The 44,185-nt window shown below is 64.1% G+C and carries 40 protein-coding genes and 4 pseudogenes; 27 read left to right on the top strand and 17 right to left on the bottom strand.

Annotation, left to right across the window (positions count from 1 at the left end; translation table 11 throughout):
- The 7 genes and pseudogenes from NW75_RS24140 to NW75_RS21740 all read left to right on the top strand — a co-directional run.
- A pseudogene (locus NW75_RS24140) lies at window positions 1-195 on the top strand (electron transfer flavoprotein subunit alpha/FixB family protein); the annotation flags it as partial.
- A gap of 80 nt (window positions 196-275) precedes the next feature.
- Window positions 276-971: an aminotransferase class IV gene (locus NW75_RS21770; protein ID WP_052192584.1), complete on the top strand. Its 696-nt coding sequence runs from the start codon at window positions 276-278 to the stop codon at window positions 969-971.
- Window positions 937-1,700 (top strand): annotated as a pseudogene (locus NW75_RS21765) (IS6-like element IS6100 family transposase). The gene NW75_RS21770 and the pseudogene NW75_RS21765 overlap by 35 nt, the downstream one beginning before the upstream one ends.
- 41 nt (window positions 1,701-1,741) lie before the next feature.
- Window positions 1,742-2,011 carry a hypothetical protein gene (locus tag NW75_RS21760; protein WP_052192583.1) on the top strand — a complete coding sequence of 90 codons (270 nt, stop codon included), beginning with the start codon at window positions 1,742-1,744 and terminating at the stop codon, window positions 2,009-2,011.
- Between the two features lie 203 nt (window positions 2,012-2,214).
- Window positions 2,215-3,371, top strand: a pseudogene (locus NW75_RS21750) (IS3 family transposase).
- 462 nt (window positions 3,372-3,833) lie between these two features.
- Window positions 3,834-4,742, top strand: coding sequence for an ATP-grasp domain-containing protein (locus tag NW75_RS21745; protein ID WP_033967452.1), 909 nt, complete (start codon window positions 3,834-3,836; stop codon window positions 4,740-4,742).
- On the top strand, window positions 4,742-5,755 hold the full coding sequence (locus tag NW75_RS21740) for an LLM class flavin-dependent oxidoreductase (protein ID WP_033967451.1): 1,014 nt from the start codon (window positions 4,742-4,744) through the stop codon (window positions 5,753-5,755). Before NW75_RS21745 ends, NW75_RS21740 begins: the two co-directional genes overlap by 1 nt.
- A 132-nt stretch (window positions 5,756-5,887) precedes the next feature.
- On the opposite strand, the gene NW75_RS27570 is transcribed toward NW75_RS21740, so the two are convergent.
- The 5 genes from NW75_RS27570 to NW75_RS21720 form a co-directional block, all read right to left on the bottom strand.
- Complete coding sequence (locus NW75_RS27570; protein ID WP_197057932.1) at window positions 5,888-6,577, bottom strand: dipeptidase; 690 nt, start codon at window positions 6,575-6,577, stop codon at window positions 5,888-5,890.
- On the bottom strand, window positions 6,493-7,053 hold the full coding sequence (locus tag NW75_RS27565; RefSeq protein WP_197057931.1) for a membrane dipeptidase: 561 nt from the start codon (window positions 7,051-7,053) through the stop codon (window positions 6,493-6,495). The genes NW75_RS27570 and NW75_RS27565 overlap by 85 nt, the downstream gene beginning before the upstream one ends.
- A 49-nt stretch (window positions 7,054-7,102) precedes the next feature.
- Window positions 7,103-7,912 carry a phosphate/phosphite/phosphonate ABC transporter substrate-binding protein gene (locus tag NW75_RS21730; protein ID WP_052192580.1) on the bottom strand — a complete coding sequence of 270 codons (810 nt, stop codon included), beginning with the start codon at window positions 7,910-7,912 and terminating at the stop codon, window positions 7,103-7,105.
- Window positions 7,909-8,811 carry a fatty acid desaturase gene (locus NW75_RS21725; protein WP_081988873.1) on the bottom strand — a complete coding sequence of 301 codons (903 nt, stop codon included), beginning with the start codon at window positions 8,809-8,811 and terminating at the stop codon, window positions 7,909-7,911. Before NW75_RS21725 ends, NW75_RS21730 begins: the two co-directional genes overlap by 4 nt.
- Before the next feature lie 233 nt (window positions 8,812-9,044).
- Window positions 9,045-10,238, bottom strand: a complete 1,194-nt coding sequence (locus tag NW75_RS21720; RefSeq protein WP_033967450.1) for an MFS transporter — start codon at window positions 10,236-10,238, stop codon at window positions 9,045-9,047.
- A gap of 433 nt (window positions 10,239-10,671) precedes the next feature.
- On the opposite strand from NW75_RS21720, the gene NW75_RS21715 reads away from it, so the two are divergent.
- The 4 genes from NW75_RS21715 (at window position 10,672) to NW75_RS21700 (ending at window position 15,374) form a co-directional block, all read left to right on the top strand.
- The gene (locus tag NW75_RS21715; RefSeq protein ID WP_033967449.1) at window positions 10,672-11,154 is read left to right on the top strand and encodes a MarR family winged helix-turn-helix transcriptional regulator; all 483 of its coding nucleotides are present in this window, start codon (window positions 10,672-10,674) and stop codon (window positions 11,152-11,154) included.
- Window positions 11,155-11,445: 291 nt separating this feature from the next.
- The gene (locus NW75_RS21710) at window positions 11,446-12,582 is read left to right on the top strand and encodes an efflux transporter outer membrane subunit (protein ID WP_231565377.1); all 1,137 of its coding nucleotides are present in this window, start codon (window positions 11,446-11,448) and stop codon (window positions 12,580-12,582) included.
- Window positions 12,579-13,769, top strand: coding sequence for an HlyD family secretion protein (locus NW75_RS21705; RefSeq protein ID WP_231565376.1), 1,191 nt, complete (start codon window positions 12,579-12,581; stop codon window positions 13,767-13,769). The genes NW75_RS21710 and NW75_RS21705 overlap by 4 nt, the downstream gene beginning before the upstream one ends.
- 63 nt (window positions 13,770-13,832) lie before the next feature.
- Window positions 13,833-15,374, top strand: coding sequence for a DHA2 family efflux MFS transporter permease subunit (locus NW75_RS21700; protein ID WP_033967448.1), 1,542 nt, complete (start codon window positions 13,833-13,835; stop codon window positions 15,372-15,374).
- A 56-nt stretch (window positions 15,375-15,430) separates the two neighbouring features.
- Here the strand turns inward: NW75_RS21700 and NW75_RS21695 are convergent, their stop codons facing one another.
- The 6 genes from NW75_RS21695 to NW75_RS21670 form a co-directional block, all read right to left on the bottom strand.
- Complete coding sequence (locus tag NW75_RS21695; protein WP_033967447.1) at window positions 15,431-16,060, bottom strand: response regulator transcription factor; 630 nt, start codon at window positions 16,058-16,060, stop codon at window positions 15,431-15,433.
- Window positions 16,061-16,294: 234 nt separating this feature from the next.
- Complete coding sequence (locus NW75_RS21690) at window positions 16,295-16,837, bottom strand: response regulator transcription factor (RefSeq protein WP_231565375.1); 543 nt, start codon at window positions 16,835-16,837, stop codon at window positions 16,295-16,297.
- Window positions 16,838-17,107: 270 nt separating this feature from the next.
- Entirely contained in the window at window positions 17,108-18,187 is a 1,080-nt protein-coding gene (locus tag NW75_RS21685; protein WP_033967446.1) for a sensor histidine kinase, read from the bottom strand.
- The gene (locus NW75_RS21680) at window positions 18,184-18,717 is read right to left on the bottom strand and encodes a hypothetical protein (protein ID WP_156143112.1); all 534 of its coding nucleotides are present in this window, start codon (window positions 18,715-18,717) and stop codon (window positions 18,184-18,186) included. Before NW75_RS21680 ends, NW75_RS21685 begins: the two co-directional genes overlap by 4 nt.
- A gap of 124 nt (window positions 18,718-18,841) precedes the next feature.
- Window positions 18,842-19,216, bottom strand: a complete 375-nt coding sequence (locus NW75_RS21675; RefSeq protein ID WP_033967444.1) for a response regulator transcription factor — start codon at window positions 19,214-19,216, stop codon at window positions 18,842-18,844.
- 83 nt (window positions 19,217-19,299) lie between these two features.
- Window positions 19,300-19,896, bottom strand: a complete 597-nt coding sequence (locus NW75_RS21670) for a response regulator transcription factor (protein ID WP_052192585.1) — start codon at window positions 19,894-19,896, stop codon at window positions 19,300-19,302.
- 395 nt (window positions 19,897-20,291) lie between these two features.
- Between NW75_RS21670 and NW75_RS28470 the strand changes: the two are divergent.
- From NW75_RS28470 to NW75_RS21630, 9 genes and pseudogenes are all read left to right on the top strand, one after another.
- Window positions 20,292-20,699, top strand: a pseudogene (locus tag NW75_RS28470) (cytochrome c); the annotation flags it as partial.
- Between the two features lie 134 nt (window positions 20,700-20,833).
- Complete coding sequence (locus NW75_RS27065; protein ID WP_231565374.1) at window positions 20,834-21,610, top strand: c-type cytochrome; 777 nt, start codon at window positions 20,834-20,836, stop codon at window positions 21,608-21,610.
- Window positions 21,607-22,083 carry a (2Fe-2S)-binding protein gene (locus tag NW75_RS21660; protein ID WP_033967443.1) on the top strand — a complete coding sequence of 159 codons (477 nt, stop codon included), beginning with the start codon at window positions 21,607-21,609 and terminating at the stop codon, window positions 22,081-22,083. Before NW75_RS27065 ends, NW75_RS21660 begins: the two co-directional genes overlap by 4 nt.
- A complete protein-coding gene (locus tag NW75_RS21655; RefSeq protein WP_033967442.1) occupies window positions 22,080-24,350 on the top strand; it encodes a molybdopterin cofactor-binding domain-containing protein in 2,271 nt (756 codons plus the stop codon). The genes NW75_RS21660 and NW75_RS21655 overlap by 4 nt, the downstream gene beginning before the upstream one ends.
- Before the next feature lie 102 nt (window positions 24,351-24,452).
- Window positions 24,453-25,625 (top strand): MFS transporter, encoded by a 1,173-nt coding sequence (locus NW75_RS21650; RefSeq protein ID WP_052192578.1) that lies wholly within the window; start codon window positions 24,453-24,455, stop codon window positions 25,623-25,625.
- A gap of 187 nt (window positions 25,626-25,812) precedes the next feature.
- Window positions 25,813-28,881 carry a TonB-dependent receptor plug domain-containing protein gene (locus NW75_RS21645; protein ID WP_033967441.1) on the top strand — a complete coding sequence of 1,023 codons (3,069 nt, stop codon included), beginning with the start codon at window positions 25,813-25,815 and terminating at the stop codon, window positions 28,879-28,881.
- 120 nt (window positions 28,882-29,001) lie between these two features.
- On the top strand, window positions 29,002-29,541 hold the full coding sequence (locus tag NW75_RS21640) for an RNA polymerase sigma factor (protein WP_052192577.1): 540 nt from the start codon (window positions 29,002-29,004) through the stop codon (window positions 29,539-29,541).
- Window positions 29,538-29,981 carry a hypothetical protein gene (locus NW75_RS21635; RefSeq protein ID WP_033967440.1) on the top strand — a complete coding sequence of 148 codons (444 nt, stop codon included), beginning with the start codon at window positions 29,538-29,540 and terminating at the stop codon, window positions 29,979-29,981. The genes NW75_RS21640 and NW75_RS21635 overlap by 4 nt, the downstream gene beginning before the upstream one ends.
- Window positions 29,971-30,534 (top strand): FecR family protein, encoded by a 564-nt coding sequence (locus NW75_RS21630; RefSeq protein WP_156143111.1) that lies wholly within the window; start codon window positions 29,971-29,973, stop codon window positions 30,532-30,534. The genes NW75_RS21635 and NW75_RS21630 overlap by 11 nt, the downstream gene beginning before the upstream one ends.
- Before the next feature lie 5 nt (window positions 30,535-30,539).
- Here the strand turns inward: NW75_RS21630 and NW75_RS21625 are convergent, their stop codons facing one another.
- Entirely contained in the window at window positions 30,540-30,713 is a 174-nt protein-coding gene (locus NW75_RS21625) for a hypothetical protein (protein ID WP_156143110.1), read from the bottom strand.
- A 255-nt stretch (window positions 30,714-30,968) separates the two neighbouring features.
- Here NW75_RS21625 and NW75_RS21620 point away from each other — a divergent pair, with 255 nt between their 5' ends.
- Window positions 30,969-32,495 (top strand): sensor histidine kinase, encoded by a 1,527-nt coding sequence (locus NW75_RS21620; protein WP_052192575.1) that lies wholly within the window; start codon window positions 30,969-30,971, stop codon window positions 32,493-32,495.
- Here NW75_RS21620 and NW75_RS21615 read toward each other — a convergent pair.
- On the bottom strand, window positions 32,492-32,848 hold the full coding sequence (locus NW75_RS21615; protein WP_156143109.1) for a hypothetical protein: 357 nt from the start codon (window positions 32,846-32,848) through the stop codon (window positions 32,492-32,494). The two genes, NW75_RS21620 and NW75_RS21615, sit on opposite strands and share 4 nt — an antisense overlap.
- 212 nt (window positions 32,849-33,060) lie before the next feature.
- On the opposite strand from NW75_RS21615, the gene NW75_RS23260 reads away from it, so the two are divergent.
- Window positions 33,061-33,678: a DUF1275 family protein gene (locus NW75_RS23260; RefSeq protein ID WP_269430366.1), complete on the top strand. Its 618-nt coding sequence runs from the start codon at window positions 33,061-33,063 to the stop codon at window positions 33,676-33,678.
- A 27-nt stretch (window positions 33,679-33,705) separates the two neighbouring features.
- Here the strand turns inward: NW75_RS23260 and NW75_RS21605 are convergent, their stop codons facing one another.
- On the bottom strand, window positions 33,706-34,092 hold the full coding sequence (locus tag NW75_RS21605; protein ID WP_156143108.1) for a hypothetical protein: 387 nt from the start codon (window positions 34,090-34,092) through the stop codon (window positions 33,706-33,708).
- Window positions 34,093-34,304: 212 nt separating this feature from the next.
- Between NW75_RS21605 and NW75_RS21600 the strand changes: the two genes are divergently transcribed.
- From NW75_RS21600 to NW75_RS25480, 5 genes are all read left to right on the top strand, one after another.
- Window positions 34,305-35,528 (top strand): cupin domain-containing protein, encoded by a 1,224-nt coding sequence (locus NW75_RS21600; RefSeq protein WP_033967436.1) that lies wholly within the window; start codon window positions 34,305-34,307, stop codon window positions 35,526-35,528.
- A gap of 132 nt (window positions 35,529-35,660) precedes the next feature.
- Window positions 35,661-37,325, top strand: coding sequence for an MFS transporter (locus NW75_RS21595; RefSeq protein WP_197057929.1), 1,665 nt, complete (start codon window positions 35,661-35,663; stop codon window positions 37,323-37,325).
- Window positions 37,322-38,446, top strand: coding sequence for an HlyD family secretion protein (locus tag NW75_RS21590; protein ID WP_033967435.1), 1,125 nt, complete (start codon window positions 37,322-37,324; stop codon window positions 38,444-38,446). Before NW75_RS21595 ends, NW75_RS21590 begins: the two co-directional genes overlap by 4 nt.
- 111 nt (window positions 38,447-38,557) lie before the next feature.
- Complete coding sequence (locus NW75_RS21585; RefSeq protein ID WP_231565378.1) at window positions 38,558-39,745, top strand: efflux transporter outer membrane subunit; 1,188 nt, start codon at window positions 38,558-38,560, stop codon at window positions 39,743-39,745.
- Between the two features lie 317 nt (window positions 39,746-40,062).
- A complete protein-coding gene (locus NW75_RS25480; protein WP_197057928.1) occupies window positions 40,063-40,704 on the top strand; it encodes a hypothetical protein in 642 nt (213 codons plus the stop codon).
- Here NW75_RS25480 and NW75_RS21580 read toward each other — a convergent pair.
- The 3 genes from NW75_RS21580 to NW75_RS21570 form a co-directional block, all read right to left on the bottom strand.
- Entirely contained in the window at window positions 40,631-41,164 is a 534-nt protein-coding gene (locus NW75_RS21580; protein WP_052192572.1) for a helix-turn-helix domain-containing protein, read from the bottom strand. The two genes, NW75_RS25480 and NW75_RS21580, sit on opposite strands and share 74 nt — an antisense overlap.
- A gap of 163 nt (window positions 41,165-41,327) precedes the next feature.
- Window positions 41,328-42,341 carry a cytochrome d ubiquinol oxidase subunit II gene (locus NW75_RS21575; protein ID WP_033967434.1) on the bottom strand — a complete coding sequence of 338 codons (1,014 nt, stop codon included), beginning with the start codon at window positions 42,339-42,341 and terminating at the stop codon, window positions 41,328-41,330.
- Entirely contained in the window at window positions 42,338-43,726 is a 1,389-nt protein-coding gene (locus tag NW75_RS21570) for a cytochrome ubiquinol oxidase subunit I (RefSeq protein WP_033967433.1), read from the bottom strand. The genes NW75_RS21575 and NW75_RS21570 overlap by 4 nt, the downstream gene beginning before the upstream one ends.
- Between the last annotated feature and the right edge of the window lie 459 nt (window positions 43,727-44,185).

Genomic DNA, 44,185 nt, shown 5'->3' with positions numbered 1-44,185 from the left:
AGGTCGTCGCTCCGCAGCTCTACATCGCTTGCGGTATTTCCGGCGCGATCCAGCACCTTGCCGGCATGAAGGACTCGAAGGTGATCGTCGCGATCAACAAGGACGAGGAGGCGCCGATCTTCCAAGTAGCGGACTACGGCCTTGTCGGGGGATCTCTTTGAGGTCCTACCGGAGCTGCAAAAGGCAATTGGCTAACCGCGACTGCCCCACAATTTTTTTTCCAACGAAATGACAGGAACGCGCACAATGGGCAGGACAGTGTTCGTCAACGGCCAATGGCTGGACGAGACGGCAGCAACGATCTCGATCTTCGATCGCGGATTTCTTTTGCGGATGCGATATATGAGGTAACTGCCGTTGCTGACGGCAAGTTGATCGATTTCAAGGGCCACACCGATCGACTGAAACGCTCGCTCGAAACGCTCGGAATTCCGATGCCGGTCGCGGAAGGTGAACTCTTGGCTTTGCACCAGGAGATCGCGCGCCGGAATGGCATTACGCATGGCTTAGTCTATTTGCAGATTTCCCGTGGCGCGGAAGACCGCAATTTTATCTACACCGATGGCCTCCGTCCGACGATCGTGATGTTCACGCAGCCGCGCACCATCCTGGCTAACCCTGGCTGGGAACGTGGCATCACAATGAAGACAGCACCTGATGGGCGATGGGCTCACCGGCAGATCAAAACGGTACAGCTTCTCTACTCGTCAATGGCCAAGATGGAGGCGTTGCGCGAAGGCTATGATGATGTGCTTTTCGTGGAGGATGGCCTCATAACGGAGTCAGGTTCAGCGAATTTCCACATCATCACCAAGGATGGCATTCTGATTACGCGGGACCTCTCAAACGCCCTACTGCATGGCATTACTCGCGCGGGCTCTGTTGCAAAAATCGTGAAGCTTGAGCATGCTTGGCGGAGATTGGACGGACGGAACGATGACGGATTTCAAGTGGCGCCATTTCCAGGGTGATGTGATCCTGTGGGCGGTGCGCTGGTATTGTCGCTATCCGATCAGCTATCGCGACCTTGAGGAAATGCTGGCGGAACGCGGCATTTCGGTCGACCATACGACGATCTATCGCTGGGTCCAGTGCTACGCCCCGGAGATGGAGAAGCGGCTGCGCTGGTTCTGGCGGCGTGGCTTTGATCCGAGCTGGCGCCTGGATGAAACCTACGTCAAGGTGCGGGGCAAGTGGACCTACCTGTACCGGGCAGTCGACAAGCGGGGCGACACGATCGATTTCTACCTGTCGCCGACCCGCAGCGCCAAGGCAGCGAAGCGGTTCCTGGGCAAGGCCCTGCGAGGCCTGAAGCACTGGGAAAAGCCTGCCACGCTCAATACCGACAAAGCGCCGAGCTATGGTGCAGCGATCACCGAATTGAAGCGCGAAGGAAAGCTGGACCGGGAGACGGCCCACCGGCAGGTGAAGTATCTCAATAACGTGATCGAGGCCGATCACGGAAAGCTCAAGATACTGATCAAGCCGGTGCGCGGTTTCAAATCGATCCCCACGGCCTATGCCACGATCAAGGGATTCGAAGTCATGCGAGCCCTGCGCAAAGGACAGGCTCGCCCCTGGTGCCTGCAGCCCGGCATCAGGGCGAGGTGCGCCTTGTGGAGAGAGCTTTTGGCATTGGGCCCTCGGCGCTGACGGAGGCCATGGGCATGCTCAACCACCATTTCGCAGCAGCCGCCTGATCGGCGCAGAGCGACAGCCTACCTCTGACTGCCGCCAATCTTTGCAACAGAGCCTCCTTTCGAATGCGCTCACTTACTACAGGCTTCATAAATCGCTGACGCCAAAATTCGCGAATGTCGTGTTCTGGCGATTGCAAGCCAACGCGATCGATCACGACCCCACGTTCTTCAAGGTGCGGCTCGATAAGTCGAGCTATGTTACCGATCTTGGGGCAATGCCCCGGCGCAACATCCATCGTATCTGGAAAGCGCTGACTTCAGCCCAGCGCAAAAAGGCGATTGAGCTCGGCCACTCCGCTCCGCCGGAGTGAGGGGGCGGACAGGCAACGGTCCGCGACGCAATCTCAGGGCCGCCAGACGATCTGCTGGTTGACGATGTCGCCGATGTTCCAGTTGCGCGCGCGCAGCAGCACGAGTTCGGCGTCCGTGAAGGCATCGTTCCGCATGGCCAGGCTGAGCTGCTGCCGGTTTCGTGGACACCAAGATAAGGTGTTTTCGGAACCGGAGGGTGTAGATGCAACGACGGAAGTTCAGCCGAGAGTTCAAGCTCGAGGCGGTGAAGTTGGTCCGAGATCGCGGCGTGGCGGTAGCGCAGGCCGCGCGCGATCTGGACCTGCACGAGAACGTGCTGCGCAAATGGGTCCGCGAAGCGGAAGCTGATCCCCAGTCGGCGTTTCCGGGCAACGGTCAGATGAAGCCCGAGCAGCAGGAGATTGAGCGGCTACGCCGCGAGTTGGCCCGGATGAAGGCCGAACGTGACATCCTAAAAAAAAAAAAAAAAGCCGCGGCCTACTTTGCCAGGGACTCGATATGAAGTTCGGGTTCATCGCAAAGCATCGAGGGATCTGGCCGGTGTCGTGGCTTTGCGGGGCGCTCGATGTCTCGCGCAGTGGTTTCCACGCCTGGCTCGTACGCGCGCCAAGCGCCCGGTCGCTGAGCGACGAAGCGTATGCAGGGAAGATCCGCGCCAGCTTCATCTCCAGCTACCGAACCTATGGCGCGCGTCGCGTCTGGCACGATCTCTTGGCCGAAGGCCTTTCATGCGGCCTGCATCGTGTCGAACGGCTGATGCGGATGCACGGCCTGATGGCGCGGCCTAGGCGCCGCGGTCTGCCCAAGGATCATGGCGAACGCTCGGTCATCGCGGGCAACGTGCTCGATCGGCAGTTCAGCGCCGACGCGCCGAACCAGAAGTGGGTGGCCGACTTCACCTACATCTGGACCGCCGAAGGATGGCTGTACGCGGCCGCAGTGATCGATCTGTTCTCGCGGCGGGTGGTCGGCTGGTCGATGAGCGACACGATGACGGCGCAGCTCGTCACCGATGCGCTGGTCATGGCGATCTGGCGGCGCGGCAAGCCCGATGCGCTGCTGCATCACTCCGACCAGGGCAGCCAATATACCAGCGAGCAGTTCCAGCGACTGATGGCCGACAATGGCGTCACCTGCTCGATGAGCCGGTCCGGCAACGTCTGGGACAACGCGGCGATGGAGAGCTTCTTCTCCTCGCTGAAGACCGAACGGATCGCGCGCAAAACCTACCGCACGCGCAATCAGGCAAGGCAGGACGTGTTCGATTACATCGAACGCTTCTACAATCCCACGCGCAGGCACTCGACCTTGGGCTATCTCAGCCCCATGGACTTCGAGAAGCAGGCTCATGTAGCCTAACTTGGTGTCCATGGGACCGGCAGCAGCTCAGATCATGTAACTCTCCCTTGCGACACTAAGGGTGGACGCTTGCGGACTGTCCGACCCTTAGGTTCGGGTGCAGGTTCGGTCCGGATCGGGGGGGAAGGGGCGGGCATCGCGGCAGACGCAAAATCCATTGCCGGACTTTCGAAAGAGCGCCTGATGCTGGGGAAGGAGCGCGAGGGACGTTCGATTCATGCGGATGCGTTGTTCCGTGCGGCCGGTGAAAAGGCTTGCGCTTAATGTCCTTCAAAAGGATAGGGATTGCAACGCAGCGAAACCCTTAGCGCAGCCAAGAACAGCTTCTTTCGTGGTGAGTGAGGTGGTGAGACCGTAAACCGCCGCTTGGCCGGGCGATAGCGATCATCGGTGGCGGTACCGTCGCGGTCGTGGCAGGCGCGGCTTTTCCACGCCTTCAGAACCGAGACCGTCAGAGTTGCCATGACAGACCTTGCCCTGCTGTACGAACACCCCGCCTGGTTCACGCCGCTGTTCGACGCGCTTGATCGGCGCGGAATCGACTATGTCACCCTCAAGCCCGATGGGCATTTCGACCCCGGCGATCGCCGCGTTCCGGGGCATGTGGTGTTCAACCGTATCGCAATGTCCAGCTTTTTGCGCAGCGACGAACATCCCATCTTTTATGCGGCGGCGCTGCTTGACCACTGGCACCGCGCCGGTGCGCGGATCGTTAACGGGCCGGATGTGCTGGCAATCGATTCGTCCAAGGCACGCCAGCTTTCGCTGATCGCCGGGCTGGGGCTCGCCATTCCCGAAACGCGCATTGTTCACCGCGTCAGCGACGTCGAGGCGGCGGCCGCTTCGCTCGCTTTCCCGCTCGTCGTAAAGGCCAATATCGGGGGCTCGGGCGCGGGGATTGCGCGGTACGATACGCTCGATCAATTGCGCGCGGCGATCGTGGATGGATTGTTGCCGACGAGCATCGACGGGGTTCTGCTCGTCCAGGATTTCGTGCCCGCGCGGGATGGTACGGTCACGCGGATCGAAACGCTGGACCGCCGCTATCTCTATGCCCTTGATATCGCGGGGGGCGGAGTGTTCGATTTGTGCCCGGCCGACGCATGCCAAATTCCGGGCGCGCCGATCCCGATGGTTTCGGCCGACCCGGCCCCCGGTTTGCGCGACGCGGCGGAGCGGATCGCGCGCGCGGTCGATCTCGACGTCGGCGGGATTGAGGTGATGATCGACGATCGCGACGGCACGCCGCGCTTTTATGATATTAATGCGCTGTCCAATTTCGTCGCGAAGCCGCTCGACATCCTCGGTTGGGATCCGCACGACCGCTTGGTCGACTATCTGGTGCAGGTCATCGAAGGGACGAAAGGCTGATGCGTTATGGATATTGGACGCCGGTGTTCGGCGGCTGGCTGCGCAACGTCGCCGACGAGGGCATGGACGCGAGTTGGGATTATACCCGACGCCTGACCCAGCGGGCCGAACTCCTCGGCTATGACCTCACGCTGATCGCCGAGCTCAATCTGAACGATATCAAAGGTATCGATCAGCCCGCGCTCGATGCCTGGTCAACCGCAGCGGCGCTCGCCGCAGTTACCCAGAGCATCGAGCTGATGGTCGCGGTGCGTCCCAACTTTCACCATCCCGCGCTATTCGCCAAAGCCGCCGCAAATATTGACCAAATTGCTGGCGGGCGTCTGGCGCTGAACGTCGTTTCCTCCTGGTGGGCGGATGAAGCGCGGCAATATGGCCTGCAGTTTGACGAGCATGACGATCGGTATGCGCGCACCTCCGAGTGGCTCGACGTGGTCGAAGGGCTGTGGACGCAGGACCGGTTCAGCTTCGACGGGCAATTCTACCGCACCCGGGACGCGATCTGCGCGCCCAAGCCCGCCAAGCGGCCAACGGTCTATGCCGGTGGGGAAAGCGAGAAAGCCAAGGCGATGATCGCGCGTCAGTGCGATGCCTATGTGATGCATGGCGATCCGGTCACTGCGATTGCGCCCAAGATCGCCGACATGGCCGCGCGGCGCGAAGCGGTCGGTGGCGCACCGATGCGCTACGGCATGGCCGCCTATGCGATCGTCCGAGATAGCGAGGCCGAGGCGAAACGCGAGTTGGAGCGGATCACCACGGTGACCGATCTGCCCGCCGGCTATGCCAATTTCGATCAGTGGCTGTCGGGCACGCAGCTTGAGCGCGAATTGAAGATTCAGGAATATTCGGTGTCCAATCGCGGCCTGCGCCCCAATTTGGTCGGCACGCCCGAACAATTGCGCGAACGCATCGCTGAATATGAGGCGGCAGGCCTCGATTTGCTGTTGTTGCAGATGAGCCCGCAGGCCGAGGAAATGGAGCGCTTTGCGGCACAGGTGATGGCGCCGTGATCGAACTGATGGACGTCTTTCCCGGCAACGCCGGCACCGCGTTGGACGGCGTCTCGCCGTAGATCGAACGCGGTGAGATTTTCGGCGTGATCGGACGTTCGGGTGCAGGCAAATCGCCCCTGACCCGGCGGATCAGCCGCTCGCCGCGAGCCGATAGCGAGGATTGCGTGCATCGATCGCAGCTTGCCAGACGCGCAGCACATTGCCGCCCCAGAGCTGGTCGATCTGCGCCGGGGTGTAGCCACGCTGTCTCAGCGCGGCAGTGACGTTTGCCGTCTCTCCGACATCGGACCATCCGGTTACGCCGCCGCCGTGATTGAAGTCCGACGACAAGGCGACATGGTCGATGCCGATGCGCTTGACCGCATAATCCACTGCGTCGATCAACTCGCGCAACGTCGCTCTGGGCTCGGCACCGACGATCTCGTGGTAGCGGCGGTCATAGTCCGCCTGCTGCTCGGGCGAGAGCACCGTGCTCCCGCTTTCGGAAAGCCCATATCCGGCGCGCAGCTTGGCGACGGCTTCCGTCGTTTGCGGGCTGCGCGCATGTAGATAGGCGCTGAACGCATTGATCGCGATTACGCCACCCTTGGCTTTCAACGCATCGAGCTGCGCATCGCTCAAGTTGCGCGATGTATCGACAAGCGCACGCACGTCCGAATGGCTGGCGATCACCGGTGCGCGGCTTAGTGCCAGCACCTGATCGAACGCCGCGTCCGACAATTGCGAGACGTCGATCAGAACGCCCAGATCGTTGAGCCGCTGCACCGCCTGCCGCCCGAGCGGCGACAGCCCGCCATGCTCAGCCGTTCTGTCGCCCAACTGCAAGGCAGGCGCGAGGAATCCGCAAACTGATTGTGCCCGGCGTGGACGAAACCGACGATCCGCACGCCGCGCGCATACCAGCGATCGAATGCGTCGAGGTCGTCGCCCGCCGGCCACGCATTGAGCAGGCTCTCGACCACGGCGAAGCGGTGCCCGGCGACGATGCGTCGAACGTCGGCGGGCGAGCGGGCCAGCGCGGCGCGCGTCGGGTTGCCATCGGCGATGGCGTGGATTGCCGCGTCGCGTGCGATCGCGTCGCGCTGCGCGGTTGCCAGCGACGCGGGGTCGCGCGGCCCCTGTGCCACGAACAGGGCAATTGCGGCAGCGGTCAACCCGCCGCTTTGCGCGCGTGCGAGGTCGAACTGGGAACTCGGGTCGTTCAGGCCGTTCCAGCCCGGCGTCGCGGCCGTCTTGGGCAGGTCGAGATGCGGATCGAACACGATGGTCTGCGCGGCGATGGGGGGTGGCGGCAAGCAGGGCGGCCAGGAACGGGACGGTGTGTCGCATCGAGAGATCCTTTGATCAGAGCAATTCGGGATAGCCGGCCACCACCGCTTCGATCTCAAGCGAGCGCAGTGGCGCATAGCGTTCGGTGCCGCCGGTGATGATATCGCGCAGGAAGAGTGCGTCGCGCGCAGCGGCGAGGCCGGGATCGGCGACGACCTGCGCGAGTGCAAGGCGCAGCGCGGCGACCGCTTCGATCGGGGTGGTGCGCGACGTGACGAAGGGCGGCGTGGCGCTTTCCGCAGTGGTGGCGAGGATACGCAACGCGTCGATTTGCTCCGGGCTATCGCGTTTCACCGCAGCAAAGGTGACGCTGTCGATGGCGGCGATGTCGGCATCGCCGCGCACGATCGCTGCGACACTCTCCCGATGCGATCCGGTCTGGAGAACGGTGCCGAAGAAGCGGCCGCCATCGGCCAGCGGCGCGACGATCGCGCGAAACAGATTCATGCCGGTGTTGGAGTCCGTGCCGTTGATCGCGGCGGCGCGACCACGATAGGCCGGGAGCGTCGGCGCGTCGTCGTGGCGGGCGACCAGGAAGCTGCGGTGCAAACCGAGGCCGGAGGCCGGGGTATCATAGACCGGGGTCGCAAGGACGCGCAGCTTCAGCGACGGATCGGAAATCAGCGGAAATCCGCAAATCTGGCCGAATAACAGATCAGGATCATGCCATAGCGTTTGGACGGTGCGGCTGCGATCGAGGTGGCGCGGTACCCCTTTGATCCCGCGCGCGCCCAGAATGCGGGCAATCTCGTTCCACAGGCGATCGTTTGTGGCTTGCTGCGGCCCATGATCGTACATGCCGAGCGAGGCGACGCGCTGCTTCATACGGACGTGCGATGGGTGGGGTGGAGCGGCGCGTCGTGCGAACGGAGCGCGAAGCGGCGCAGGATCTGGCCATAACCATCATAGACGACCGCGCCCGGCGGGATCAGCTGGCTGCGGTTCCGGCGGTGATAGGCGGGCAGGCGATACCAGGCGAGGCCGGGCCGCGCGTGATGCGCTGCGTGCAGATTGTTGTTTAGGAAAAGCAACGCCAAAAGACCGCCACGCTCGACAGTTGCCGCCCGGCTGGGTGTGGTCAGGTCCGCGCGGTGCTCGGCGTGGCTGCGCAACGCGGTGAGCGCCATGCCGGGATAGACGAAACACGCACAATAGCTCGCAAGACCGAGACCGACCCAGTCGAGCCACGCCAGCAAGAGCATGACCGCCCCCAGATGTGGCACCCAGTCGCGCAACACTGCGCCCGGATCCAACGCGGCTCGGCGTCCCTCGTCGATCAGGAACCGCACGATCGCAATCGGCGGCCCGATCAGCATGTGTCCGAACAAGGTCGACTGCAGCCGTGCCGCCAACCAGGCAACGCCCCGATGTCGATCGACATAGCGCGATTCAGGGTCTGCGAGCGGGTCGGTGATTGCGGGGCTGGCGTGATGCGCGATGTGGCTTCGCCGATAGCATGCATAGGGGAGCCACAGGCTCAATGGCACGAAGCCGATTGCCTGATTGATCGCGGGGATAGAGGTCGGATGCCCGTGAATCGTTTCGTGCTGGAGCGAGCCGTGCCATGCCACGATCCAGCCGCCCAACAGCAACAGAACGGGCAATGGCAACGCGTCATGCCAGAGAGTGAGGGCGCTCCAGGCACCATAGATCGTCCCCGCCACCAACGCGGTAGGCCAGTCGAAGCCGTGGCGCGCCTCCACGGTTCCGGGGGTAAGGGGCATTGGCATGGAGATGTAAAATCCCGCTCCAGAACGTATATCCTAAAACTCTATCAAAGTAGTAGGATATACAACGCTGCCGATCTTGGCCTTTGCCAAGTTTTGCTTTTGTCATCTGCCCCTCCGGTGTCGGGCCGGGGGAGGGGTGGACGGCAAGCTCCGACCGACCCCGGGCGCAGCAATATTGGCAACGCCTGCGCGGGCTACGCGGATGGTTGTGTTAACGCGCTAGATTGTCAGGACGATACCGCCTCGGATATCGTCTGCACTAAAGGCGCACGGGTTGCCGTCGCCCGCCGGACGCTGACGATCACGGCGACCAAGCCAAGTGCAGAGGCAACGGCACCGGTAAGCGCCACGGCGGGATAGCCGATACCGGCCGCAATGACCCCGCCGCCCGCCGCTGCGCCGATCGCGTTGCCCAGGTTGAACGCGCCGATGTTCATCGCCGAGGCGAGGTTGGGAGCGTCCGAGGCGGCATGCATCACCCGGATCTGCAGGGGCGGGATCAGAGCGAAGCTCGCAATGCCCCATAGAAAGACGAGAATTGCAGTCGGCACCGCAAACGACATCAGCATCGCAAAAGCGACCAGGATCACCGTCAGCGACGCCAGCGTTACGATCAGCGTCCGATCGACCGAGCGATCGGCAAAGCGGCCGCCGAGCCAGTTACCGATGGTCAGCCCCACGCCGTACGTCACCAGCATCGCGGTAACGAAGCCGAGCGACGCGTGCGTCATTTGGCGCAGGATCGGCGTGATGTAGGTGAAGACGGTGAACATCGCGCTCGCCCCGACCACGGTCAGGGCAAGTGCGGCAAGCACCGGTCCGCGCGTCAAGACGCGTAGCTCGGCCATGGCATTGGCGTCCTTGGGGGCAGGCAATACCGGCAGGGTGAGCCGCAATGCGGCCATTGTCGTGACACCCAGCGCGGTAATCCCCCAGAAGGATGTGCGCCACCCGAGATGATCGCCCGCCCAGGTCGCGAGCGGCACGCCGACGATGTTGGCGATCGTGAGCCCCATGAACATCGCCGCGACCGCTCCGGCGCGGCGCTCGGCCGGCACGAGACTTGCGGCGACGACCGAGCCGACACCGAAGAATGCGCCGTGATTGAATGAGGTCAGCACCCGTGCGGCCATCAGCATGGCGTACCCGGTCGATACTGCCGCCAGCAAATTGCCAAGGGTGAAGATACCGGCCAGTGCGATCAGCAATGTCCGCCGTGGCACACGGCCCGTCGTCAACGTCATCAGCGGCGCGCCGATTACCACGCCCAATGCATAAGCGCTGATCAATAACCCGGCGGTCGGTATCGACACGCGAAGATCATTCGCGATGACGGGCAAAAGCCCCATGGGGGCAAATTCGGTGACGCCGATTCCGAAAGCGCCGACGGCAAGGGCAAGGAGGCCGGGATTGAGCTTCATCGATCGAGTCCTCGAACGCGTGCGGGGATCAGGCGAGCGAAGCCGCCCTGCTGGCGATGGGGGGTGTGCGGAGGGGGCGATACGGGGCCGAAGCCAGGCACGGTGACGCGCGGCCGCGATACTCCAGGTTGGCGAACATCCATATCCACATCTCTACTTGCTATGTCGGGGCACAAATGGATTGTCTGGCATTGACTTATTCCGCGCGCCCGGCGCGAAAGATTTTGGATAGCGTTGTAAAGGCGGGATGGGGGCGGACCGCGCCCAGGCGCTGGAGGTGTTCGCGACCGTCCATCCCGTGAGGCGTTTTTTCCCCTCGCGCCCGTCGTCACGCCGCAGCCGGGATGCGGGCATTTGTGCCAGCGCGACAACTTATTCCTTGTAATCCCCTTCCTGCTATATATCTGCACGGGCAGATAATGAAGGTGAAGCAATGGCCGTTTTCAGTGTGGACGATTGCGCCGCAAGCCGGGCACCGGGCCGGATGCTGCGTCGCCTTGACAAGGTCATGTCGGCGTTCGTCGAATCCAAGCTTGGTGACCATGATCTGAGCTATCAGCAGTGGATCGCGTTGCGGACGGTGGCCGAAGGCATTGTCGGCAATCCCGGGCAATTGGCGCGCGAATTGGGCATCACGACCGGCGCGGCGACGCGGCTGATCGATGTGCTGGAGGCACGCAGCCTGCTCGAGCGCGATCGTGGCGATGCCGACCGCCGCGTCGTCCGGCTGATGGTAACGCCTGCCGGCCGCGAGAAGGTGTTCGCGTTGCAGCCGCTTATCGTCAATGCGTGGAACGAAGTGGTCGCCGATTATTCGCAGCAGGAAGCTGCGGACATGGTCGCGATGTTGGTCAAGCTGCTTGCCGCAGCCGAACGTGTTGCGGGCGATCTGCCGCCGGTGGAGCGCGAAGCATGAAGCGCGCAACTGGCCTGGCGTCGCTCGGCGCGCTGCTGCTTGCGTCGTGCGCTGCGGTCCCCCACGATGCGCCGCAGGTCGCGCAGCTTCAGGCCGCTACCCTCGGTCTTTCGGCGCAAGGTGCGACGATTGCGCCCGATTGGTGGACCGTGTTCCAGGACCCGCAGCTCGACTCGCTGGTCGCGATGGGGCTTGCCGCCAATCCGACGCTCGACCGCGCGCTGGCGCGGGCGCGAAGCGCGGAGGCGACGCTGGGAGTGCGGCGCGCCGACCAGTTGCCGCAGGTCACCGTTGACGGCCAGTCGCTCTACCAACGTTTTTCCCGAACGTTCGCTGTATCCGCCGCCTTACGCGGGCAATGCCTATCCGATGTCGACGGTGCAGGCGAACCTCAACTGGAACCTCGATCTGTTTGGGCGTCAGCGTGCGTTGGTGGTCGGTGCGCGTGCCGATGTCGCTGCCGCAGCGCTCGATGCCGCCGCAGCCCGGCTGATGGTGTCGACCTCGATTGCGCAGGCCTATATCGGCCTGGCGCGGGCCGAGCGGTTGATCGGCGTCGCCGACAGTTTCGTCGCGACACGGCGGCAGGCGTTGGGCTTCGTCAATTCGCGGATCCACAACAAGCTCGCCAGCCAGTTCGAATTGCGGCAAGCGGAAACGCTGCTCGCCGAGGCCGAGCAAGCGCGCACGCGGGCGGTTTCGCAGCGGGAGTTGCTGGTCCATGCGATCGCTGCGCTGGTCGGGCGGGGGGCCGATTTCTACCCGCAGATCGCCAGCCCCAAGCTCGCCTTCGACACCCCACCGGTCGTGCCCGAGACGCTCCCCGCCGATCTGCTCGGGCGGCGTCCTGATCTTCTCGCCGGACAAGCGCGGATCGACTCCGCCGCGGCTGGACGGCGGGTGGCGCGCGCGGACTTCCTGCCCAATGTCAGCATCCAGGCGCTGGCGGGTTTTGCTGCACTTGGCCTTGGCAGCTTCTTCGATCTGGGCGCGCGCACCTATGGCGCGGGCCCGGCGATCCACGTGCCCATCTTTGAGGGCGGCAAGCTAAAGGCGCAGTATCGCGGCGCGACGGCGGCACTCGACGAAGCGGTTGCCGCTTATGACGACGCCGTGCTCGGCGCGGTGCGCGATTCGGCCGATGCGTTGACGCATGTCCGCGCGTCCGACCAGGACACCGCTGAACAGCGGCGCGTTGTGGCGGGCTTGCGCGAGACGGTCCGGCTCAACCAGGTCCGCGTCTCCACCGGACTCGGGTCGCAACTCGACACGATCGATGCGGGTTTCCGCTTGCTCGAAGCCGAGCAAGCCTTGGTCTCGCTCCAGTCCGACGCCCTCACGCATCGCATCCAGCTCATCGCCGCACTCGGCGGTGGGTTTCAATCCTCCCCGCCGCTTGCTGCGGCCCATGCGGACATGCCCTCATGAACGACCAGACCCCCGCCGACTGGAAGCGCCAGGCCGAAACGGCCGAATCTGTCGATCCGATCGTTGGCCCTGAACCGATCGCCGCCGAACCTGCGCCCGCGCCTGTCGACCCCGCGATTGCCCGCCGTTCGCGCACGCGGCGGATCGGTTTTGCCGTACTCGCGCTGATCGTGCTGGTCGGGCTCGCGCTATACGCGCTCAGCGTCTTCACCGCGCCGGCGACCGAGGCAACCGATGATGCCTATGTCGCGGGCAATGTCGTTGCGGTCACTGCGCGCGACGGTGGCACGGTGCTGGCGCTGCACGCCGACAATACCCAGTCGGTCAAGCGCGGTCAGCCGTTGATCGATCTCGATCCTGCAACCACCGCTGTCCAGATGGACGCTGCCGAGGCGGCGCTCGGGCGTGCCGTCCGCGCGGTGCGGGCGGGCTACGCGCAAGTCGACGAAGCCGGTGCCGAAATCGGGCAAGCCGAGGCCGATCTGTCGCGCGCGCAGAATGACTATACGCGCCGCCAGGGTGCCGCGCGCGATGGGGCGGTCTCCGGGGAAGAACTGGCGCATGCGGCGGATGCGGTGACGACCGCTCGCGCGGCGCTTGCCCTGGCCCGCGCCAAGCAAGCGCAGGCCGCCAGCACGATCGCCGGCACCGATATCGCCAACAACCCACAAGTGCTGGCAGCGATCGCCGACATGCGGCGTGCGGCGATCGACGCCAGCCATATGAAGATCGTCGCGCCCGTCACGGGGATCGTGGCACAGCGCACCGTCCAGCTCGGCCAGCGCGTAGCGGCGGGCACCCCGCTGATGGCGGTGGTGCCGCTCGACAGCGTGTGGGTGGACGCCAATTTCCGCGAGACGCAGCTCCAGCATCTCCGGGTCGGGCAGCCCGTTACGGTCACCGCCGATGTGTATGGCAAGGGTGTGATCTTCCACGGCAAGGTGCTTGGCCTCGGTGCGGGCAGCGGCAACGCTTTCTCGCTGCTGCCGCCGCAAAATGCCTCCGGCAACTGGATCAAGATCGTGCAGCGTGTGCCGGTGCGCATCGCGCTGGATCCCGCCGAATTGCGTGCGCATCCGCTCAGGATCGGGCTCTCGGTCAATGCCGTGGTTGCGACGAGCAACCTGTCCGGGCCGATGGTCGCTGGCAGCGCGGCGCCGGCGGGGGGGCGTGCAGCAAAGCCTTGACGGTGGTCCAGAGGTCGATGCGCAGATTCGCCGGATCATCGCGCAGAATCTCGGACGCGACCGGTGAGCGCAACCGCCGGCGCGGGGGCGGTCCCGCTGCGCGGCGCGACGCTGGCGATCACGTCGCTGGCGCTGGCGCTCGGCACGTTCATGCAGGTGCTCGACGGCACGATCGCCAACGTGTCGCTGCCGACGATTGCGGGCAATCTTGGCGTGTCGACCGATAACGGGACGTGGGTGATCACCTCCTTCGCGGTCGCCAATGGCGTCACGGTGCCCCTTACCGGCTGGCTGATGCAGCGCTTTGGCGTGGTACGCACGTTCACCGCCTCGGTCGTGTTGTTCACGATCGCCTCGCTCCTGTGCGGTCTGGCGTGGGATCTGCCTTCGCTGATCGGCTTTCGCATCCTGCAGGGAGCCGTGTCTGGGCCGATGATCCCGGGCAGCCAGGCGCTGCTGATCGCGATCTTCCCCGCCCATAAGCGCGGTACCGCGCTCAGCATCTGGTCAATGACGACGCTGACCGCGCCCGTGCTGGGGCCGGTGCTGGGCGGGTACATTTCGGACAATTACCATTGGGGCTGGATCTTCTTGATCAACGTCCCCGTCGGGATCGTTTGCGCGCTGATCTCGTGGCGCTCGCTCTCGACCCGCGAGACGCCGACGCGCAAGCTGCCGATCGACACGGTCGGGCTGATGCTGCTCGCCTTCTGGGTGTTCAGCCTGCAAACGATGCTCGATCTCGGCAAGGATCGCGACTGGTTCAACAACCCGCTGATCGTCGTGCTGACGGTATGCGCGCTGGTCGGCTTTGTGGCCTGGGTCATTTGGGAGATCACGGATGGCAATCCGGCGGTCGATCTCAGCTTGTTCCGACGGCGCAATTTCGCGTTCGGAACGCTGGCGCTGTGCCTCGGCTATGCGCTGTTCTTCGCCAACAACCTGCTGCTGCCGCTCTGGCTGCAGGAGCAGATGGGCTACACTGCGACCTGGGCTGGGTTTGTCGCGGCACCGAGCGGCATCGTCGCGGTCATCGCGACGCCGTTCGTCGGGCGGCTCAAGATCGATACGCGCTGGCTCGCGACGATGGCGTTCCTCGCTTTTGCGGGATCCTATTTCCTGCGTTCGCAATATACCCCCGATGCGAGCTTCTGGACGCTTATGTTCCCGCTGCTATTGCAGGGGCTGGCGATGAGCATGTTCTTCGTGCCGTTGGTCACGCTGTCGTTCGACGGATTGCCGGGCGAGCGCGTGCCGTCGGCGAGCGGAATTTCCAACTTTGCGCGTATCACTGCGGGCAGTTTCGCGGCGTCGATCATCACCACCTATTGGGATCGCCGCGAAGCGCTCCATCAGACTCGGCTGACCGAGGTCGGTACCGACTATTCGCCGACGTACCGGCACATCACCGATCAGTTGCAAGCCGCCGGCATGACCCAGCAGCAGGCGGCTGGCTCGGTGATGCGCCAAATCGTCAACCAGTCCTACCTGCTCTCCTCGCTGGAATTGTTCTGGATCTGTGGCTGGATGGCGCTGGTTATGATCGGCGTGATCTGGATGACGCGACGTCCGGCACCGAGCACGCATGTCGTGGCGGCGGATTAATACGGCACCGACCGGGCGCGCGAACCGGATATGCGCTCCCGTTCGGCTCCGCCGATTTAAAGTTCGATAATGCCGCGTTTTGCCGCGATCGTGACGGCGTGGGTCCTGTCCGAAGCGGAGAGCTTCAAAAAGATCGTTTTCATATAGCTTTTTACCGTCACTTCGGTGAGCCCTAGCCGGTTGGCGATCTGGCGATTGGAGTTGCCGTTCGCGGCCAGCGACAGCACGGTGGTCTCCCTTTCACTCAGAGCGTCTCCAGCGACTTGGAGCGACATCCCCGCCGCAACCTGCGGGTCCAGATGTTTTCCACCGCGCCGAACGGACTTGATCGTATCGATCAGTTCGTTGCGAAGGCTGTTTTTGAGCAGGTAGCCAGCCGCGCCTGCGCGCAACGCGCGAAGCGCCTGGGCGTCGCCCGCACTGGTGGTGAGAACCACAATCCGTGCGTCCGGCCATTCCTGGCGAATTCCGGCAATGGCATCGACGCCGTTCAACTTGGGCATCTGTAGATCCATGAGAACGACGTCGGGAAGATGCTCGCGATATTGGTTGATCGCCTCATATCCGTTCGACGCTTCCGCCACGACAACGAGGCCGGGCTGGGTCTCGATAACCGCGCGAATGCCCTCGCGGAGAAACGAATGGTCGTCCGCGACCAGAACTCTGATGGGCGATATATCCGTCACAACCGTGCTATGCCCTGTCGAAATTGCAGACACTAGGCGGAACTCGCGCACAACTTCGCCACGCGCTCGCCCACCGATGGCCTGAGCGGGTACAAGCGGAGGTGCCGTGTTCGTCAACCATATGCGGCAAACCGCGCTGCAGTCACTTCGCGCACGCCCAGCGTTTCCGCCATCCGTACCAGGTCGGCCAGCGATTGGGCATGCATCTTGCGCATCATGTTGCCCCGGTGGATCTTAACCGTAATTTCGCTGACGTTCAGTCGTCCCGCGACCTGCTTGTTCAAAAAGGCCCGCAGTTACCAGGCTCATGACCTCCCGTTCGCGCGGGGTCAGACCATTATACAATCGGCGGGTGTGGTCGTCCCTGCCATGAGCCGCCCGACGGGCCTGGTTGAGGGCGACGGCCTCGGCGATGGCGGCGAGTATGTCGTCGTCATTGCATGGCTTCGTCAGGAAATTGACCGCCCCGGCTTTCATCCCGCGCACTGTCATCTGAATGTCGCCGTGCCCGGTCATCAGAATGATCGGGACATGGATATGACGGTCGAGAAGCTCTTGCTGGAAATCGAGCCCGTTCAAACCGTTAAGGCGGACGTCCAGCAGCAGACAGGCCGCCTCGTCCGCGCGGCTGCATGTCAGATATTGGTCGGGCGTTTCGAAGGTGAGCACCGTAAATCCGACTGACCGCAGCAGGCTATCCATGGCCGCGCGCACGTCGCTGTCGTCATCAAGGACGCAGATCGGTCCGACGGCCTGTGTAGCGGTTGCGTCTATCATGATTTTTCCCACCAATGGACCGTTAGCCGAGCGGGAAATGCCCGCAGTCCATGGCCTAGTCCGAAAAAGCTTGCTCGCCAGCTATCCATGCAGGTGCGGGTGCCAGACCTTTGTATGATGAGCGCGCGCAAGGGGGCCGCCGGAGGTCATCCGGGGTGGCGCACCGCGTGACGCTGGCCAGGGCGAACCTGCCCCGTCGATCGGCACCATCCTTTCGTTGGCGACCGCGCAAAGGCGCAAATGATGCCAGGGTCGCGTGTCCTTTGTCCTTCAGCGCGCGCTTGCTACGTTCTTGCGGATCTGCATCCGCAAATCGCTGCTGAGCGATGCCGCGTTCGCCGCAGGCTGGCTCGCAGGCAACATAATTTCGACCGTAGCGCCGCCCGTTTCGGCGTCGCGCAAGCTGATCGATCCACCATGGGCCTCGATGATCGTACGACAGACAGAAAGGCCAATGCCCATCCCGCCGGGTTTGGTCGAGCGGAATGCCGCAAAAGCCTCGGCCAGAATTTCCGGGGGCCAGCCGGGGCCGCAATCGGTAATTTTCAGGCGGACAACGTCCTCAACGACCATCGTTTCGATCAAAATTCGGCGCTCGTCCGGGGGCGTTTGGGCCATGGCCTGCACTGCGTTTCGAACGAGATTGACCACCACCTGCTGCAACAGGATACGATCGGCGTGGAGCACCGTGCGGGCATTCAACACATGCACCACCCGCGTTCCGCTGTTGATGATATCGGTCTCGATCAGCGTCGTTGCCTCTTCGACAAGCGCATCGATTTCCAGGGCACTGGATTCGGTTTCGGTATTACCAATGATCAAGGCGCGGATGCGGCGGATGACGTCCATCGCGCGCTGTGTTGCGTGCAGCCCGGTCTGGATCGAGGCGTTGACTTCGCCGACCGCGATCGGGTCGCGCCGGAGCCACCGCGTTGCGGCGTCGAGGCTTGTTTGAATCGCGGTAAGCGGTTGCTCAATCTCGTGTGCGATCGAGGCGGACATCTGGCCAAGTGCCGCGCTCTGCTGGGCGCGGGCAAGCTGCTCCTTATTTTCGGCGATGAGGCGAGCGAGGCGGTTCTGCTCGGTCATGTTGAACAGGCTGACGACCACGCGCTCGAGCGGTGAACTGCCCTCGAGACCAAAGGCCATCAAGACATCCAGTTCCTCCCCCTTGGCGGTTCGCACGCGGGTTTGGGTTTGAAACAACGGCTGCTGCTCGGAGATCGCGGTGATGCAGGAAATGAACGCCTCGTCGCTGTCGACGAGGAAGTCGTCGAGTTGCCGCAGAAACGCTTGCTTGTCCGGCACGCCGATCATTCGCAGCGCGGTATCGTTGACGTCGGTGATCAAGACCCTCCGGCGCAGGTCGCGACAAGGTCGGAGTGATGGGCGAGGTGCTGGCGTATATTGCGCACACCGCGCGCCTGCAAATCGGAAACGGCCGTTTCAATTGGCCGCAAGTCGCACTCCCAAATGGCGACCGCCATGCTGTTAAAGACACCGCGATAGCGTCGCTCGTCGGCCGCCAACTGCCGTTGCAGGCGTTCGGACCGAATGAGTTGTCGGGCTGTTACCGAAATCGCGATGATCCCGATTGCGAGGTTCGGCAAGGCCATCGGCCCGAAGCTGAGCGGCAGGCCCAGGACAAAGGCGGTTATGGCGAGACCGATGCAGATCGCCGCAAAGTGCGCAACCAGCGCCCGCGCTCCGCTATTGCCAAGGATGAGCAGCGGCAGAATGTAAAGGACGGACAAAGCAGGTGATATGATGAAAATCGTATCGGCTGCGAAAATGGCAGCGGTCAGCGCTGCACTGATTACCAAGCTCCAGCCTGAAGCGATGCGACCCTCAAGCGCGCTTGCCGGACGGTACTTTGTCACGGTCGACGTCCTTATAGTGTCCCCAATCTGGCTACATTAGTGGTCCGTGGGCGTCGCCCGATACCCTCGAAAGGGTGGGCGCGCAGGAACTTTTGTTTGCAGCGGATGCGTGTCCCGCGCGCGGTCAGCCAAGGGGGCCGAAAATCTGGCTCAGGCATGCGACTAGACTTTCCGTCGTTCCAGGCTTTTCGAGGAGGCAAAGGATGCCCCCCTCGTTTGCACGCTCCCGGATTTGCTCGGTCGGATAGGCGGTGATCAGGATGAAGGGAATGCGGTCTCCGCGCGCGCGAAGGGTCTCGTGAAATTCAAGGCCGGACATGCCAGGCATATGAAAATCCGAAAGGATGCAGCCAAGCGATTCGGGTGGAGCGTCGAGGAACTCGAGCGCCGACCTGTAAGGCGCGACTTGAAGCCCAAGCGAGCGCACCAGGCTAACGGTTGCGGAGCGGACTAAATCGTCGTCCTCGACGATTGCCACAGTCCGTGCTTCCGGGTCCATTGACGCTCCTGATCGCAGCCCTGTGCGTCGTTCGCTCTCTACACCGTAAAATCGCATCAGAACATCATACAGAGGTCTGGGAATCACGGGGGGCGGCGATTCACAATCGCTGCGATCCGCACGAGATCGGCGACGGTGCGAACGCCCATCTTTTTCATCATGGTGCCACGATGCATCTTTACTGTGATTTCACTGATGCCCAGTTCGGACGCGATCTGTTTGTTCATCAGGCCCGCGACCACCAGCGCCATCACTTCTGTCTCGCGGCGCGTCAGTGCAGCGTGCCGCCTGCTTGCGGCCTCCAGCGCGCCCTCGGTTGCCAAGCGATCGCGATCACGGTCGAGTGCGGCGAGCACGGCGTCTATGATGTCCTGATCACGGAACGGCTTGGCGAGAAAATCGACGGCACCGGCCTTCATCGCGCGGACGCTCATCGCGATATCACCATGGCCACTCATAAAAATGATGGGCGCGCGGTCGCCGCGTTCGGCGAGCTTGGCCTGGATTTCCATGCCGCTCATCCGGGGCAAACGGACATCCACCACCAGACATGAAGGACCTGCGGGGAGGGGATGATCGAGCAACGCTTGCGCGGAATCGAACAGCAGGGTTTGCAGACCGATCGAGCGAAACAGGGAATCCATTGCTCCCCGCACCATTGTGTCATCGTCGACAATCATCACGGTCGGTGCCAGATAGCCTGGCGCTTCGCCGCCTGCCTGCTCGCCTTGTGACACTCGCCCCCCTTCCAAGATGTCGCGTCGTGCGCGCGCCCGAAGTCAGACCCGGCGCGAGTGTCGCCGTAATATCGCTCGAAGCGCGGCCGTATCGCCCTTTGGGCTTGCGCGGCTGTCCCCGCGCTACCGCGCGGTACACCTGCTTATGCAGGCGCGTGCGATTCTGCCAGCAAACCCAAGTCTGGCAATCCCATACGAAAGGATGATCGACCGGGCGGCCTGATATCGCCCAAGCAGGCGCGACGCACTTAGGCTGGACGTCGCATAACACCGCTGGGAGACCGTTATGTCGCTGCGACACAAGCGCCTGCGGATTGAGGCAGTGACCACCAGATTGAATGCGGTGTCGTCCCGTGGCTAATGCTCGGCGTCTGATCACCCGACGCAATCTCCTGATCGTCGCGGTCTTGGGATTGATTGGCGTTCTGGGCGCGCTGGCCGCGAGTTGGCGGCCAGCAATCGCGCCGATTGCCGTTCCTCCACGCGCAAGTTTCGCGCAGACCGAGATCGCGCGCGGCGCAATTCTGGCCAGAATCGGGGATTGCGCGGTGTGTCACACCGCGGATGGCGGACGGCCGTTCGCCGGTGGCCGTGCACTGCCGACCCCGTTCGGCACGCTGTATTCCGACAATCTTACGCCCGATCCCGCCACTGGCATTGGCAATTGGTCGGCGGCGGCCTTTCGTCGGGCGTTGAAAGACGGCGTGGCGCGTGACGGGAGCCATCTCTACCCGGCCTTGCCCTATGAGCATTTCACCCACACCACCGATCGCGACCTTGATGCGCTTTATGCGTATCTGATGACGCGCGACCCGGTGGTGGCCCCGGCACCGCCGAACAAGCTGATCCCGCCGCTCGGATTCCGCCCGTTGCTGGCGGGATGGAAGCTGCTTTTTCTGCACAAGGGGCCGGTAAAGGTGATCCCACGCAATCGGCCGAATGGAATCGCGGTGCCTATCTGGCCGAAAGCCTCGGCCATTGCGGGGCTTGCCATACGCCACGTAACCTCGCCGGGGCCGAGGAGCGTTCGCGGGCCTATGCCGGCGGCGTTGCGGAGGGCTGGCGCGCGCCCGCGCTCGATGCGCGTAACCCTGCTGCCATCGTATGGACGAAGGACGCGCTGTTCACCTATCTTCGTACCGGTATCTCGCCGCAACATAGCGCGGCGGCCGGGCCGATGGGGCCGGTCGTGGCCGATCTGGCGCAGGTGCCCGAGGGCGATGTCCGCGCCATCGCCACCTATATCGCCTCGAAAATGGCCGGGGGACGACGGGACAACGCCGCCGTTGCGCGATCGATCGACGCGCCCGACCGTGCGGCGGGCACCAATCCGGCCGGTGCCGTCCTTTTTGCGGGGGCTTGTGCCGGCTGTCATGGACCCGGTGCACCGATGATGGGGCAGGGGCGGCCGTCGCTCGCGCTGGCAACCAGCCTGCGCGACGCCGATCCGACCAGTGCGATCCAGGCTGTGTTGCAGGGGATCGCCCCGCCTGTCGCCGACCGCGGCCCCAAAATGCCGAGCTTTGCCGACAGTCTGAGCAATGCCGAAGTGGCGCAGACGCTGGCCTATGCCCGCGCCCGCTATACGGACGAGCCGGCGTGGGCCGACCTCGAGAAACGCGTGAAGAGCGCCCGCAAGGAAGGCACCGCGCAATGACGATTTCGCTTACCGTCAACGGCGTCACCCATAAGGTGGAGGTCGATCCGGCGACGCCATTGCTTTATGTATTGCGGGGCGAATTGGCGCTCGATGGCGCGAAATATGGCTGCGGACTTGGCCAGTGCGGTGCGTGCACGGTCCAGCTCGATGGCAAGGCGATCTTCTCCTGCGTGACCCCCGTCGCAGTCGCGGCCGGGCGGGCGGTGCGGACGGTGGAGGGGCTGGGCACGATCGACCATCCCGGTCCGTTGCAACGCGCGTTTGCCGAGGAACAGGCGGCGCAGTGCGGCTATTGCATCGCTGGCATGATCATGCGCGCGCAGGCGCTGCTCGATGCCAATCCTCATCCTGACGAGGCGGAGATCCGCCGTCACATGCAGACCAACCTCTGTCGCTGCGGAACGCACATGCGCATCTTGCGCGCTATTCGCCGCGTCGCGGGGCTTCCGCGCGATGGACATACGGCATGAGTACAATTCTTCCTTTGCGTCCTTCGCGTCGCGACGTGCTTGCAGGCGGCGGGTTGCTGGTCGCCTTCAGTTTCGCATCGCGCAGCCTCGCGCTGGCGGGGGGCGGTGAAGGCGGCGGCGGCCCCCAGGTGCTCCGGCCCGACCTTCCGGGCGACCTGAAGATCGCGCCCGAGCTCGACAGCTGGATCCATATCGCGTCTGACGGGAGGACCACGGTGTTTTCGGGCAAGGCCGAGTTGGGGCAGGGCATCCGGACAGCGTTGCTTCAAGTCGTCGCCGAGGAACTCGATCTGCGGCCCGCGCAAATCGACTTCATCACTGCGGACACGGCCCGCACCCCCGATGAAGGGCTCACCGCCGGCAGCCATTCGATGATGGACGGGGGCACTGCGCTGCTGAATGCAGGCGCGAACGTCCGCATGATTTTGACTCGTCAAGCGGCGCAGCTTTGGAGCTTGCCGGTCGACCAGCTTACGACGTCGGGAGACGGCCATGTCGTCGCTCCCGATGGGCGGCGGTTGGCCTATGGGGCGATCGCGGCGAAAGTGTCGCTACATGTCGAGGCGATCCCGAACGCGCCCTTGCGCAACCCCGCGAGCTATCGGACGCTCGGGAAAAATTATCCACGCGTCGATATCCCCGCCAAGCTGACCGGCGGTGCCGCTTACGTCCAGGATTTGCGGCTGCCCGGCATGTTGCATGCAAGGGTGATGCGCGGCCCAAGCTATGGCACCAACCTCGTCACGCCCGATCTGGCGGCGGTGCGCCGGATGCCGGGCGTTGTCGCCGTGGTCGAGAATGGCACCTTTCTCGCGGTCGTCGCGACCAGCGAGTGGCAAGCAATCACCGCTATGCGGGTGGCGCAGCGGGCCAATTACGTCCGGACGATGCCACCGCTACCCGTGGTCGACGGGGTGCAGACCTTGCTCGGCCTGCCGTCACGCGAGATCGTCGTCCTCGATACGCATGACGCCACATCGCCGACGGAACACATGATCACCGCATCGTATAGCCGCCCGTGGATCAGCCACGGCTCGATCGGGCCGTCATGCGCGGTCGCGTGGCTCCGCGAGGACAAGGGCGAGAAAGCGCTGACGATCTGGTCGCACAGCCAGGGTGTGTTCGACGTCCATCGCGCGGTTGCCGGGCTGGTCGGCCTCAAGCCCGAGCAGGTTCGCTGCATTCACAGCCCTTCGGCCGGGTGTTACGGCCAGAATGGTGCCGACGACGTCGCCGCCGAAGCTGCCCTGATCGCGATGGCCCTGCCGGGGCGGCCGATCCGGTTGCAGTGGATGCGCGAGCAGGAGTTTGGCTGGGAGCCGAATGGCTGCGGGATGATCACCAAGGTACGGGCATCGCTCGGTGCCGACCGCAAGATCAGTTCGTGGCAGTATGACGTGTGGAGCAATGCGCACAACAATCGGCCGGTCCAGCCCGGCGGCTATGCCGTCGCGCAACAAATCGTGCCGCCTTTCGCGCCGCAGGTTCCCGCGCCAATTCCGATGCCGGAGGGCGATGGCGATCGCAATGCCAACCCGCTTTACCGCTTCCGCAACATGCACGTAATCTATCATTTCGTGCCGCAAATGCCGCTGCGCGTTTCGGCGCTGCGGTCGTTGGGTGCGCATCTCAACGTCTTTTCGATCGAGAGCATGCTCGACGAACTTGCGCTTGTCGCGCACGTCGACCCGCTCGATTTCCGCTTGGCGCATATGGAAGATCCGCGCGCGCGCGCGGTCATCGCTGCGGCTGCCGAACGTTTTGGCTGGCGGTCTCGGCGCAAGGGCGATGGACGTCGCGGGTGTGGAATGGCGTTTGCGCGCTACAAGAATATCGGTGCCTATTGCGCGATTGCGATGGAAATCGAATTGGTGCGGGAGAGCGGCCGCATCATCGTCCACCGCGTCGTCGCCGCCGTCGATGCCGGTCAGCCGGGCAGTCCCGACGGTATTGCCAACCAGGTCGAAGGCGGGATCATCCAGTCGATCAGCTGGGCAACGCGCGAGGCCGTGACCTATGACCAATCGCGCCGCACCAGTTTCGACTGGGGCACCTATCCGATCCTGCGTTTCGAAGACGTACCCGGCTCGATCGATGTGGTCGTGCTCGATCGACCCGGTCAGCCGTTCCTCGGTGCCGGCGAAACGGCACAGGGGCCGACATCGGCGGCGCTCGCCAATGCGCTGGCGGATGCAACGGGGCTGCGCCTGCGCGACATGCCGCTCGATCCTGCGACGATCCTGACTGCACTCGGGCCCGAGGGGTAATGGCAATGGCCCGCACCCCCGCACGGAACGGCATCGGCACGGCCGACTGCCGGTCGACTGCGCGATCGTCCAATATGGGCGACCGCTGGACGCCTGGTCGGCGTGAGCGACGCAAGCCTGGTCGTGGTCGGCGCGGACGGTAGGGTCGCGCCACGGAATTCGCCACCGTCGGAGGAGGACCGCCCGATTGGTCCGCTCGCCGCCCTGTCGGTGCGCAATTTTCGACATTTCGCCATTGGCCAGGGCATCAGCCTGATCGGCTCCTGGACCGAGACCGTGGCCCAGGCGATCCTTGTGCTGCAACTGACCAACTCGGCGACCGCAGTGGGATTTGCTACGGCCGCGCGGTATCTCCCGGTGCTGCTGCTGACGCCCTATGCGGGCTTGCTGGTCGACCGGATGAGCAAGCGCCGCTTGCTGGTGGCGACCGCGTCGCTGCTTGCGTCGCTGTCGCTGCTTCAGGCGGGTTTGGTGCTGACGCACCGGATCGACATGACCGTCGTGTTCGTGGTCGCGCTTCTGTTTGGATGCCTGTCCGCGCTCGACAATCCGGCGCGCCAGGCCTTTATCCCGGAAATGGTCGGCAAGCCGCTGATCCGCAACGCGGTCACCATCAACAGCACGATGGTCAATGTCGGTCGCGCGGTCGGACCGCTCGTTGCCGCGCTGTTGATCACCACCGTCGGGATCGGTTGGTGCTTTCTGGTCAACGCGATCAGCTTCGCTGCCGTGCTCGCCGCGTTGCTGGCGATGCAACGGTCCGCGCTGCATCCGGTTCAGCGCGTGACGCCGGCCCCCGGGCAACTGCTCGAAGGTTTTCGCTATGCCCTGACCGTCCCCGAAATTCTCGGGCCGGTCGCGATGATGGCATTGATCGGTACGTTCACCTACGAATTCGAGGTTAGTCTACCGCTGTTCGCAAAGGTGTCGCTTGCGGGCGGCGCGGCAAGCTATAGCTGGCTGCTCGGTGCCTTCGGCGCGGGCTCGGTGGTGGGCGGCATCTATTGCATGCTGCGACCGGAGCTTGGTCTGCCGCGGCTGGTTCGGGCGGCATCCCTTTACGGGGCGGCGATGCTTGCGACAGCGTGCGCACCCACGCAAACGATTGCGGTCGTTCTGCTGTTTGTCGTCGGACTGGCGAGCATTACCTTCATCACGACGGGCAATGCGACGATTCAGTTGGCAGCCGCGCCACAATATCGCGGGCGGGTGACCGCCTTGTGGTCGACCGCGTTCGTCGATCGACCCCGATCGGGGCGTCGATCATCGGGCTGATCGACTCGATCGATCCGCGCTGGGGGCTGGGGGTCGGTGGGATCGCATGCCTGGTCGCCGTGCTTGTGGGGAGAGCGGCGGCGCGCGCACACCAATAGTGTGCGGCGACGATTCTCTTGGCGTGGCGGGTCGAGCGTGTTTCCCTTTTGTGGGAGAAAGGTGAAGCCGGGTTCGGCAATGGGGTAAAATGGGGCATCTGAATCTCTTCGGCATCGTTGCCCTTTGCGCCGCTGTTGCGACGCCGGGGATGACGTGCGCGTCGCCCCGGCCCGTGAAAGAGGTCCGCCTGCCGGCCCAGCCGTTGCGCGCCGCGCTGCAGACGCTGGCGCGCCTGTACCAAGTTGAGCTGCTTTTTTCCGATGCCGCAATCGGCACGACCGGCGCGCCTGCGGTGTCGGGCAAATATCGTATCGACGACGCGCTGAAAGCGGTGCTCGATGGAACCGGTTTCGTCGAGCGGCGTACGAACGGCGGCGGGTACATCGTCGTCAAGGCGACCGAGAGCGAGACCGAAGCGGCGACGGCACCCGTTCCGGAGATCGTGGTGGTTGGCAGGCGTACGCAGAATGCCGACATCCGGCGCTTCACCAACGATGTCCAGCCGTATCAGGTCTTGACGCGCGCCGATATCCGCAGCGCCCACGCGTCGACGGTGGAGGAACTGATCGGAAAGCGCATGTCGGCGGATGCGCGAGGCGTCTCGTTCATGCACTCGCCGATCTCGGGGCAGGCGTCGCCGCAGTCCACGGTCAATTTGCGCGGGTTGGGCGCGGACGAGACGCTGGTCCTGGTAGATGGACGCGCGATGCCGCGATTGCCGGGCCGAACGCTGACATTCGTCCAGTCCGACGTCAACGCGGTGTCGCCGGAAAGCATCGAGCGTGCAGAAATTGCGACGTCGACTGCGGGCGGTATCTACGGTCCAGGTGCGATCGCCGGGGTGATCAACCTGGTGCTGCGCCGCGATTATCGCGGAGCCGCGTTGACCGTGACCAGTGGTGTGACGCAGCGTGGGGACGCCCCGCAAGGCCGGGTCGATGCGCGGATCGGCTTCACCCCCGATCACGGGGCAACCGATGTTATGGTCTCCTTCAGCCGCGCAAGCAGCAGCGCCCTGCACATTGGGGACCGGGACTTCGCGCAGAGAGCGAATGATCGCATCCTCGCCACCGCTGGCGCAGCCTATGAATATGGCGATCTGCCCGTTTCCGATTCGGTCAACATCGCGGGTTCCGGGCGCGTGCCGTTGACCTTCAAGCCCGAATATGGCGGCGGTGCGCTGGGCAGCTTCATCACCACCCTGCCGCCCGGGAACGGCCGTTCTGCCGCGCAGACTGCGGCGCTGCTGCTCGCCAATGCCGGTCGGCTCGACACCACGCCGTCGAGCAGCGAAGAGGGCAGGCTACGCAGCCTGACCGTCGCGCAGGAGACAAGTTCCATCCTCGCCACTATCCGCCATCAGTTCGGCGGTATTGAAATTTACGGCGATTTCATTCGGCTGGTCGACAAGGGGGCCGTCAGCGGCACAACCTATGGTGCCTTTGTGCAGATGAGCGCGACGGATCCGAACAATCCGTTCCAGCAGGACATCGATCTCAGCTTGCCGTTCTACGCGTATTACAGCGCCACGCGCCAGCGGATCGTCACGACCCGGGGAAGCGTCGGCGCTGTCGTGGGCCTGCCGGCCGGGTGGAAAGCAAATCTCGATCTCAGCCTCGGTTCGGCGCGACAGGAATTGCGGCAGAGCGGGGAGACGATGAACCTGACGGCCTTGTTGCAATTGGCCGGCTTTGCATCGCCAAGCCCCGACGCGATCAATCCGCTTGGCGACAGCACAGCATTGCAGGCCGCACTGGCGAGCAATGCCGTTCCCGTCTTTGTATCCTCGGTTCAAACCAACCGGATGAGCGACCTGTCGGTGCGGTTGAGCGGGCCTGTCATGGCTTTGCCGGGTGGGGCGCTGTTCGCGACGATATTGGCGGAGCAGCGATACGAGCGCGTGGCACCGACCACCTATGTGAACCAGGTGTTCGGGCTACCGCTGTCCAACACGCTCCGGGGATATTCCGAGCGTGTGCGCTCCGCTTATGTCGAAGTGCGCGCTCCCCTGGTCTCGGACCAAGCGCGTTTTGCACCGTTGCGGGGGCTTGAAGTGCAAGTCGCAGCCCGCATCGACGCCACGCGCGTCAATGCCTCGCCCGACCCGAAAGACGACCCCCAAATCCTGTATGAGCGCTATCGCGGCAGCGAACGGCCGGTGATGGTCTTTACCGCTGGCGTTAAGGTGCGCCCGCTGTCCAGGCTGTTGCTACGCGCCAGCCTCGCGACCGGCGAAACGTCTCCACCGCTGCAGCAACTTGCCGGGGGTTCTGCACAGGGAGCCGCGATCGATCCGAAACGCGGCAATCAAATCATCGCCCCACCGGCCTACACACTGATCGTGTTCAAGGATCCGTTGGTGCCCGAGCGCGCCGCGACGCTTTCGGCCGGGTTCGTCGCCAACCCGTTTGGCGAGAGCGGGACCAAGCTTTCGGTCGACTATTCGCACATTCGCCGCAGCCGTGAGGCCGGTGGGCCCGTTGGGAGTGCGCTCGTCATCTTGTACTACGAGGATCGCTATCCCGGCCGTGTGACACGGCTGCCGTTAACCGCGGAGGACGCGGCGAAGGGCTATACCGCCGGGGCAGTGACGCAGATCGATACGAGCTACACCACGGTGGGATGGACCACGATCGATGCGGTCGATGCGCGGATCGACCTGCCCTTTCGGAGTGCCCGTCATGGCGATATCGGCGTCTTCCTCGCCGGGACCTGGCAGCCGCTTTACCGGCATTATCTGGCCAACGGCTATCCCCTCCAAAATTTGACCAATCGGATCGACGGCGCGCTGGCCCTCCGCGGAAATGCCGGGCTAAACTGGACTAAGGGGCGGCTGGAGCTGGGTCTGGCCGCACAATATTACGGCGCTTACAGCGTTGAGCAGGGATCGGCCCTTACCACCACCCTGAACCCACGGCTCACCGCCCGGCAGGGCAGCTCGCGCATTCCGGCGAGCGTGACCCTCGACTTGGCGGTCGCGTATCGCATTCCTTTCGATCCGGGCGCGGCGCGCGGGCGGACGCTCGATCTCCGCTTTGGTATTGAGGACCTGCTGGATCATCGCCCCGCCACCGTGGTCAGTCAGGAAGGCGGTTATAGCGGCTATGGCGACCCCCGGCGGCGGCGTTTCGAGTTCACGCTCGCACTGGCAATCTGAACGCCGAAAAAAAGCGGTGTGGCTTTTCGGGGAATGCGCGTCTTTTGTCCAATGACTGCGTTTGCCCTATCTCTCCGGCGCGATCCGGTGCCATTGCGGGGGGTGGTACTTTGCGCCCTGATGCCGCACAGGTATGGCGTGCCCGATCGCAAAAACTCTCCGGCGAATGACGCGCGTGGCCTTGCGCTTGAGGCCTTGCGCGACCCGCTGATCGGCTATTTTCGTCGCCGTGTGGCCGAACAGGATGATGTTCAGGATCTGGTTCAGGAGGTCTTTCTGCGTCTGTCCACCCGCGGCGGCGAGGACGGCATCGAGAATTTGCGGGGTTATGTTTTTCAGGTCGCGGCCAGCGTTCTGGCCGATCGCGGACGTCGACGCACCGTTCGCAAGCATGATGCGCATATCGAGTTCGATCCCGATCGAGGAGGTGGCGCGGAACTTGGCCCGGATCGGATCGTCGCGGGCCGCGAGGCGCTCAAGGCGGTGATGGCCGCCGTGGCGCAGATGCCGGATCGTACGCGAACCGTCTTCATTTTGCGCCGCCTGGAGGGAATGGCCTATCGCGACATCGCCGCGCAACTGGGCGTGTCGGTCAGCGCGGTCGAAAAGCATATGCTGCGCGCGACCGAGCGCCTTGCGCGATTGGGAGAGGCGCAGTGACGGTGCGTGTTACTCGTGCGCTCCTGCGCGGACTGTCGCCGACGGATGCGGCCGCATTGTGGAAGGTCCAACAGGATAGCGGGGCACCGGTTGAGGCCGGACTGTTCGCAAGCTGGCTCGAGGACGATGCCAATGCCGCCGCCTGGGGGAAGCTGGAAGACGCATGGTCAGCGTTCGATGCAGCAGATGATGCGGTGTTCGAAGATTTGCGCGCCGCAGCGCTGGCCGCAGGGCCGTGGAACGCCACCACACCGCCGTGGCGTTGGGTGGCCGGGGCGGCGGCAGCGGTCGCGGTGATTGGCGGTGCTGCGCTGCTGCTTCCCCGACCGGCCAAGCCTCCTGTCGTCGCCGACATGCGTGACGCGGGGGGACATTTTGGTCGCGAGTGGTGGAGCGGTGAAGGCAATTGTGCTGCCCGATGGGTCGCGCATGACGCTTGACGTCGACAGTCGCGCGCGCGTGGCGTTCGGCAACGGGCGTCGGGTTTCTCTCGACCGGGGGCGTGCCTTGTTCGACGTACGGCACGATAGCGCGCATCCGTTTAGCGTGGCGGCGCGCGGACGGACGATCATCGATGTCGGGACACGCTTCGAGGTCGGTGTCGCGCCCAGTTCGCTGAGAGTTGCCTTGTTCGAGGGCGGTGTCCGCATCGAGGGCGGTGGCAGCGCGACGGTGCTGCGTCCCGGTCAGGCGTTCGTCGCAAATGCCGGCAAGCCGGATCGGGTGTCCTTATTGGCACCGGGCGCGGAAGCACTGTGGCGTCAGGGCTTGGCGGAATTCGACAATGCGACGCTCGCCGAAGCGATCGAACAGTTAAACGCGGGCAGTGAGGTCAAGTTGGTGATCGTCGATCCGCGGGTGGCTGCGCTGCGCGTATCGGGACGCTTCCGACTTCACGATCCGCTGCGCTTCGCCACGACGGTGGCTGAAATCCTGCCAGTGCGCGTGGTACGGATCGATCCCGCGCGGATCGAGTTGCGCTACCGCCGTTAAAATCCTCAGTCCCGGATGATTGTGATCGCGTCGTTCGATGCGGCGATGAGATTCGCCACCAGCAGGCGCAGTTCGGCCAGATCCGGCTCCGGTTGCCGCAGCAGGTGGTCGCAGGTCCGCGCGACAGTGCCGATCCCGACCAACGTCTCGTAAATGCGGATAAGTGGGGTTGCCTCCACCGTAGCTCCTTCACGGATCGCGCCACTCTCGATAGCGCGTTGGATGGTCTGGCTAAGATACAAAATCGATCTCCGCGTGTTCGGATGGAAACATCACCTGTCAGACGCACGCGCACCAACAATCCACATGGGAAATTTCGTCGCGGGAAATCGGCCGCTTGCTTATGCCGGTTGCGCCGCACGGTTTGATCGGCCAGCTATATCCGGCCCCGCGCGCCCGCGGCTGGGCAGATCAAGGGGGGCGAGGGGGCCGCGATGCTGGAAGGGAGAGCGCTCAGGCGACGGCTCAATGGCGCGGCCGCGCTTGCAGTTGCGCTGGCGATATTCGCGTTGGACGCGCTCAGCCCCCTGCAAGGCGCTGTAGCGGTTCTTTACACACTCGTCGTCCTGATGGTGGCGCGCAACCACGATCGCCAACTCGTCCTTGCGACCAGCGGTCTTGGGGCCCTGCTCGCTGCGGGTGCGTATGTCGTCAGCCACGGCGGTGAGCCTTTTGGCTCGCCTGCGATGCGCCTCGCGGTCAGTCTGGTCGCGATCGCGGTGACGGCCTGGTTGTGTCTGCGCAACCAGGCGGCGGTGCAGGACAGACTGCGCTCGGAAGCGCGCTATCGGACGATCTTCAGCGCTGCGGGCATTGCCATCTGGGAGACCGACTGGTCGGCCGCGCATAGCGTGCTGCGCCGGGGGCAAGAACCTGATGCGGCGATGATTTCCCGCGTCGGGCAAACCGCCGTCCTACGCGATGCCAACGACGCCGCGGCACGCCTCTTTGGACTGACCGACCGCGCGGCGCTTATCGGCGGGACCCTCGTGGCCTATTACACGCCCGCTGCCGAAGCCACACTTGGCCGCATCGTTTCTGCGCTCCTGCGGGGAGATCCGGTGATCGACGAGGAAACACGCTTTCGTACAGCAGCCGGAACGACGGTCGACGTCGTCTTGCGGGTGACACTTCCGCCCGGCGGCGACGGGTGGAGCCGTGTTCTGGTGATGGCGCTGGACATGACCGAACGCAACCGCGCCCAGGCGAAACTGGCCCAGTCGCAGGCCGAACTTACGCATGTGTCGCGGATCACGACGCTCGGGCAACTGGCGGCTTCGATCGCGCATGAGGTCAATCAACCGCTGGCAGCGATCCTCACCTTTGCCAATTCGGGCAAGCGCTGGCTCGCGCGCGAGGCACCGGACGCGGCCGAGGTCGCGGATTGTCTAGGCAACATTGCCACCACCGCCACCCGCGCCGCCGACGTGATTACGCGAATCCGCGACCTCGCCCGCCGCGCCGATCCCAAGCGCGAACGGGTGATCCTCGGCCCGTTGGTCGACGCGACGCTGGACCTGTTGCGCCGCGAATTGCAGGCACATGGCGTCGCCCTGCACCTGAGTGGCCTGGACGGGCTGCCACCGATATACGGGGATCGCGTCCAGATCCAGCAAGTGCTGATGAACCTGCTGCTCAACGCAGATCAAGCCATGATCGCCACCCCCGCCGACCAGCGCATTCTGTCGCTCGAGGTGTGGCATGACGCCGAAACGATCGTCCTTGCGATACGGGATCGCGGCGTTGGCATTGCTGGGAACCCCGAAGCACTGTTCGCACCCTTTTTCACGACCAAAGTGACCGGGCTCGGCATGGGGTTGTCCATTTGCCGTTCGATCATCGAGCAGCATGGTGGCACGCTGGTGGCGGCGAACAATGCCGATGGCGGCGCGACCTTCACCGTGCGGCTGCCCGTCACTCAGGAAACACCCTCGGACCACGATAGCGCGCGCGCGGGTTAGCTTCCCAGCAACTGGTCCACCTGCGCGCGGAATTGCCCGATGCGCTGGCGGTCGGCGGATTCGGTGTGGTCAGGCTTGGCGGCGGCCACCGGACAGTCGGCGGCGATCAGGACGTTGGTGATGGCGTCCGCGCTCATGCCGGGGTCGGCGCGATGAATCTCCGCGATTGCCTCTGCGATGACATTCTCGCGGTCGGGGCCGGAAAGTCGGCCGGTCAGTCCCGCGACGTAGCTCGCACCGCCAATGGAGGCTGGTGCCACGGCCGCCGGATCTGGGCAACCCACGGGCTTGGACGGTGGCGCGCAGCCGCCAAGCACCATGCCCAAGGATGCCGTCATGGCGAGGTATCTCATGCGATGTCTCCCGGATACGCCGATACCGGCTTCGCCTGGTCGGGTTGGCAATTATGTCCCCGGGGTCCGCGCTCCAATCTATACGAAGGTTTGCACGCCTAGGTATGATGGCGGCGTTTCCGCGCGCTTCGTAGCCTGCGCTCCATTGCAAGGAGCCAGCCACATGTCCGTCATCCCGCAACCCCCGATCCAGCCAATCCGCGATCAAGCGCTTGTGCTTCCCCTTCTGTCGTTCAGCACGGGCGCGGCCGACGGCTTCGCCTATCTGGCGCTGGGGGGGAATCTTCACCGCCAACATGACCGGAAACGCGGTGTTGGCCACGGTGTTCACGCGACCGGGATATGAGACGGTGTTGGCCGGGGCGCTGACCGCAATCGGGGCGTTTGCGCTGGCGCTGGCCGCGGGTTTCCGCATGACCCGCGCGCGCGGCAACGATGCGTCGCTGGTCGCGCTTATTGCCTCCGCCCTGTGCCTTGCCGCGGTGGCGTTATGGTGGTGGTTCGGGCCGCATACGGGATTGGCGGTGTTCGGGCTGATCACGCTGTCGGCGGCGGCGATGGCGCTGCAGACGGTCGCGGCGAAGCGCGACGGCGTGCCGCACGGTGCGACGACGACCTACGCTACGGGGGACGCTGACGGACCTTGTCGGAGACATCGTCGATGGCAAGGCACCATGGAGCAGCCCGCGCTGGCTGGTGTTGCTGGCCTTGCCTGCGGGTGCTTGCTGGCGGTCGGGATCGCACTGTACTGGCCGGCGGCAACACCGCTCCTGCCACTTGTGTCGACGACCGCCAGCATCGGCTTGATCCGGCGACGGCGCGCCGGTTAGCGAAGGACCTTCACGGTGCCGACAAGATCAACATTTTTGCGGTATTGCGCTGGCCGGTTTCACCTTCACCCGCATGGCGTCGAAGGTCAGGCAGTTGCCGGGCGCAATCACACCGACCTCGGCATCCCAAGAAACCTGGATCGGGTAGCCGTGGCGGGCGGCTCCAATTGCGTTGGGGTCGGGCTTTCCGGCGCAAATCTCGATGTCGTGGACGCGTTTGAAACGGATCAATTCCACATCGCGTTCGCCGTTCAGGAAGAAGGTGTTGCGCGGCGCGTCCCATTCCGCTTCCTGCATGATCGGATCCGAGGGGGGCAGGCCCTCATTGGTCATTTTTTGCGCCATGGCACCACTGGCACCAAGCATTCCAACCGAGACGGCTGCGGCAGTGATCAGTCGAACGAACAGAGTCATGGTACTTCTCCCACTTGTGTCCGCATGAGATGCCGCGCCGGGCCGCTGTCCCTGAATCATACGTTGGTCTAGCCCAGACCTTGGTGTGGGGCGGCAGCTCCGGATGTCTGACCCAACCTTCGTATGACTGGCACGGCGCGCTGGGTGGCGCATCTTGGCGACGGGCGGCCCCAATGCACCGGCCGCCCAATCCCCCTTTGCAAGGATGAGTCATGACCGACACCCACAGTGCAAGTTCCGCTCCGCACCACGAAGTGCCAACCTTCGGCAACCCCGATGAGCCGGCCGAAGGCACCATCAACACGCGGGACGATCCGCGTAGCAACACGATGGGCGGACCGCGTAACCCGGTGATCGAAAGCCAGTTTCCATCGCAGATGGACGCTCCGGCGACCGATATCAGCACCCAGCCGTTTTTCTGGTCATCGTTCAACATCTCGCCGCGACGCCAGCAAAAGGGCGGGTGGGCGCGCGAACTGACCCAGGCCGATTTCTCGATTTCCGACGAGATTTCGGGCGTCAACATGTACCTTGCGCCGGGCGGCGTGCGCGAGCTGCATTGGCATCAGACCGCAGAATGGGCGATCATGACGCGCGGACGTTGCCGCGTGACGACGCTCGATCGCCACGGCCGGCCGAGCGTCGAGGATGTCGAGGCTGGCGACCTGTGGTATTTCCCGCCGGGCCTGCCCCACTCTTTGCAGGGTCTCGGGCCCGATGGTGCCGAGTTCGTCATCGCGTTCGACGATGGTGCCCAGTCCGAAAGCAATACGCTGCTGATTACCGACTGGTTCGCGCACACTCCGCCCGACATTCTGGCCAAGAATTTCGGCATGCCGGTGGAAACTTTCGCAAATATCCCCTTGCACAATTTGTGGATCTTCCAGGCCGACGAACCGGGTGATCTTGCCGCGGACAAGGCGGCGGCAAAGGTCGTCGAGGGAACCGAGCCGGTGATCTTCCGCCTCGGAAAATCGCCGAAGATCCTCAATAACAGCGGTGGGTCGATCCAGATCGCCGACAGCAGCAACTTCAAAATCGCGACCAACGTCGCAACGGCACTGGTCACGGTCGAGCCCGGCGGGATGCGCGAAATGCACTGGCACCCCAATGCCGACGAATGGCAATATTATCTGCGCGGCAGTGCGCGGATGACGGTGTTCAACACCGGCCCCAAGGCTACGACCAACGATTTCCGTGCGGGTGACGTCGGGGTCGTGCGGCGCAATCTTGGTCACTATGTCGAAAATACCGGCGACGATGTGCTCCAGTTCGTCGAGGTGTTCCGCTCCGACCATTATGAGGAAGTGTCGTTGGCGAATTGGCTGAGCCACTTGCCCCCGGCGCTGGTGAGCCAGCATTTGAACATCGACCCATCGGTCCTGGCGAAATTCCCGCAAGGCACGCGCGGCATCGTGCCGCTGTCAAACGGGTGAGCATCGCCTGACCGGTAAGCCCGGACCAACCAAGGTATGAATTGCCGGGATCGGAGCGAGGCGGGCAAACGTCCGCGTGGCTTCGATCCCACGGAGGTGCCCGTTCATGACCGTCGAACACCCCGTTATGCAGTGCCGCATCGTTACGCGGCGATGAGCGGCAGCGTCCTACCGTATCGCTTCCAGCCCGAGGAGCGGCCGGTTTTCCCCGGAGCGCCGTACGCCCCGCGCCAAACGACGTTGAATCGCTGCCTCTATGCGCTTTCCGCGCTCGTCATGGCGATGACCGCCGGCCTGTCCAACGGCCTGGTCAGCGTCAACCTGTTGTGGATTTCCGGGAATGTCGGGCTCTATGCAAGCGAGGGCAGCCTCCTGCTCGCCGTATATGTCGCTTTCAACGCCACCGCGAACCTGCTGCTCGTAAAGGCGCGGACGCAATTCGGCATCCCGGCGACCATGCATACGGTGCTGGTGGTGCTGATCGGCGGTCAGTGCCTGCAAATGCTATGGCCCAGCTTCGGCATGGAGGTGGTGGCGCAAGCGGTCAGCGGGATAGCCGCGGGCGGGCTGACCTCGCTCACCCTCTACAATCTGTTTCAAGTGTTTCCGCTGCGCTATCGACCGATGGCGCTTGTCATTGGGTTCGGCTTGCCACCGCTTGCCATTCCGATCGCGCGGCTCTTCCCGATCGACATCATCGCGCTGAACGATTGGTACGGCCTGCACGTCATCGTCGCGACGATGGGGTTGGCCGCGTTGACGATGCTGGTGCTCATGCCGTTGCCCCCGACGGAGCGGGCAAAGGTGTTCGAGCCGCTCGACGCAGCGACGGTCGGGCTGACGATTCCGGCAATGCTCCTGATCTGCACCGTGCTGGCGGAAGGGCGGTTTCTGTGGTGGACCGACGCCCCGTGGCTCGGTTGGGCGCTGGCCATTGCCCTCCCGTTGCTGGGTCTTGCGCTGTTGATAGAGGCACGCCGGGCGCGGCCCCTTCTTTGGGTGCGGTGGTTCGCCACCGTCGATATCCTCCGGTTTGCGCTGATCGCGCTCGTCTTTCGCGTCGCGCTGGCCGAACAGACGTACAGCGCGATCGGCCTGCTGACGCTTGGCGGGCTGACCAGTGACCAACTGCACACGCTGTTTCTGTTCGTTCTCTTCGCGATGGTCGCCGGCACGATCGCGGCCGCCGTCCTCGCAAAGCCCGAACGCTTCACCGAGCTTATGCTGGTGGCGGCGCTGGTGATCGCGCTCGGGGCATGGCTCGACACCGCATCCACCAGCGAAACCAGGCCAACGCAGCTACTGCTCAGCCAGTCATTGCTGGGCTTCGGCGCTGCGCTGTTTCTGGGGCCGGCCTTGCTGGATGGGTTGCGGCGTGTGACCCTCAAAGGGCCCACGCATCTGGTCAGCTTCGTCGTGCTGTTCAGCACCACGCAGAATGTGGGTGGGCTGATCGGGGTGGCGTTTCTTGGTACGTTGCAGACCGCGCGCGCGCGCCTCCACGCCGAAGCGATCGCAGAAAGCGTTTCGCTGGGTGACCCCGGTGTCATATCGCGCCTGGCGCAAAATGCCGAGGGTATCGCCCGCGTCGTGATCGATCCGGCGCATCGGCAGGGCGAAGCGAACGCGCTGCTTGGCTCCGCTTTGCAGGATCAGGCCAATGTGCTGGCGTTCAACGATTCATGCTGGGCTGTCACCTGGATCGCCTTGGCCACCACGCTGCTGTTGCTGAGCACCCTCGTCAACAGCCGTTTTCGACTTTTTGCAGGCGCACGCCACCTGAGGGGTAACGAATGAGCGACCGTGAGACTTCCCCCGCAGTGTCGTCCGGGGCGGCTGCCCCTGAAGCGGCATCGGCGGCACCAACCGTTTGGGAGCCGCCCAAAAGATCCTTTCTCGTCATGGCCGCACTGGTGGCAATGCTGCTGATCGCCATCTCGGGGATTCTCCAGCTTTGGGGCATAGGTCCGTTTGCGGGTGCCGATCAGCGGACCGACAATGCCCTGGTCCGCGGCCGCACAAGCGTGATCGCGCCGCAAGTCAGCGGCTATGTCGCACGGGTGCTGGTGCGAGACTATGAGCGCGTCGAGCGCGGCCAGATTCTGGTCCTGATCGACGACGGTATCTACCGCGCGCGCTTCGAGCAGGCGCGCGCCAACCTCGATGCCCAAATCGCGGCCCTTGCGAACAGTCAACAGGCGCGCGCGGCCCGTGCGGCGGGGGTGGTCGGCCAGTCGGCAACGATCGCCGGTGCAGAGGCGCAATTGCGCAAGGCCAAGGCCGATATGGCTCGCGCGACCGAGCTTGTCGGCGACGGGTCGATTTCCGTGCGCGAGCGCGACAGCGCCTCGGCCGCCCTGACACAGGCGGAAGCGCATCTGCGCGAAGCAATCGCCAGTGAAGATATTGCGCGGCAGGATTTGCGCACGGTCGATGTCGGCAAACGCGGGCTGTCGGCACAGGTCGAGGCGGCGCGGGCGCAATTGCACCTTGCCGAGATCGATTTGCTGCACACCGTGATCCGCGCGCCCGAGCCGGGGCAAATCGGCGAAGTGCACGTTCGGCTCGGCCAGTTTGTCACCAATGGAACAGAGTTGATGCAGCTCGTCCCGCCCGATCGTTGGGTGATCGCGCAATATAAAGAGGCGCAGACCTATCACATGGCGGTCGGCCAGCGCGCCAGCTTTACCGTCGATGCGCTGGGCGGCCATCGAATGCTTGGCCGCGTCGTGCGCATTGCCCCCGCGAGCGGCTGGGAATTTGCCGTTTTGAAGCCGGACAATGCCACCGGGAATTTCGTCAAGATTCCGCAGCGGATCGGCGTGATGATCATGGCCGATCCGGGCCAGGCGCTGCTCGATCGGCTTCGTCCGGGCATGTCGGTCGAAACGCGCGTCGAAACGGACGAGCGGCGATGATGCGTCGAGCCAGCGCGGCGGGCGCGGTGCTGCTGCTTGCGGGGTGCGCCGGGCCTCGACCGTCCATCCCCCAATCGGCAGCGGTCGTCGCGCCCACGGCGTGGCGGGTCGATGGAGGCGCGGGGGCGATCCAGGCGATCCAAAACGACTGGTGGGAAAAGTTTCGGAGACCCCGCGCTAAACGCATTGGTGGGTGAAGCGCTGCGCAACAACGTCGACGTCATGGTCGCTGCATCGCGGGTTGCGCAGGCGCGGGCACAGTTCCGCCTTGTCGCGAGTGCGGCAAGGCCCGCGATCGGCGTTGGCGGTCAAGGTGGCTATGGTCGCAGCCTCAACGCTTTCGGGGTCGGCTTGGACCAGGTCGATGGCACGGCGTCGGTGACTGGATCATATGAGCTCGACCTTTTTGGAAGGTTGGCGGAGGCTCGCGGGGCCGCGCGGGCGGACCTGCTGGCGAGCCAGGCCGCGCGCGACACGGTCCGGCTGGCGGTCGCGGCGCAGGTGGTCGAAGGCTATATCGGGTTGCGCGCGCTAGAGGCGCAGCTCGCGATTGCGCAAGACACGCTCGCAACCCGTGCCCAGGAACTTGAGCTGATTCGTCATCGTGCCGCCGCCGGTTATTCGCCTGCGCTCGATCTCGCTCAGGCCGAGGCGGAGTATCAGGTCGCGGCGCAACTCGTGCCGGCCACGCGATCGGCGATCACCCGGCAGGAGAACGGTCTTAGCCTGCTGTTGGGCAAAGCGCCGGGCGCGATTGCGCCGGGTGCCGCCATTGACGGTTTGGTCGCGGTGCGGGTGCCCGTCTCGCTTCCCGCACAGGTCTTGCGGCAGCGTCCCGATATCGCTGAGGCGGAAGACCGCGTGGTAGCGGCCGATCGTCAGCTCGATGTCGCCCGCGCATCATTTTTGCCCCGCATCCAGCTATCGGCCTCGGGCGGCGCGGTGGCATCGAATATTCTTCCCAACCCGGTCAGTCTGTTTTCGCTTGGCGGATCGATCCTTGCGCCGCTGTTCGAAGGCGGTGCCTTGCGCGCACGACAATCCATCGCAGCCGCAACGCGGGATCAGGCCGCCTTCGCTTATCGCAAGGCGGCGCTGACGGCGTTTGCGGAGGTTGAAAAACGCGATGGAAAGCAACCAGCGTCTCGCACAGCAACTGGCCGCAGCCGAGCAGCAACGCGCCGCGCTCGCGACCGCAAGGGCGTTGGCGGTCAACCGCTACCGTGCCGGATACGCGCCCTATCTCGATCAGCTCGACGCCGAACGGAGTTTGTTGAGCGCGCGTCTGTCGGTGGTTGATCTGCGGGCCGCACGGTTGCGGGCGATCGTCGTCCTGTACCGCAGTCTGGGTGGCGGATGGTCGGCCCCGGTGGGAGGCTCTGCGGTCGCGCCTTGAGACCCTGAAAGGCCCGGATCGACAACCCGCCGATCACAGCGAGGCGGTAGGGGAAGCGTTTGTTTTCGCAGCATTAAGCCGCGGCTAAACCCAACGTATAATTCAGCGGCCAAGGGTTTTGCGGCATCCCTGAGCGGAAGCTGAACAGCTTTCTCGAACCAGTCGGCTCGGGTCCTCGCGAAGCGCCATGCGGCGTTTCCGCTCTAAGGAGATTATCGTTATGATCACGTCTCGGTTTTCCAGTGTGGCCGCCGCACCCGTCCTGGCGGCAGTCCTCGTCGCTACGCTGTCGGGGTGCGTGACCACCAAGGAGGCGATCGCGCACAAGGAAAACGATCTTTCCGCAGCGGGCTTCATCGATAAGCCGGCGAACACGCCCGAACGTCAGGCGATGCTGGCTCGCTTGCCCGCGAACAAGTTCGTTCGCAACGTCAAGGGCGACACCGTCAAGTATGTCTATGCCGATCCCAAGTCCTGCAACTGCCTCTATGTCGGCACGCAGCAGGCTTATGGCGCGTATGTGAAGACGATGCAGGCGAAGAATCTCGCCGACGAGCAGCAGATGACTGCTGAGGAATATAGCGATCCGGCGTGGAACTGGGGTGCCTGGGGGTCCTGGGGGCGGGTTCGGTTGGGGCTTCGGTCGTGGCTACGGCTGGTAATTCCTAAGACGCGGGGCTCGATACCATCGAGCCCCGCCGCCAATTGTCGAGCTGGTCAGGCGCCCGTCCCAGCTCGATCGATGTTTAAGTGGATCGGCGGTTTTGCCGACGCGCCAGTCGGGCCTTCTAGCTTGCCCGCTGCCACTTGCGACGCCAGACGAGCGGCGTCTGATCCACAAATCGCCGGAACAGTCGCGTGAGATGGGCCTGGTCGGCCAGCCCGCAGGCATTTGCGATCGCGCTCAGCGTTTCCGACGTCGTTACCATCAGCATTTGCGCTTGGGCGATCCGACGACGCGTGATGTAGGTCCGCGCGGTCTCTCCCAGGCTGACTTTGAACGCACGGCAGAAATGCCCCTTGCTCAGCCTGGCGAGCGCCGCCAGTTCGCCGATACCGATCGTCCGGTCGAGATTGCGATCGATATGGTTGGTCACCACCCGGATTTGCCAGGCCGCCAGGCCGCCGCGAATGGTGCCTGCAGCCGGCGGCGTTTCGGGCGGGCGCGAAACGCCGCCGTCCGGTGCGGTATGCAGCATCTCGTCCAGCAGGCGAAGGCATTCTCGCGCGGCGTCGAGATCGGTCTCCAGGGCAACCTGCGCGCCGCGAATGAGGGCAGCCGCAGATACAGGCTTGGATTGCTCGACAGAATTCAGCAGCATGTCGCCAGTCTCCGGTCTGGTTTATCGTCCGGGTCGCGGGCGGTGCCGCGCAACCTCTGGACTTGGCTAGCATGCGGAGAGATAGGGAACTTTTATACGGAGGTATGAAGTAGCCCGGCCATGCCGCCGTGGCTGGGCAACGCGCTTCGCCGACCGACCGCGCTCAATAGCGCGGCTGACCAGCCGTCGACGCCCCGATTTTGCCGCGAAACACCCAGTAGCTGAATCCGACATAAGCGAGAATGACCGGCAGGATCACCACAATGGCACCTGCGACGATGACCTGCGTGCGATGCACCGAAGCGGCCTGCCAGATCGTCATGACGCCGGGAATGGCTGCAGGCCAGATGCTGATCCCAAGACCGGCGAGCGCGGTCAGAAGCAGCACGATCGTGGCCGCGAACGGCAGCCATTCGCGTTTGCTCCACAAGGACCTCCACGCCGTAAGCCAGGCAAGCGCCGCAAGGATCGGAAGCGGCGCGAGATACACTGTCCCGGGGAGCGTGAACCAGCGCGCCCAGACAGAAGGCAATGCAAGCGGCGTCCAAAGACTGACCAAGGCAATCGCCGCGCCGGTCGCCAGCAGGCCGACCCGCGCAATCTCGCGCGCGAAGATCTGGGTGTTGCCATCGGTTCGCCAGATCAGCCATCCTGCCCCAAGCAGGGCGTAGAACGCGACCATGCCCAGACCGGTGGCGACCGAGAACAGTTGCAGCCAGTCGAACGGACTCCCCGCAAATTGACCGTTTGCCACGGCAATGTCGCCGGTGATGAACGCGCCCAGAATGGCACCTTGGCAAAATCCGGCCAGTGCCGATCCACCCGAGAAAGCCATCGTCCAGCCGAGCTCGAGCGGGCCGCCCTGTGATCGGAACTCGAACGCGACGCCGCGGAGGACCAGCCCCAGCAGCATGAGCGCGAGCGGGACGTAGAAGGCGGGTAGAAGAATGGCAAAGGCACCGGGGAAGCCGGCGAGGAGCACCATGCCCCCGAGCACCAGCCAGGTTTCATTGCCGTCCCACATCGGCGCAAGCGAGCGCATCATGGCGTCGCGCGTGGCGGTCGCTGGGGCGAAGGGGAACAGGATCCCCACGCCCAGATCGAAACCATCCAGCGTGACGTACAAACCGATCGCGAGCGCAGCGAACAGGGCGAACAGGACGGGATAATCGATCATGGCTTGGTCCTTGACGTCGCGTCTGGCAGGCCTTGGGCTCCTGCGGGGCGGCCGACCGGCGGCGTTGGTGCGAGGTTCGACGGGCCGCGGAAGACCATTTGCCCGGCATAAAAGAAGAAGCCCAGCAACAGCAGGTTGTAGAGGATCAAGGCGACCCCGAGCGAACTGGCGACTGCCCCACCGGCAAGCGGCGATACGGCGTGCGCGGTGCGGAGGTGGCCATACACAACCCACGGCTGGCGACCGACCTCGGTGATCGTCCATCCCGCGAGCGTCGCGACGAAGCCCAGCGGCACACTCGCCATGCAGGCAAACTGATACCAGCGTGTGTCGTACAGGCGTCGACGCCAGCGCAGGAAAAGCCCCGTCATGGCGATGGCGAGCAACAGGATGCCGCACCCGACCATGATCCGGAAGGCAAAGAATACCGGCACCACCGGCGGGCGGTCGATCGCGGGCACGCTCTTGAGGCCCTGGACCTGGCCGTCGAGCGAATGCGTCAGGACGATGCTGCCGAGCACAGGGATATCCAGCGCATAGTCGTTACGCTCCTGCTTCTCGTTCGGCCAGGCGATAAGCGTGAGCGGGACGCGGGACGCCGTGTCCCAGCGAGCCTCGATCGCCGCCAATTTGATAGGCTGATATTGGCGGGTATTCTGGCCATGCTGGTCGCCAATTTCCAGTTGCAGCGGCACCAGGATCGCGGCGAGCCAGAGCGATGCCGAAAACGCCGCGCGCGCAGCGCTCTGGTCGCCCGGGCGTCCGCGCCACAGCCAGAACGCCGAGACCCCCGCCACGACGAACGCGCCAGTGACGAAGCTTGCCGTCACCATATGCGCAAAGCGATAGGGCATCGATGGGGTGAAGATGACGCCCCAGAAGTCGGTGGCGATGAAGCGTCCGTCGGCGGTGGTGGTGAAGGCCTGGGGGGTCTGCATCCAGCTATTGGCGGAAATGATCCAGAAGGCGGAAATCACGGTTCCCGTCGCGACGATCAGGCACGCGGCAAAATGGATTTTGTCGCCCACCCTTTCCCGGCCGAAGAGCATGATTCCGACAAAACCGGCTTCAAGAAAGAAGGCCGTCAGCACCTCCAGCACGAACAACGGCCCGATCACGTTGGCGGTTGCGCGGGCATAGGCGGACCAGTTGAGCCCGAGCTGGTATGAAATCACGACCCCGGTGACGACGCCCATGCCGAAAGCCAGCGAAAAGACCTTGATCCAGAAGCGTTGTAGTTCCTGCCATACGGGATTGCGGGTGCGCAGCCACGCTGCACCGAGGAACACGATGAACCAGGCAAGGCCGATCGTGAAGGCCGGCCACAGAATGTGATATCCCATGGTGAACGCGAACTGGAGCCGCGACAGGATTAGCGTGTCCATAATGCTACTCCGCGCAAGTGAGCGCTGGCCGAGAAACCCGGCGTGGCGATGAACGGGGACGTTCTGGCGGTGGCTGTGTCATGGCCGGAGGAGTGCACGACCCCTGTGGGGGCGTATTGCACGGTGTTGCTTTACTTGAACGATCGCAACACATCCCGTTTCCGACGCGAATGGGGCACAGCGTCCACCGCATCGCCCGGCAAAACCGGGCATGAAACGGACCATCCGGCCCATTGACCGGCGCGCAACCGTCCGGGTGTTGTGACCGACAATTTCTGCCCCCGCTCGTTTGCGATCCGCCGATGCCAAGCTGACACCTTCTCCCGCCACCGTGACTGGTGCGCGGCGATGAGCGGGAGGCGCATGATGCATAAAAGTAGCGCCGGACAGACACCGGTTGGGGGCGGTGGTCTATCCGCGCTTCCGATCCGGGGGATCGGGAGGGGAGAGCTTTTTAAA

This window comes from Sphingomonas sp. Ant H11, from assembly GCF_000797515.1.
GTDB lineage: Bacteria > Pseudomonadota > Alphaproteobacteria > Sphingomonadales > Sphingomonadaceae > Sphingomonas.
This window is presented reverse-complemented; position numbering and strand designations above follow the sequence as displayed.

Bases quoted from the DNA above. Each gene is read 5' to 3' on its own strand.
- NW75_RS21770 (WP_052192584.1), top strand. From the start codon at position 276: ATGGCTGGACGAGACGGCAGCAACGATCTCGATCTTCGATCGCGGATT.
- NW75_RS21745 (WP_033967452.1), top strand. From the start codon at position 3,834: ATGACAGACCTTGCCCTGCTGTACGAACACCCCGCCTGGTTCACGCCG.
- NW75_RS21740 (WP_033967451.1), top strand. From the start codon at position 4,742: ATGCGTTATGGATATTGGACGCCGGTGTTCGGCGGCTGGCTGCGCAAC.
- NW75_RS21730 (WP_052192580.1), bottom strand. From the start codon at position 7,912: ATGAAGCAGCGCGTCGCCTCGCTCGGCATGTACGATCATGGGCCGCAG.
- NW75_RS21725 (WP_081988873.1), bottom strand. From the start codon at position 8,811: ATGCCCCTTACCCCCGGAACCGTGGAGGCGCGCCACGGCTTCGACTGG.
- NW75_RS21720 (WP_033967450.1), bottom strand. From the start codon at position 10,238: ATGAAGCTCAATCCCGGCCTCCTTGCCCTTGCCGTCGGCGCTTTCGGA.
- NW75_RS21715 (WP_033967449.1), top strand. From the start codon at position 10,672: ATGGCCGTTTTCAGTGTGGACGATTGCGCCGCAAGCCGGGCACCGGGC.
- NW75_RS21705 (WP_231565376.1), top strand. From the start codon at position 12,579: ATGAACGACCAGACCCCCGCCGACTGGAAGCGCCAGGCCGAAACGGCC.
- NW75_RS21690 (WP_231565375.1), bottom strand. From the start codon at position 16,837: ATGATAGACGCAACCGCTACACAGGCCGTCGGACCGATCTGCGTCCTT.
- NW75_RS21675 (WP_033967444.1), bottom strand. From the start codon at position 19,216: ATGGACCCGGAAGCACGGACTGTGGCAATCGTCGAGGACGACGATTTA.
- NW75_RS21670 (WP_052192585.1), bottom strand. From the start codon at position 19,896: ATGATTGTCGACGATGACACAATGGTGCGGGGAGCAATGGATTCCCTG.
- NW75_RS27065 (WP_231565374.1), top strand. From the start codon at position 20,834: ATGGAAGCTGCTTTTTCTGCACAAGGGGCCGGTAAAGGTGATCCCACG.
- NW75_RS21660 (WP_033967443.1), top strand. From the start codon at position 21,607: ATGACGATTTCGCTTACCGTCAACGGCGTCACCCATAAGGTGGAGGTC.
- NW75_RS21655 (WP_033967442.1), top strand. From the start codon at position 22,080: ATGAGTACAATTCTTCCTTTGCGTCCTTCGCGTCGCGACGTGCTTGCA.
- NW75_RS21645 (WP_033967441.1), top strand. From the start codon at position 25,813: ATGGGGCATCTGAATCTCTTCGGCATCGTTGCCCTTTGCGCCGCTGTT.
- NW75_RS21640 (WP_052192577.1), top strand. From the start codon at position 29,002: ATGCCGCACAGGTATGGCGTGCCCGATCGCAAAAACTCTCCGGCGAAT.
- NW75_RS21630 (WP_156143111.1), top strand. From the start codon at position 29,971: ATGACGCTTGACGTCGACAGTCGCGCGCGCGTGGCGTTCGGCAACGGG.
- NW75_RS21620 (WP_052192575.1), top strand. From the start codon at position 30,969: ATGCTGGAAGGGAGAGCGCTCAGGCGACGGCTCAATGGCGCGGCCGCG.
- NW75_RS21615 (WP_156143109.1), bottom strand. From the start codon at position 32,848: ATGAGATACCTCGCCATGACGGCATCCTTGGGCATGGTGCTTGGCGGC.
- NW75_RS21605 (WP_156143108.1), bottom strand. From the start codon at position 34,092: ATGACTCTGTTCGTTCGACTGATCACTGCCGCAGCCGTCTCGGTTGGA.
- NW75_RS21600 (WP_033967436.1), top strand. From the start codon at position 34,305: ATGACCGACACCCACAGTGCAAGTTCCGCTCCGCACCACGAAGTGCCA.
- NW75_RS21590 (WP_033967435.1), top strand. From the start codon at position 37,322: ATGAGCGACCGTGAGACTTCCCCCGCAGTGTCGTCCGGGGCGGCTGCC.
- NW75_RS21585 (WP_231565378.1), top strand. From the start codon at position 38,558: ATGGAGGCGCGGGGGCGATCCAGGCGATCCAAAACGACTGGTGGGAAA.
- NW75_RS25480 (WP_197057928.1), top strand. From the start codon at position 40,063: ATGATCACGTCTCGGTTTTCCAGTGTGGCCGCCGCACCCGTCCTGGCG.
- NW75_RS21580 (WP_052192572.1), bottom strand. From the start codon at position 41,164: ATGCTGCTGAATTCTGTCGAGCAATCCAAGCCTGTATCTGCGGCTGCC.
- NW75_RS21575 (WP_033967434.1), bottom strand. From the start codon at position 42,341: ATGATCGATTATCCCGTCCTGTTCGCCCTGTTCGCTGCGCTCGCGATC.
- NW75_RS21570 (WP_033967433.1), bottom strand. From the start codon at position 43,726: ATGGACACGCTAATCCTGTCGCGGCTCCAGTTCGCGTTCACCATGGGA.